Below are 57,671 nucleotides of genomic sequence, written 5' to 3' on the forward strand. Positions count from 1 at the left end.
TTATTCACCTGCTGATAAACCAGATCCTCAAATGAAACTCTCGATTTCTTGTAACCTGCAGTATTTATGTTCGCCAGATTATTAGAAATTGTATCAATTTGCGCTTGCTCTGCCTGCATGCCACTGGTGGCGATGTAAATTGCATCAAGCATAGTTACTCCTAAAATTCACCCAAAATATTAATCGCAGAATCCAACATGTCATCGTAACCTTTAAGAACCTGACCTGCTGATTCATAGTGTCGAACTGTAGTCACTAGTCCTACCATTTCTCGTAAACTTTCTACGTTAGAGGCCTCTAAATATCCCTGCTTTATGATCATCTCTCCCGACGCTTGTGGCAGCGGTGAACTTGAATGAAACATCCCTTTCCCCAGATAGTTCAGTTCACCTTGGGTGCTGCCCTCTGCAATTAGAAGCTTCCCCATCAACTGCTCTTTTTGAAAAATGCTGCCATCGCCTTTTATCACGAAAGATTCCGGTTGAAGATATATGGGACCTGATTCACCCAGAACTTCTTCACCGGTCGACAAAACCAACTTACCATCTTCTGATAACTGTAGTTGTCCACGCCGCGTATACGCCTCACCATTCAAGTGAATTATTTTCAGAAATCCGGTATCAGTTAATGCCACATTGTTCATATTACCTGTATATTTCAATGCGCCCACTGACATATCTCGTGCAACACTCAGAGATGCTTCCGGCTTATATCCTCCATTCGATGCCAGCTCTTGCTCAAAGGCCTTCTGCGTTGATATCTCGCGCTTGTAACCATCAGTATTTGCATTAGCAAGATTTTGGCTAATCGTGTTTAAACGACTCATGTCTGCTGACATGGTACTCTGAATTAACTGGATAACATCAGGCATTTAACGTCTCTCTATTCAGGACACCTGGTAACTTTCGAGTGTCTCGAGCAACATCAACCACACCTGCTGATACTATATGGACACTCGTTGGTATTTCCGTTAACGACAGTACCGATACGTGAGGCAAAACCCTTTCGATTAGTTTCCGAATATGGCGCCGCAGGTTGGGTGAGCACATCAAAACAGGCTGAACGTTGTTTGATAGCAGATTCTCCGCCTTAGTAGCCAACTTGCGAATCACTTCTTCGGTCACCTTTGGGTCCACCAGCAGAGTTACCTTTGATTCGCTCTGACGCAGCCCTGTTTGCATCAACTGTTCCAGCGCCGGATCAAAACTCAACACTTGCAACTTTCCGTCATCATCCAGAAGCGGTTCACATATCGCTCTAGACAAGGCCGTACGCACCCTTTCTGCCAGTTCCTCTGGATCTTTCGTATGTCGTCCGCTTTCTAACATTGCCTCTAAGATTTGTTCGATATTGCGCACAGACACTTTCTCTCTTAACAGTATCTGCATCACTTTTTGTAAGTCAGAGTACGCAAGCATATTTGGCACTAACTCTTCCACCACGGCAGGCTGCTTTGACCTGACTCGCTCCAACAGCTTTTCTATCTCAGTCCGCGTCAACAACTCGAAAGAATGGCTTTTGAGAATCTCGCTCACATGCGTAATAATCACGGTCATTGGATCAATCAAGGTATACTTTTTAGATCTCGCCTCATCCTTCAGTTTCGGATCAATCCAAACCGAGGGGAGCCCGTAGGTTGGGTCTCTTGTTTCCCATCCATCCAGTGGCTGACGCTGTTCTGTGGGACTGATAGCCAAGAGAAGCTCAGGGTAAAGCTCACCTTCTGCGACCTTGGCTCCTAATATGTTCACCACATACTGAACACCGCGCAGCGAAGATTTTTCTTTCACCTTGACCGATGGAATGACGAACCCCATATCAAACGCAAAGTTCTTTCTGAACTGTTTTATCTTGTCCGTGAACTGCCCGCTCTGGCGGCCTAACATGTCAACCAGGTCATCACCGACAAAGATCTCAATGGGGTCCACTTGTATCTGTTGATACAGGTCGTCATTCTGGGATTCTGATGTAGTTTGTTTCGCTTCCTTCTCTTCTTCAGATTGCGGCGTCGAGTTCTTAAACGCGAAGTATGCAGCAGTTCCCACCAAGGCTCCAACCACCAAAACAGGAAGCGCCGGAATTCCCGGGAAGAACAGCATGAAGAACAGGCCACCTGCCACCATCAAAAGGCTCCGAGGATAGCGCGCAACCTGATTTGTTAACTCTTCACCAAACAGCGCGTCGGTCGCTGCCCGGGTGACGATAATCCCCGTAGCGGTGGATATAATCAGTGCTGGAATTTGCGTGACAATCCCATCACCAACGGTCAAGAGCGTATAGTTATGTAATGCGTCACTCCAGCTCATCCCCTTCTGAACCAATCCTATTGTGAGACCACCAATAATATCGATCAGGATAATGATAATCCCGGCGATGGCATCCCCTTTCACAAACTTACTGGCACCATCCATGGCCCCATAGAAATTGGCTTCTTTTTCTATGGCCTTACGGCGCTCACGAGCTTCGGTTTCATCGATCAATCCCATATTCAGATCGGCATCAATACTCATCTGCTTGCCAGGCATACTGTCCAACGTAAATCGCGCAGCCACTTCAGCGACACGCTGAGCACCATTGGTTACCACGACAAACTGAACCACAATCAGTATGGAAAACACCACCAAGCCAATAATATAGTTCCCACCAACAACAAACTCACCAATGGCGCCGATCACCTCTCCGGCATATCCATCTGAGAGAATCAGCCGAGTAGCTGCAATATTCAGTGACAACCTAAACAGTGTGGCTATAAGCAGCAAAGACGGAAATGTTGAAAACTCCAGGGGTTTATCGGTATAGAAGGTCAATAATAAAACCAACAGGCCGAAACTGAAATTAATGATCAGCAAAAAATCTAACATCCAGGCGGGTATGGGCGTAAACAGCACCATCAAGATACCCACCATCGATAGCACCAACACAAGCTCACTGCGCTGGCCAAACAAACGGGTCAACATATCGCCCCTATTCATATACCAACACCTGTAGTAGCTCCAGCCTTTTGCCGATATGCCACGCCCAGCAACCGCGCCACATCCTGATAAGTCCGCTCAGGCACTGCAGAATCAATGCGCGTTTTCTTGAACAGCAGCCGTGTCAGGCTCGGCGACTCTATTATGGGTACCTGCAGGCGACTGGCCTCACGGCGAATCAACTTTGCCATTCCATCGGCTCCCTTACCCACCACATGGGGAGCCCGCATAGTATTACGATCATATTTCAGAACAACGGCATAGTGGGTCGGATTGGTTATCACCAGATCAGCACCCTCTACTGACGACAGCGAACGCGCTCTTTTCCTTAGCTCCCGCTCCAGTTCCCTGCGCTTGGATTTAATATTCGGATCACCATCGCGACGCTTGATCTCATCCTTGAGTTCTTTTTTCGTCATCTTCAATTTATCGAGATACTCGTGCTTGACGAACAGGTAATCGATGATGGCAACCAGAATCATGGCGATGAGCAACTTAAATATCAGGCCACCAAATAAGTTCAGAAAGCTAGACAGATAAGAGGATGGGGCATGACTTAACAACTGCAAAAATGAGCGAAACTCATCTTTCGCAGCCCAATAGAGAATGGCGGAATACACAGCCAACTTGATCAGATTCTTGGCTGTTTCATACAGAATCCGCATGGAGAAGATTCGCTTGAAACCCTGGGCCGGGTTCAACTTTTTCAAGTCAGGTTTTAGCGGATGGGAGCTGAAAATTGGGCCAGTCTGCATCAGGTTGGCAGCTATACCGGCCAACATCAGGAACAAAACAATCGGGCTCGCAGCATACAACAAATCCAAAACCCACTGTTTGGCGAGCAAGTAAAGCTCCCCGGTAAGCAGATCAACCGTACCCGCTGACAGGAAGATTCGTCGGCAAATATTAAGCACATCCATGGCAAATGCCGGACCCAATGAAAACAGAAGCATCAGCCCCACCGCCACCATAAGCAGCGAGTTTACCTCTTGGCTTTTCGCCACCATCCCTTTTTTTCGGGCTTCCTCGATTTTGAAGGGCGTGGCCTGTTCTGTTTTTTCGTGCTTATCCGGTTCGTTCGCCATCGCTTCCCTCCTACGTTAACGCCTGTTGCCAAAAGCGAAAACTGGTATCAATCGTTCGCTCAATCAACGGGAACATGTAAGGTAAAGTAACCGCCAGCAGAACCAGCCCCAGCCCCACCTTGAGGGGCAAAAACAAAAAATATACGTTCATCTGTGGCATGGTTCTGGACATCACCGCAATGCCTGCATCTACAAACAACATCAACCCCACTACCGGCGCTACCAAAATAACGCCATTGGTGAAGGTCACACCAAACTGACTGACAATTTCGCTAACACTCAATGTTGAGAGCCCCTCACCCAGCGGAGACATGGATATCGAATAGACGATACCTTTCACCAGTAGGTGATGAAAATCACTCAGAAAAAATATCAGCGTGGCAAACAACGACAGCAAAGTACCCAGCAACGGGTTTTGATCATTGGTGGTAGGATTGAACAGGTTTGCCGCACCAAAGCCAGATTGAAAATCTAACAATCTCCCGGCCACCATAAACGCGGCGAACGCGGTATACATGCCAAAGGCCATGACTAATCCCAGCGTGACCTCTTTCACGAACATCAAACCAACACCAAATGCACTCGCGGGCGCCTCCACCAGCGGGATTTGAATCGCGTAAACCAGCAAGAATGCCAGCGCCAATACCAGATACAATTTTACTTGCGATGGCACCCGACCAAAGGCGTCTATGGGGGTTGCGAACATCAACACGCCCATCCGCGTAGCCAAGAGCAGCACCGTCAAGATTGCATTAATCTCAACAGAAATATTCACGGTTAAATCAGCCCGGGAATACTTTTGTACAGATTCTCTGCATAGGTTGTTAGAGTACTTAGCATCCAGGGCCCGAACGCAAAAATCACCACTACGATGGCCAGAATCTTCGGCACAAACGTTAGGGTCATTTCCTGGATTTGTGTGACAACTTGAATAATACTGATGATGAGCCCCACGACGAGTGCAACACCCAAGATCGGCGCGGCAATAATCGCTGAAGTCCACAGAACGTCTTGCGAAAGACCTAGTGCAACATCCGTATTCATCACTTGCCCCCCCCAGGGCATGAAAATTCCTGCTAGCTAAATGTGTTCAATAGAGCGAGACGTGGTTAGGTTGTTTAATTTAAAAGTTAAAACCGCTGCCATGCTTACTACCAGCTTCCGTGTCGGTTTGTTGTTTATCCAACTGATTCTTTTCAGCGCAGCAAGTTACATCATCTTCAATTCGCTGTACAGAAAAACATAAAACCACTCAACGATTAATACTACTATAAGCCGCTTAAGTGTTGATCTCAGAAGCAAATCAAGTACACTCCTTTCAATCAAAATTTATTCACGGATGAAGATGAAGTATGTTTATTCGTTGCACAAAGCTTCTACCGCTCCTGATGGCTTTATTGGTGGCGCTTCCTTCACAAGCTTCCGAACCAGCATCGGTAGCCCCCCATTTTTATGAAGTTCCTTTTACGGACACATGGAATACTACTTACGCGCCATTCAAGAATGAAGGCCCGTTACTGGACGGAGCGGATCGTGTGGGCAGCTATATAGTCGGCATCCCCGGGATGATCATATCCGTTCCCATCGGTGTGGTTGGGGCGGTATTTTCGCAGCTGACTCACAATGATTTTGATAAAGGCTTTGACGCCAGTGTAAACACCGTGAGCTCAGGTTTCGGCATCGTCGGCAAATATGTGGTAGGCACCCCGGTCTATCTGCTTAAAAAAGTATTTTACGATGCGCCCAAGGCAGTATTCACTTCTGAATCTGATCCCACGAACAACAAAGATGACAAGGACAACATCGATGGACCTACAGATATTTGATGCTGATGAGTTAATCGCATTAAGTCAGCTCGATCTCAGCAATAATCGGGTGGCTGAGGCTCTGGAAAAAGTCAAAAGCGCGCTGGAACGAACTGGCTGTCCAGTTGTAGCAAAAGCGTTTGCCGCCAAGATTTATGCACAATTAAAACTTTTCGAAAAAGCCAAGCCGTTATTTTCGAGCTTTCTTGATGAACACCCCAATGCTATTACAGAGCGCTTTCAGTTGGGCATGGTGAACCTGGAAACCACCGACTATGACAAAGCCATCAGAATCTGGAACGATATACTCGAAATCGAACCCACCCATCCACCAGCATTGTATTACAGCGCCATTGCCAATCTGGAGCTGGATAACCGGGAACAGGCGGAGCGCCACATTAATGTGCTGCTACAATCCGCCCCTTCAGAAAACCTGTATTTTGGCAAAGCCAAAGAATTACTGGATAGCGTAAATAGCCAATCCCGACAGCCACTCGCTAACACCAAAGAAATCTATCAATAAGCGCTATGAACCTGCACCAGCAAATAGATAGCCTGACCAAATTCCTGCAATCGGATCCGACCAACCCTCACATCATGGCGGATCTGGTTGATCTCTATCTTCAGGCCGGGCCGTTGGAGAATGCCCGGGAATTACTTGAGATAGGTATGGCAGCCTATCCCGATAACCCCCGGTTCAAATTCCAGCTTGCAAACGTTTGCCTGTCGGATGCAGACTTTGAAACTGCACAAAAACTACTGGAAGAATTGCTAGAATCCGGGTTTGATAACATCGGGGTGCAATATAACATCGCCCTAGCCAGTGCAATGCAGAACAACATGGAAAAAGCTCACAAACACCTGCAGCAGATTCGGCAAAATCCCGAAGACCGTTTTGCCGAAGGGGAGATTCTCTATCTACGCTCCCTGCATCACTTGGGCCAGATTGATGAGGCACTGGAACTCGGCTCCTCACTCACCGAAGCGTATAAAAATAACGGCGAGCTTCTTGGGGTACTTTCACTGTTGCACCTGGATAACCAAGCGTTCTCCCTGGCCCGCCATTACGCTGAACAGGCGCAGCAACTGCAGGTCAACAACCTTGAATCCTTATCCACACTGGGCACCCTATACCTGGATGAGATGGAAACTGCACTGGCCAAATCCTACTTCGATAAAGCCTTGGCCATACAACCGCAAGACGGCCGCGCCTGGCTCGGACTGGGGCTGAGCGAGCTATTGGATCAAAATCCGGATCAAAGCACGCGTCATCTGGAACAGGCTGTACAGCTGATGCCGGATCATCTGGATTCCTGGCATGCGCTGGCGTGGGCCAAGATCAGCAAAGGCGATATTGACGGTGCCGAAACAGCGGTAAACACCATCATTCAGAAAGAACCTGCAAACGCTAATGCCCATGGCACCCTGGCCATTATTAAAATAATGAAAGGCGACAAAACGGCTGCCCACGTCTTAGTCGATGAGGCCCTGCGGCTGGACCCGACCTGCTTCGCTGCATTGGCGGCTCAAACAATTCTGCGAGCCCCCGATTCACAGGCACAGGATGTGCGAAACAATCTGGATCTGTTGCTCAGTAAACCCCTGTTTAACGATGGTGTTACCGTGCGCGATACGCTTAGAAAATTTATAACCAAATACACTCCAGCAGGAAAAACAACAAAGCACTAGGAACCTGATTATGTCCAACAACTTATTCATAAGCTTTGAGCTTTCAGAACAGAATGAAGAACAGGAAAAATTCAAGAAACTGCTGGGCGCACTGGGCAATTCCACCCCGCTGCTGAACAACTGCTGGTATATCAATTCGTCCTATAATGCTGAAGAAGCGTTAAAGATTCTAGGCCGTGCCATGACGAAAGAAGATAAGCTTGTTATTGCTAATACCGCTACTGATTCTGTGATGTGGGCTGGGTTAGAGGAAAGGGAAGCGCGTCGTATTCGGCAGAATTGGAAAATGTCGTTGAATAAACCGAAGCTGGCTTCTTGATGCCTGCGCAAATAAAGATTGAGAAGCTCTCAATTACAAAGTTTAAAAATTTGAAGCGCCCACTCCCTCCTCGAAACTCACAAAGCCCGGCATTAGAACCGGGCTTTTCGCATCTAGCGTGAAATGCGCTAATTAACGCATTGCTGCTGTTTGGAACACAAGAGGGCTAAATAGCCCTCTTGCTCAAAGCCCTCTCAAGGAACCATTGAATTTTCCGCAGTCGCAATAATGAACAACAGCCGAATCGCGCCTCTCAAATCTTATTACCGAATGACAGACATTGCATTTAATCGAACTGTTGCCGGTTTTATTGAACTCGTCCATTGCAGATACAAATAGTTTCTTATCTTCTGGATTAAGAACTACCTTCTTAGACTGATCTGAACTCATAGTGTTTTCCCTCCTAATCCAGGTAAAGCTTTGTAAAGTCGTCTGAGGCTTTGAATTGCTTAACTGTGATATTTTCAGAGTGCAATCGCCTCACACTGTCTTTCAATAGTTGATATCGCTCGGTACTTGTGAGATCTGGAGCCAACTTCGCTGCCCGATAACTCGCTTGAAACTCATCCAAATACGAGCCAGGAGCAAAGTCTCTTCCCGCCAACGTCGAATATCTATGACCCACCACTTCATGGGCTAAGGTTGCTCGCATAGACAATCGATCTACGATAGATGACGCCACACCAGTTCCTGGATAGATATCGGGACCGACAAAAACTGTGTCTAATAAATCACTATAGTTTGATGGCGCGTCATAGCTATAGAATCGAATATTATCGGCGTCGGTGCCCAGTACTTTTGCATAGTCCAGAACATCTTGCTGCTGAGCACTTGTTAGTAGTTCGGTGTTACGATTCGCACCGCCGCTGAACCTCACATTATTGTTTGGAACAACCAAATTGTCAAACTTACTAAACGTTGGTTCAGAAATAACAGCAGGAGGCATGGAACCATTTTTCGTTCCACCACCAATCGAACCAGCAGCCCCCCTTCCACCACCACTAGCAGATCCGACAGTATCAAGGGTATGTACTCCAGCCATTCTACTGAGCGCTCCCACAGCCAACAACACGTCAATAGCTACATAGGCTTTTTCCCTCGATGGTGCATTCTTGAAGTTCTCGTAGCCTGCTTCAATTGAATCCATCGGGTCAAGAGCAAAGCTAACCATTGAGTTTACAAACGCCTGATTTACCTCCCTATTTGTTCCAACTCGTGCCAGGGTAGTAATACCTTCACCTGCCCTTGCCAGATAGCCTAAGGCTGCCCCGACGAAAGCTGCTGGAGCCAGCGTCATGGGTGAGTCAAAATTCCGTAAGACCATGTCGTCATAGGCAGTGGGGAAATTACCATACGCAGACGATAGACTTTCAAGTCCACCATCGATAGCGCGCATAAACTCGCTGTCTTCGAACCGCTGGATCATGTCTTTCTGGCCAACCGAATTGGAGAAATACTGAGCAGGCGAGCTTTCCTGAACGTCTACTACAGGGGTAGCGGAGTACGTTTTCGTAGATTTCGTCGTTCGTACGGGCTCAGTGGTATACGCGTCGTATTGCTTCCCATCCATAGGCGCTGCAGAAAGGTTGTTACCTCCACCGGCAGCCACTCTTGCATGCAGCGTATAGCTTGAATCATCCAATGGTTCGACGTTCAGATCTATCCATTCAGTTTGCTCTGTCGCAAGGCCAAGTACCGTTTGGCCAGTTTGCTTGGTGGCAGAGAATTCATAGCGACCGAAATACTTCGTTGTGAAATCGACTGTAAACGAGCCGTTACCCTTATCTCCTCCACCTATTGTAGGTATTTCGCCCCCAAAAGCACCAGACTCGGCCATATGCATAATCCGTTGGACTATTCCATCGCGCCCAAAACCCTCTTTCATATCCGCTTGTAGAGTATTAGTGATGTCTTGAGCGGAGATACCACTGTTCGCAGCAACTTCAGATCCGGTACGTTTAGCGCCGCTAGCCGTATTTGGATTGCTGGCTCCTGTTCTGTTGCTATCTTTGATCGCCTTGGCTAACGCTTCCAGTGGGTCCATTCCGGAAGAATTTACGGCGGTTTTTGTCTGATTTTGCTGTAGATTCTGCTGAGTTGGCGCCCCACTCAATGCTGCAGCACGCTGCTGATTCTCCGCATTGACCTGAAGATCAGCGGCTACCTCCAACTCAACCTCACTGCGGGTCAATGAGTTCGGTTGATTGGTGGTTTCGCCTGCATTGCCGATGCCAAAGAGGTCGGATAGTACGATCTTGGAGAATTCAGATAAGCCAAGCTCTTTGCCTTTTTCTACTTTTTCAGTAGGAGCCGCGGCCCCCAACCCTTTCAAGTAACCGCCTATGGAATTACCAACGAGGCCGGACACAAATCCAAAGGCATCCGGATCGCGATTATCGATCAGTTTGTCGGACGCCACACCCACTACCGAACCAATTGCGGTGCTGGCGAAGCTTCCGCCCAGGCCCTTGAGATCCAGTCCACCGGTCACCTCTTCTGTCACCGAGCCGCCAAAGGCGGATGCTGCCACGCTGGTCCAGCTAAAGCTGGTATCCAGTCCGGCCAGTTTATCACTTCCGACTCTGGCGGCGTACATCATGGCACCTTTGACAAACTTCACACCAAAGCTCAGTTCGCGAACAGTTTTCACCCCTTCAGCGGCTTTAGCACCTTCTTGCAATCCTTTGAAGTAGTTGCCAATACCTGCTGTGGCCAGGGAGGTTAAGCCACCGGCAAACGCTTCACGCAGACTGACATCGTCTTCGCGCAATCCTGCTTCTTTCATCAGGAACTGGCCCACCAGGGAGCCGACTACGCCACCCAGGAATATGGCCCCGACCGCTACGCTAGTCCCCACAGCAGCTCCGGCTACCGTAGCAGTTCCCGTAGTCAGCAAGGATGTGCCTGCCGCCCAGCCGCCACCGGCTGCGGCACCGGCAGTAAGCACTGTCACCACGATGATTATGATTATGATCACAATGGCGTAGATCAGCTGGGTGAAGATGCTCTCACGGGGTGCATCCGGCGCCGGTGTGGTTGGGCTCAAGTTGCCCAGTGCCTGGCTTTGATTGAATGGCTTGAAGGTGTCGGTACTGTTGTGAATGGACTGAGCATTGGGAATCTGCAGGCTTTGCCCTTCAAACAGATGCGCGCCAGGTTCCAGACCATTTGCCTGGGCAATCACGTACCAGCGGCTGCTGTCACCAAAGACGCTGGTGGCGATTGAACTCAGGGTATCGCCGCTTCGCACCGTGTAGGTGGTATTGCCTTGGGTCGGATCAAACTGGGTAAAGCTGGCATCAAAGTCCGCCGACTGCCGGGCATTTGCGATTCTGGCATCACGCCGTTTCTGAATGACTGAGGCCTGTTCTGCCAGATCCTTATCGTTCTGATCAGCCGCGGCCTCTTGCAGTTGGAAGCTCTCTTTACGTTCACCCAGGGTGGCGGCAAAGTTTTTATCGTATAGGTTGCCATCGCGAATTTCGCCTACCTGCTTGCCATCGAACAGGAAGTAGCGATAATCATGACTATAATTGCCAAATCTGCGCAGGGTCGAGCGTTCTTTTCGATAGATGGTCTGACCATTGATGTCGTTCACATAGGTCTGCTTACGGGCACCCAAACGATCGTAGACTTCAACAATTTGGCCATTGGCATTGTATTTGAAGTCTGTGTAACCAGCTCCATCATCGGTGGTGCTGCGCACCTGCAATTGCTGAGCACTATCCCAATAGGTGTACTGGGTTGTCGAGCTCACCTCGCTGCTTGAATAGGAGCGCAGAACACCTGCCGAATCATAATTGAAGCTGGTGTCCTTACCGTATTTGAGATCGTCGATATAGGTCTGCATGCCATCTGCATCGTAATGATAACTCTCGTGTTTATAGAGGTTATCACCGGTGCTTCCACTTCCACTGTACTCTTTGAGCGTCAGCACGTTGCCCCAACTATCGTTGGTGCGCTCCAGGTAGGTTCGGCTGCCCACCCTGACCCGCTCGAGATGGTCGTTGTCATCGTAGGAATAGTATTCCTTACGCCCATCATGCTCCATTGCGAAACGAGAATGATCGTTATTATAAGAGAATACATAAGACTGCTTGTTAGCAAAGATGGATCCCGCTCCCCTGGCACCAAACAGCCTGCCCTGACTGATCTTCAGCAGGTTACCGTTGTAGGAATACCAGTTGGATTCTGACTGGCTTCCGGAGTCGGTGGTGTAGGTGGCATATTTGTGCCGGATGTTGCCACCCCGGTCATATTCATAGCTCAGACTGTATTGACCGGCTTCTTCCAGATAGGTCATGCGATCCAGTAAGTCATACTGGGCCGTGATCTCTTGGGTGAAGACATGCTTGCCCTGGGCATCGACGTGATACTGCTTTTCACCGATCTTATTGCCCCGACTGTCGTAGGTGTAGTCAACGAAGTTGCCCACGCCCACATCGTCTATGCCAACGATCTGCCCCCAACTGTCATAACGGTAGTAGACCTCCTGACCGGTGTAGATTCCGCCATCAGCCTCCTGCGTAGTGGGAGACAGGCTGATTTGCGTGATCATGTTACCGTTTAAGTCGTAGTCGTACTTGAACTCGTGGTCACCCAAATCGATGTGGTAACGTCGCTGGCCGAAGTAGTCGACGTAGTCATCCAGAGATCTTTCCGTCACCGTTTGATCCTGGTACTGCTTGATTTCCCGCCTCAGGACACCACCAATACCCACCAACGATCCCCCAAGACCTGCAATGGAGTTGTTCGCCGTTTGGACGATGTACTGGTATTGCGTATTTCGACCTTCAAAGGACTGCACGTTGGTTAGACGGCCTAGCGCGTCGTAGGTGTTGGTCTGGGTGACGGAAGCAAGGATGCTTGATCCATTGCGATACACGTCCTTGGTTTCCGTCAACAACCGGCCCGTACCATCATAGGTACGAACCAATGTACCTTCTATGCCCTTGCCGGTTATGGACACCTGAATGTTTCCGGTGGCGTACTCATAATCGAAGGTTTTGCCATCCGATATCAGAATCTGCCCGAACTCATTGTAGGTGGTTTCCTCAACCCGAGAACCTTCCTGTTTGAGAGTGACTTTGTCCAAGTTCCATTCTTGATTGATCATCACTCCATTGGCATCTTCTAAATATATTTGGCGGTTGAAGCCATCATAATAGAAACGCTGATCCGGCCGTCCGTTAACAATCATGCCATTTTCTTTGGTCCACTGAACGTCCGGCAGCACCCTACGTATCAGGTTTCCGCGTACATCATACTCCATGGTGACGATGGCTTTATCCGCATCGTTTGCTCCATAGGTATACTGGTTCGCTTCCTCCACGACATTGCCGAATACATTGTACAACTTGTCACTGATCACCGAGGCCGGTAAAAACAGACCGGATGCCAAGATGTTTTGCAAGCTGGTTGTGTAAGTAGGCGTACGTTCAGAAGCCGGCACGTTGTTATGAGATAGGATGGAAATGGATCGATTCGTATCGCTAGAGATCGAGAACCGACCAGTCACATTATTGATGAGTTCGCCATTGGCATCATACACCAGATACTCATAATCATGCTGGCCTGAAGGCAGGCTATCCACATCCATCCACCATTGGCCACCAACGGCTGCCTGTGTGGCGAAAACACTAGTGTAAGGCACGCCGGTGCCCGCTGGCCGATGCCTTAATTCAACCCTGGTGGCTTCTGCCGGTTGATCCAACACTTTCAGCATAAGCGGTGTGGAGAACCGCATGGTGCCGGAACCATAACGATGGGTATCCTCGTACTCCACACCATCCCAACTCGCTTTGGGCCTCGGTGTTTTTGGCTTCTTCACACCTTTAAATGATACGTCGCCAGAAGACCAGAGCTCCCAAACGCCTTCCGCGTTTTTGATGTAGATATTGACATTGGTGAAATAACGGTATTTGTCAAGTTCGTTATAGCTGAGCCTGGGATCGCGCTCTTGGTGGCCAAAACTTCCCAGCAGGTTAAATGTTCTAGGTCCAGACCCAATCGTACTGATTATTGGATCAGGGTTGATTAAGTTCGCCGACCAGTTATTTGACCACTCAATCTTTATCTCACCACTGTAATCCGGAATTGATGGTACCGTGAGGGACAGATTCGTTAACAGGTTCTCCTTGGTACCCATATCGGAAGAGATATCCTTCTTGTGCCGGGTCACATGCACACCCCAAGAGACACTTATTTGGGATTCGGTCTGCGAGCCCAGACTACCTCCCACGAATTCAGGAAGATCGATCGAAACCACTCCGGCGTCGGGCTCATCTATCGAACTGAACAATGCATCCGTATCGACCGCCAGCGTTTGCACTAATCTATTGTTACTATCATAACGTTTGACGGTTACGCTGAAGCCATCGGAGTGGGATTGTTGATAGCTGAGGATTTCCGCAAGCGTCATGCTGCTCAGGTCAATGCCTGCAGCAGTGATTTCAAGGGTTCGATTACCCGCAACATCGTAGTAATAAACCTTATCAACGCCATCCTTATCATTGGTTCGAACCAGGCGACCGAGTTTATCGTATTCGAAGTACTCCTGATCCTCTCCGAAACTGCCTCTCAGGATAATCTCGCCATGGGCATTGTAGGATTGGTTACGTTCGTCCAACAACGCGCCCACATCAACACCATCCCACTCATAGGTTGAGCGTTTGGTTTCCCGTCCCAACCGATCATATTCGATGTGAATATAGGAGTGGGATACATGATCCCAGATATCCTGCAGATTACCGCTGCTATCATAGCCGAACGCTTTGTGATCCTTATAGCCTTCAACCGTTGAACGATCTGTGGAGGTAGTTTGCTGGTAGTTGACCGCACCAAATTTGTCGATCCCTTGTTCGATGGCAGCTTGCCCGAAAATATCGTACCCGTAGTTGATTCGGCGGGCATCAAAGCCAGTTTCATACGTCGCCGTACTCGTCAACTGACCCAGCACATTAAAGGTTTGCTCTACGGTCTGCTGTTCATTCAGCACATATGAGGTGCCCGTAGTAACAGCGCCCACAACCTGCTTGATGAGATTACCGGAGTGATCGTATTCAAATGTTTTTACGATGTCCCGTAGATAATTATTACCCTCACCCAGCAATACGTTCTTGGCACGTTCCTCTGTTACCCACCCATAGGCATTGTACTGATATTGCACAACACGGTTGTTGGTATTGGTAGCCAATGATCGTAGCTCGATTGCACGCTGAATATTGGTGTCTGAAAGATCACCTCCAACCCAAGAGAGGTCAAAGCGATCTTCATATTGAGTGACCTGGTAAAGGTACCCACTCGCGTGATACTCCCGCTGAACCAGAGCACCAACGCTATCGATGGTGAACACCTCGCGACCGTATTGATCATAGACATGATGAACGCTATTGCCTTTCACATCGATGTCATTAATCAGTCGACCATTAACATCGTACTCATAACCTATTACGACGTCGCTCTGATAGAAGCTCTCACCGCCCTCAACGTCGGTATTGAAATGGGTGACGCTGAGCGTACGCTCTTCAATTACTTGTCTGGCTTGATTAAAGAGGAAGGAAGCCCCACGGTAGGCCGTAGGGTTGACTGCGGCAGGAATCGATACGGGCCGGGTGGCAAACACGCCAACAGGCTCATCGTAGGTACGCAGTTCAATGGCATTGTTTTGCTTATCCAGCACGGTAGTGTGGAGGTAGCCTTCGGCATCAATCGTTGCAATGCGTTGATTCAGGCCATTGTAATAGTGATATGTATTATTTACGCCACCTTTAGTCTCCACAATGGTATTGCCATGGGCATCGTACTGATAGGAAGTCACAGTTCCAGTGACATCCACCTTTGACTGTATCTGGCCCAATTCATTGTACTGAATGGTTTGCAACGCCGGACCACCAGCGTAGCCAATGGCCACCTGATTGCCAAACTCGTCAAAGCCATACTCAGTGAAGTAGTAATCACCGCCATCAACCGTCAACCCTTGTGGCGAACGCTGACCTACGCGATCCCCTCTGGCGTTATAAATACTATAGAACACGTCTGATTCACTATCTGCAGCGGCTGCGAAGAGCTTGGTACGAAGTGAAGTCTGATTACCGGCGCCATCGTAGGAGAGAGATTTAACCCTGCCAGCTACGTCTGTGTGCGAAATCAGTCGGCCCATGGCGTCATATTCGAAGGACTCGATTTGAACACCAGAGCTGATGTCACTTAACAATGACAGCATAGCGTCCAGGTTGGTTAATGAATTAAACTGCTCAGTCAGTACGTTTTTGTGGTAACGAGTCTCCAGCTTATTACCGACACCATCATAGCTATGCTGCTTGGTATAACCTTCGGCGTTGACTTCAATGCGCAGCCGGTTATTGACGTCATAGAAGAAATATTCGTTAGTCCCATCAAAATGCGTCAACCGGGTTACATTACCAAAGGCATCGTAGGACCGATAGGATGTCCGATTCTGAGTATCGGTTTCTGACACCAAACGACCATGCACATCATAGGCTTTATGCACAGAATACAGATCCAGAATTTCTTGAAGTTGCTCCGCCGTTAAATTGGTAGCCAACTGCGGCATACCCAGGCGCGTACGCATGTCCATGGCCCACTCAGAATCACCATACGCCAACTCAACACCCGACATATTTACTTCTGTAATGATGTTGCCAAACTCATCGTAGTAGTAGAGTTCACTGGATTCATCAGCTGTACCAAATGCGGACGTCACCTTCACCAATTGCCCACGATCGTCGTAATAGCTACGAGTAACCTGCTCATCTGCAGTTTCATACGCCGAATGTTTCTCCGTCATATTACCAAAAGCGTCATAATAGTATCGCTCATTAGTAACAATCTGACCCGCACTGGATTCAATCCATTTCTGTATTAAATGTCCTTTGGAATCGTAATCATAGGCTACCGTCGACGCCGCTCCTTCGGGCGTTGTGCTGACCCAGTCAGTGCTGTAGTCAGTTAATTGCTGGTAGGTGTACTCACGCAGCACATTCCCATTGGAATCGTAGGTAAACCGGGTAACATAACCCTTGCCAACGTTCACTTGGTAGCCTTGCAGGTTAAACACCGTGCCTGCCGCATCAACATCCATAGGCTGGAATATCGCGGTAACACGATCGAGCGCATCATAGGCAAAGTATTTGGTAAATCCGTTCTTATCGGTTATCTGAACTCTGTTACCACGGGTATCATATTGATACTGCTCTGAGTAACCCAGCCCATCCTCTATACTGATCAGTTGCCCCAAATGGTTGTACTGATTAATGGTAGTTCGATTGTCTGCGATCTGTTCTGGTGTTAGGGTTATAAGCGCCCCGAGTACTTCGTCACGGGCAAGTGAAATATTGTCTAAATCTATTGCAGTCGCGTATTCTGTTTTCTGCACCACCTGACCTTCAGCATCGTTGGTATAGTGAACCACGTTGCCCAGCCCATCTACCTCAAACTCCAAGTACCCACGACTATCATAAAGATAGGTGACCTCATTCCCCACATTGGTATTGAGCGTTCCATAGGACGCAAATACAAAGTCGTCATAGATGCCAACAACGCCTTTGCCCTTGATCTCATGATGCAATCCACTTGCCGTATCACGATACTGGATAACCATGTCATAGGTATCAGGCTGAATCAAGGCATGCTCAAATACCAGCACACCATCTTGATAGCCTGCTGGAAGATAGGCGTATTCCGAAGCACCTTCCAGCTTTATCCCGACCATTGTCGTTGCATTTAGATAGGGAGGCAGTCCGGCTATCTGGTATGTTCCAACCTCTTGGCTCTCGGCACCCACACTGTAGTCAAAGCTATCCAGCTCAGTGACAACTCCCTGAAAATCGTAGGCCCGGATCTCAAGATGGTATTTGCCCGTTGGCAAAGGAGAACCTAGGTATAGATTGATATCGCCATCAAACTGGCCTTGCGCAAGAGCGCTGTGATTGATATAGGTGAAAGCAGAGGCATTCACGATATCATTGGAGTCGATACTGTTGACTAGCACCTCAACATATTGGGCATTTTGCGCCACGGCCACACTGAGATAACTCCCCAAGGAACTGCCCTGCGAGGACGAGGTAGCTATTGTATTACTATCGATTGACGCGGTTAATGACTGCTCCGCAACATTCGGCGAACCTTCAAATGAACCAGTTATCTCATGTTTTTCATTACCAAATTGGTCGGTGATTATGAGCTGGTAGTCATGAGAAACATCATTAAGAACCTGGTCAAAATTAACAACATAGTTTCCACCAGATAGAATAACCGGAACATCGAGATAGGTTTGACTTGTAGCTTCCTTGTACTGGAATTTCACGGAATCACCGGGAGCCAACGGCAGCTCCTGCTGACTCCAGCTGATTACTTGTGAATTCCTGGTTGCAGGAAAGAGTTCGTAGTAGAATTGCTCTGTACTTGAACCCGTTCCGTCATTGTAATAAGTTCTTAGCTGTATATAGAATTGTTCAACTTGGAGAATATCATCGATTTTCTGCTGATCACTTAGGGTGATCTGGCCTACATAGTCATCCCCCAGTATCAATTGCTCGACATAAGGATGGGAAGTATAGGTGTGTAGCAGGTTACCTGTATCAATACCCCCGGCGCTATTTAAACCATACACACTGACTTCCACCCGATCGATCGTCGACAAATCAGTCGAAGCAAAGTCGTAGGCAATCGAGCTCCCTGTAGTAAGCTCTTCCGCGCTGTAGTAAGTCGAACTCAGCGTTCTAGAACTGCTGGACACATCGTATGAGGTGCTGAACCCTCCGGACATACTTCTCAGTGACTCACCATCTTCTCCATAAAAATCGACTTCATAATAGTAGGTGGTGCTATCAAGAAGGTTTTCCATATAAACATGAACAACCTGCGAATCGCCAAGATTCTCGCCCCCGGAAAGGGAAACCGATCCAACGTGCCAAATGTCCGAACCATTTTCTCTGTATTTAAATTCGGCTTCAGTGGCAACACCAAGTGCTGGCTGTTCCCAGGACAAATACACCGGATCCACCGGGCCTTCTGGATCCACTTCAGACAAGACGAGTGAATGCTGTACTCGAATCGTAACATTATCAGCCCAGTAACCATCATCATTACCAACGGGTATGTATCCATCTATGGGATTAAAGACACCCTGAGCATCATCGGCCGGCCCTGTAACAGTAGGATCAATTTCACCAGTTTGATAGTTGCCTTCGGCCGCATCATTACGTAATTCTATTTCTATGCGGTAATAACCGCTATCGAGATCAAGATCTGTGAGGTTAACCGTTCCATCCCAGTTTGTGTCAGCATGCCAAATCCGACCAATAACATTGGAAACACCATTTTGATCCGCTACCGACATAACGTCGATAACTTCACCCAACAATGTTTCTCGTGATGAAACATATTGATAATCGGTCAAAGTGTCAGAATCAGGATCCTCATCCGCTCGGTATATATGAGCGATCACCGAGGTGGGATACTTACCAGAACGGGAGTAGTAAGAATCGATATCAATGGACAGGCCATTCGCGTTCGTCTCCAGCGCATAATCCACTAGCGTAGAATAATCACCAATAACGAAGCTGCTGGGATTGGTATACGTATCCGACACACCCACAGTGTGAAAATTAAACGCAGCCCCACTTGAAGACACCGTAACAGACACAGAATCCGTTTCCGTCACCACACCAGAATTCAGCCCAACATCCAGTAATTCATAGGGCTGGGATACGCTTGCGCTGCTACCCACTACTTCATTGGTGATATTTAACGTTACTGTATTACTCGTAACAACGTCATTCTTAATGGTGTTCTGAAGAGCGTACTCTTCGTTAGAACCGATAGTTTTTATCTCTGAACTGACAGTAGTCTCCGAGCGGATCGTTTCCCCTTTCAACAAATCTATCAATTCGTCGTAGCTCGTTGCATCGCTAACGACGACCGCATACTGATAGGTGATTTCCTGTTCCTTCAACCCAACAAAATTATATCGGTATTCAGTGACATAACCGGAATCATCAACGGTGAGTGACAGTTTGTCAGATTGGTCGTAAAAGTAGCGCGTTACTTTGGTGTCGCTGTCATCCAAGTTCAATCCTGCAACATGCAAAGAAAACGCTTGATAAAACTCAGAGTATTTGTCAGTTGGTGAGCCTAGCTCAAAGCTGTCTACCGTAAAGGTTTGGTAGTATGTTTCCTTGACCTTGTTACCATTACCGTCGTAGTCATACGACGTAACGAAGCCCCCAGTATCTACCCGATATCTCACCCGATCCAACCCATCGTACAAGTTGCGACTTTCGAGATGTTCGTTGAAATCAAAAACCGAAGAGTCTAAAGCCTGCAAATCAGCAATAAGCGCTTCTTCAGAGTATGAGCCAAAACTAGCGACAAGCGCTAAAGGCAAAGCATCTTCAAATCGTTTTTCTTGAACCTGGTTGCCCAAAGCATCAAAAACATATTGGGTTAAATAGCCTTGGGAATCTAATGTGAAGGCTACGTTACCATTGCGATATCGAACATACTGGGTGACCTGAGGCTGTACCGCGCTATTTTGCACCGCAAGTAGAAGCAGACCACCCAACTGTGCTTCCTTGTCACCTGTCAATTGAACGCCGTATGCCAACCCAGTATCGACGCCTTCCTGGTAGTAACGCGTTTCACGAACCAGCTCACCACGCACATCGTATTCGTAGGACGTTACAAACCCTAGCGCATCAATAAAATACGCAGGTTTACCAAGATGGTTGTAAACCGTAGCAATGCCAACCGAAGAAGCATTTGCTGCCGATAGCACACTCTGTACTTCCGATGCACTGGCAAATAACTGGTAGGCAATGCGCGTGTCATAGAGCGCAGAGGCCTCTAGCTCTCCAAAGCTATTATAAGAATACCCCTTTACATTGGAAATCTGCGACTCATCGTAGGTTGATATTTCATAGACCAACTGATCCAACGGGTCGTAAACAAACTGGACCCGCTCTGTGTTTTCAAATGTCAACCCATCAAACCCCTGAAACTGTAGGGCCTGCTCCACCAATTCCAGCGTCAACGGAATCTGATAATCGATATCGACAGATACTTTATAAACTATGATCTCTTTTTGTTTGTCGGTATTGGTAAACACATATTCCGTAACGATATTATCTGGGTCAATCTCGTAAATAACCCTGCCCATGGCATCATATACAGAACGGGAAACCGAATTACCAGTTAAACCGGCTACGACCTCTGCAAAACTCTCATCCGATATGTCGGCCAACCCATCCAGCAATAACACTTCACCGTTATACTTGGTCGTACTCGCCAGTCGCCCTGCGTGATCGTACTGATATTCTATGACTTCCCCGCTGGATTGTATTTCGAACCGGATCTGGCTTTTCGCGTCATAAACATATTTGACACGGTTTCCGTTGCCATCCACTTTCCAGCTTAAACGATCCCATGAGTCATATTCGCTAACAACAGCTGAAAAACTGTCCACACCATAGTTGATGGTCTCAATAATCTGACCTGCTTTATTGAAAATGTAGTCCGTTTTGGAGAATTGCACATTACTGGACAGCAGCGCATTAAACTCGGATACATCCTGCGGCAGCGAATTGAGCGGTGACTCATACACTCCTACACTTTCAACCTCGCCAAACGCAGTGTACTTATATTCTGTTACGTAGCCCTCTGCATCGACGGAATAAACATGATTGCCCGACAGGTCATAGTAGTCAGCCGACCTCTCTCCGTCTAAGCCTACAAGCAATTCCGCAACAGATTGCTCGGTAACTTCGGCAGGCACACTGATGCTGTCATCATAAAACACGGTAGCCGTTATCTGATTCAGACTGTTGTAGATGTACTCTATTACGCCGCCATCATTATTAATATCAAAACGAAGATTTCCACCCTGATCGTAGACTTTATAGAGGTGTCGATCATTTGCAGAACCAGTCATCAAGAGTGCATTAACAGAAGCCACGGTGTTTTCTGAAGACAAAGAAGCCACATCAACTGAACTAGCATATTGATGTGAAGCAATCACAAGCCCCAGATGATTGTAATCAAACGAAACTACAAACCCTAAAGTATTGATATTGTATTTTAGTCTTCCATCTTCGTCGTAGACCAACCACTCTTCACTGCCATTTGCATTCGATCGATACACTTCACGGCCTAGATTGTCGTATACCGAGTTTCTGGTAACCGATAAGCCTGCTGGATCAGATATCGTAGCGACACGATTGCCCATTGCATCATAGCTGTAACGCACCGTTTCAAAGGGCTGAACTGAATCCAGATAGGCTGTTGCCACATCCAAACTTATGAAGGTAGCGGCCTCCACACGCCCTGAAAATCGATCGGTTTGTGTGAGATCACCTAGTTCGTTATAGGTGTTACGGATGATATTTTGGTTTGAATCAATCTCAACTACTAAGTTGCCAGCTCCATCATAAAGAGATCGGGTTTGTTTATTGTCAGCCCATCGTTCTCCGTACCAAGGTTTATCCTCGTATCCATCGACAAACACACCCCGCTCCGCCAACCAGAACTTAATCAGGTCACGGGTTGGTTTCGCCTCATCAAACCCCGCAAAATCCTTCTCAAGATCTAACTTGTCACGATACTCAAATGTATCCAGGATATTACCCCAGCGGTGTGAATGAACCACCAATCCCGATGGCTCTACCGTAATGGTGGACAAACCCGACGCACCCGAATAGTACCATTCATATCGATCCAACCCGCTGGGTTGAATCAACTCTTCCAATTGATCTACCGGTGTACTTACGGTTATCTCACTCATATCCAATCGGTTGGAATATGATATCGTTTCGGTTCTATTCCCTATCCCATCATATACGTAGCGGGTTATTGCACCGTCCTGCGACACACTAAAGATCAGACGACTTGCAGAGTCGTAATAGTTGAAGGAGGTATGGCCCTGACGATCCACCACGGAAACCAAATTACCAACAGCATCGTATCCGTAGATTTCCGAACCCATGAAATTGATTTCTGAAATCACTCGTCCAGCGGCATCATACTCCCAAGACGTCACTCTATCCTGGTCAGACACGACTAATATCGACTCAAGCTCAGATACGGTGACTATCAATCCCGGAGTCAATTCGCTCACTGGTGAAGACAGTTTCGCTTCACTGGTACGATTACCTATATCATCATACTCATTCTTAGTGACATAGCCTTCGCTGCTGACACTATAAATCAATCGCCCCAAGGTGTCATAAATGTATCGTACTTCTATATCACGCTCATCTGGAGCAGCAACCAACGCCATCACTGATCCATATGCACCATCAGACTGCATATCAATCGTGGAGACATCTATCGGCTGATGACTGGTGCGTGTATAAATGACTCTTCCACTGACATCGTACCGCCTAAGTGTCACCGTGCCCAGAGCGTCAACCACCAAACCCGGCCGTCTATATTCATCAAATAAGGTAACGGTTCGCCAAGATGCAGAATCAGATGAGACCTCAGGTAGTCGGGATTCAACCTGCCCTATAGTCAAGGAATTTTCATTGAGCCCGGACAGCTCAATTGCATCCTGAAATTCGACTGACGATAACAGATCACCATTATCATCAAACAGATTTTTAGTCACTCCGTTATCATTATTGATACGGTATATTATTTGGCCGTCTGCATTATATACCGACAGCTCTCTCATATCATTTTGAGCATCTTCAATCAAAACTGAGGCTATGGCATCAATGGTAAGCGCCTCAGAAACGGAAGTTGCTGGGATAACGTGTGCGAATCGAACAACCTTGGTCAACTTAGAATTCAGATCATACGCATACTCAGTAATTTGGCCCTCGCCAGTTACTTCGTATTTTAGATTGCCAACTTGGTCATAGACGAACCTTGTACTGTTTCCATTCTCATCCAGAACATGGTCCACTTCCTGATGCCTTGCATCATAGTGATAGACTTTCTCCAGAGCCATCCCATCAGGATCTTTGACTTCTTTGACCAATCTATTTAGATCATCAAAGTAGTAATCTTGTATGAAGCTGTTTTCCTCGCTCAGATCCGTTCTAACTTCCCTTAATACATTCCCCAACCCGTCGTAGACAAATAAGCTTTGGGAGCTTGACGCATCATTGAGATCACTACTAAAACGTTTAATCGTTACCGCATTACCACTGGAATCAAAAACGGTTTCGGTGAGTTTTCCAGCAGGATCAATGGCCGTGACTTTTAAACCCTGGCCTTCATAAGCGTAGCTCGTTGACAATGCTTGACCGTCAGCATCCACAACCTCAATAGAGAGTTTTCCGGATGCGTCGTACTGGTAGTGTGTTCTTACTCCGTCTCCGTCATATACGTTCTTCACTTTCCCATTCGTGTAGAACTCAGAGGATTCCAACAGTACCAAATCATTGTTCGACAAACGTTGATAAACTCCTTCCAGATTGCCATCTTTGTCAAACTGGAACTCCATCACCTGACCTTTTCCATCTTCTGTTCTAAGAGTTTGGCCAAACCGATTGAAGTATGTTTTGTTGGTTACACCTGAAGGAGTAGCGATTTCTATACTACGCTCACTATCATCGTAGCTGTGGATTATCGTATTACCCAGCTCATCACGGTAACTGATTTTTCGGCCAAATACGTCGTAAGATGTGACGTTATCTGAGTGGATTACATCGTCAGCCTGCAGCCGTTGCCTGATAACAGTACGCCCATCATCCTGATAGACATATCGTACTGCCTGACCATAACCATTGCGCTCCTCAACAACACGCCCAAAGGCGTCATATTCTGTGACTTTGACTGTTTGAGAACGCTCCCCAACCGTCGCTGCTACAATCTGATTACCGCGACCGTCATACCCATATACCTGAACCAAAGTGGACTCTGCCCGTTGGAGATTGGTTACACCCATCGCAACCATCTCTTGGTGCCGGGAAATCAGTTCTCGATGAGCATTGTAGAGAAATTCTGTGGAATAGCCCTCCGCGTCAGTTGCTTGTACCAGTTGCCCAAGCGCATCGTAGCGATAGTCAGTTTGGATATCAGCACTTGGGTTGGACAGTGATAACAAAGCGCTCTCTAATTCTGATGTAACGTCTCCACCCAACAACCCTGCAACATCAGAGGGTGATAACCGATCCCAGTACTTGACCTTCTTTTTCAGGTCTCCATATACGCTGTATTCATTCTTGACGACTTCACCTGCACCATTGATTTCATAGAGGAGATGGCCAACATCATCGTAGTAGTAGTAGGTGGTTAGACCCTCAGAATCTACTTTACTAACCAACAAACCGATAGTGTTGTAAGCAAAGTGGGTTCCATGACTAACGTAGAGTGATTCCAGTTCAGATTCTGATGGATTAGGCAATAATGTCGCTGCAGCCTTTCCACTTACTTCGGCAACAACCCGGCCTTGAAGATCATATTTTCTCCAGACTTCACGAGCCTCAGTTTGGTCTGCAATGGAGTCTCCGAAACGCTGGTACGTAATATTACCTATCTCATCGTATTTTACCTCTGAAATAGTCCCTTGATAATCAATGCTCTGAGTGACACGATTCAGTGCATCGTATTCGCTTTGGGTTAGCTGATCCTGTGAACCAGATGCTCTTGATATGAGCGTATTTAGAGTGTCATTATCAACATCAAAATCGGTTACTGGGAGTTCGTAACGATGCGCATCAAGCAGGTTACCAACACGATCGTGACGATATTCTGTCAACACATTATCAAAACCGAGGCTGCCCCTTAAGCGTCCGAAGGAATCATAAAAGTGATGCCTTTCCCAATTGTTACCGCCTGAGGGCCTGAACTCGTCAATAACCGCATCGTCAGATAGGGGCAACATCTCAGTCTCATATCGCACTTCTTTTACCAGGCGCCCAAGACCATCATAAAAGGACTCGGTAAGATATCCGTCGGCATCCAGAACACCGGAAACACGACCCAGAGAGTCATAGAAATATTGCGTAGTTCTTGCCTCCGACTGATTATGGCCGCCAACTGTCGGCTTCAGGGTCAGCAGCACACTGTTACTGCCACCTTGATTGTCCACCAGGAATTCACCCGCACCTTCGTACACGGTCTGGCCAGTCACATTATCACAATAGGATACTTCGTAGGTGTGCACTCCAGACTCAAGCACACCAACAGGGAAAGTAAACAGTCCATTCTGAGCCACCACCTTGAAGGACGGCATGCCATCGACGGCCATATAGGCATCTACGTTGGAATTTATTGTTGGATCTGACCAGCTCAGAGAGGTAGATTGGATTTGTCGCGGCTCAGCCAGCTTGGCTAATACATCCTCAAATTCCCAGACGGTTTCTATACCACCATAGGTGAATTTTATTTGATGCACATAGCCAAGGCCTTTTGCATTCCCACTAGAATCGAAATATCGTTCAAGATAAATTATATCTCCCGTTTCTATTATTGTTAGTTTAAGAGCAAAGGTACTGAAAACATGATTCCGATCCAACCAAACACTTTCAGGAGAGATATCTGAATCAAACTGAACGGTATCTGTCTCAACATCCAATGCCGTATTTAAACTGTTATCTATATTTGTTGAGCCGCTTCCACGCTTTACAAAATAGAGATCGTTCCCTTCTTCCCCAGCTACGTATTCATAGCGGTCGCTTGAAGAACTATATTTGGAGTGGTCAATTACAATAACGTCATTACCGTCACCACCAAATATTCTGTCATTACCCAGCCCGCCGACGATATAGTCGTTACCGGAACCACCCCAAATTTCATCGCGCCCTTCAGCACCGTATAGCTGGTCATCATCACCATCTCCGTAGATGGTATCATCACCCCCACCCCCATGAATTACGTCTTGCCCTTGTAATCCATGAATTTCGTCAGCGCCGTTGTACCCAAATAATTGATCATCAAATCGGTAGCCACTAATTTGATCTGTACTTTCAGTTGGCATGCGCAACAAACTAAGCACATCATCAAATCGCCAAACCGTACCGTCAAAGAATCGGAACTCATCAATTCTAGGGTTCAGGGAGCTGCCTTCATCGAAGTATCCATCTACTTCAACCTCATCTCCGGTATTCGGGTTTGTAATTATAAGATGATTAGAACTACCATAGTTTCTAGTCAGAACAAAATCGCTGGGCAAGATTCCTTCGCCGAACACAACAACGTCTTTATGATCGCCTGTAGGTTTTGAATACTGATTTGATATATAGTCTTTTCCAAAACCAACATCAAACACGAATGTTGACCCCTCTTGAGCACCATAGAGCCGATCATCTCCTGCACCACCGTTAACCGTTACACTCTTCGCACCGCTTGCTGTTAGAGTATCGTCCCCAGCGCCCAGATAGATATAGTTGTGTGCTCCATACACATCATTAACTAAATCATCTCCATCTCCCGCGTAGACAACATCGTACCCCTGCCGGGGGTGAATACGATCAGATCCTGCACCTGCAAATATTAGATCGTCCCCAGAAGAGCCGCTAAAAACCTCACTTGAACTAGTTCCAACTGCAGCATTATGGCCCTCTTCTATACTAAAACTATCAGATAGCCCTGCACTTTTTGACTGCGTGAGTTTAACAATGTCGTCATAGTTTATGGTTTCAATAACCAGCCAATTACCATTCCCATCGTTAACCGTGATCTCTATTAGTAGACGATAATGTTCGCTTACAAAATAATCAGATATAGTAACTTGGTCAGACGTATCCTGGATTGATATTACCAAGTCACTCCCGGGTTTCACGAACTCCAGGTCTTGTAATTGTACTTCTGGCGCGAACCGCAATGTAGAAGATGGGCCTACACTATTACGTACAACGTCTTGTCCATCCCCAAGCGCAAAGATGATTCGGTTACTCCCCAAACCCATAGCCAAATAGTCATCACCGGCGCCCCCATAATATGTGTCATTGCCCAGCCCACCTGCTAGATAGTCATCACCGAGCCCACCGTATAATATATCATCGCCACGACCACCAATCAGTTCGTCACTACCCACTCCTCCCCATAGGACGTCATTTAAGGCACCGCCGGTGAGGGCGTCATTCCCATTACCGCCATTTATTAGGTTGACGTTATCCTCTCTGCCTCTGATAACGTCACGGAACTCACTGGCTTGATATACCTGAGTGGATGCATCAATTTGCTCATCGTCGAAATCGATATCTAAACCTACATAGCGCGGGGCATTTTCACTAGGGATTCTATTCTGAACTAATTGGGAAAATGACCACGGAATCCCATCCCCCCAGTGTACTATATCGTTTGCATAATTTTCATCGGCTTCGCCTGTGGTTGAATTTACAGCACTCCGAAATTCTATGTGATCCCCGGTACTTTTCAAGACGACAAATAGTGAGGTAGCGCTCTGCACAAGCCTTGAATAGCGTATGTCACTCCCCAACAATATATAGACATCATCGCTCCCGACACCATCAGGCATAAAATATTCGTCAATGTCACCCATGCTACTAATGTTTTTAGAGATGCGATCGGCCCCAAATCCATCCTCAAAGTAAAATTTGTCACTCCCATAGTCGCCAACTAACCAATCATCACCTTCGCCACCATAGAGCTCATCATCACCGTCGCCACCATAGAGATGATCATCACCGATTCCACCGTAGATAATGTCATCATCATCATCAGAATAAATATAGTCATTGCCCTGATCGCCATAAACCGTGTCATTACCATCACCAGCCCAAATTCTATCTTCCTCCTCCCCACCATTTAGAATATCATCACCACCATAACCATAAATATCATCTCGATCCTCTCCCCCATCAATTACATCGGCAAGTTCACTTCCATATAAATAATCATCGCCTTTTCCACCTTCAATAGTTCGAAAGGATTCGTCACTAACGCCCAAAGAATATATATAATTCGTATCATCATTTGATATTTGAACCAGCCGTGCAATTTTTTCCCAATCAAGCTCTGTAATTTGCTCTTGAGGGTTTAAAGGGTTGGGGAAGCTGGAATATGCGCTGAAAACTATGCGCTCAATAATTGATGGATGATCTACATTAGCGAACTGATCACTAACTACTAGAATATCGTTACTATTTATAACAATTTTAAGATCAGTGCCGCTTCGGTAATATGTAACCTCCTGCGGATTGATACCTGGCCCAAGAATCAATGTGTCGAAATTTGTGCCTAGGTAAGGCTGCCCCGACCCTTGTCGGCCTTCATAAATAACATCGATTCCGTAACCAATGTCAAAGTAGTAGGTATCGTCACCATAGTCACCATAGAGGTAGTCATTGCCCTCACCACCGTCTAGATAATCATCTCCATCATTAGTATCACCGCCACTACTAGAAGACGATCCATACAGATAGTCTTCACCTGCTCCACCGAATAGCTCATCAGAACCTTCTCCTCCATACAGATAGTCGCCACCTGCATCACCATATAGGATGTCATCACCAAGCAGACCCGATAGACTATCGTTCCCATCCCCCCCAGACAGCACATCTGAACGATCCCCAAATTCGTAGCCATTGAGGATGTCGTTACCCTTCCCACCTTGCAATGCCGTGAGATTCTCAGTAACCCATATAGCATCATCTGCATCAGATGGAATTGATACTAAGCTCAAGATATCATTCACGGTTAGCTGCTCACCGCTAGCAAACCGTATAACACTCAAACTGTTAACACCATTCGCTATGTTCCTGAAAAAGCTATCTACTGTAATGCTGTCATCTGTGCCCTTGAGTTGAATATAGAGAGCACTGTTACCACTGTACTCCCTGATCGTTAGCTTCAAATCAGACTGTTCGATATCCGATCCAAACAATATTATGTCCATATCAGCCACGGAATAGAATTCCGATGAGTCTTCTATCACATCTCGACCGAACCCTTTATCGAAAAAGTAGGTATCACTACCGGGGCCTTCTGCGTTTAGTGAGTAATGATTGACCTTGCCATTTAGAACATCATTACCTGACCCTCCGACTAGAAAATCTGAGCCAATACCTCCATACAACTTATCATTCCCAGCACCACCTAGAAGCGAGTCGTTACCCCAACCTCCTGTTATTTCATCATCTCCCAGCCCTGCGTTAATGTAATCGTCATAGCTTTGATCCTGGTAATATAATGCAATACTGTTAATACGATCTCCATCTATTCTATCGTTACCTACTCCTCCAAAAATCACGTCACTCCCTTGATAGCCGTAGTAGCTGCCCCCCCCATTACCCAATACGGCATAGTCGTCCTGTGCTGTACCATGAATATCTGCGGGAGAATCCTCCAGTGTAATCCATTCATTATCAACCGTCAGATCAATGAAATGGGCTGAACCAACGCCGCTGCCGACTTGAGCCACTTGAAGCTGTCCCGTCAGGCTGCGATGTACTTCGGATGGATTAGATTCAGAGACAAAGTCCAGACGATATTGATATGCCCCTGCATCCAAGAAGCTAAGATCCACTTGAAGCTCGGTGCCATTAGTCTGAATCGGATATTGGACAAAGTTATTTGCATCAACCTCGGAGAGGTATACGTTCATCACTTCGCCTGCGGCGACTGCGGAAACTGGCACTATTAGCTCTGCATGGTTATCCGCCTGGGATTGATAACCAATTTCAAAGTAGGGCATTGACGAGTCATATAGCACATCATCATTGCCGTCTTTAACCGAGAGTACTATCTTGTATTGGCCGTTTGCCAGCAAGCTATCACGAGACAAATTTACAAAGCCGGTGTATCCAGCATCATATGAAATTGTTGTGATTTGTTCCGAGACAAGTTCACCGCTCAGCGTTTCTACTCTAGCCGTAATGGAGCGAGCTCCATCTAAAGGTATTACGCCATCTGTTGCGGTATCTAGCGGCACCGTTAAAGCCAGACGCTTATCCACAAGATAACGATTGCCGTTCTGCTCCAAGATATCGAACAATTCCAGTTGATGGCCTAAGACGGACACATAATTTTGCTGGCCATTAGTAAGAACCGTTTCGCTTGAAACCGTTTTTTGTTCTTGAATCGTTTGCAGTTGATAGGAAGACGCCACAGAGGACAGATTGTACGGTTGAATCGGGTCTCGATACACAACGGGCTGGGAATAGTATTCCTCAGCCTGCTCAATGTATAACCTGTCTCCAGAATAGAAACTGTACCACGGGCCACCACCACGTGATTGCAATCCACTATGAATACTGCCCCAGCCGGTGATATCTTTAGGATAACCTATGGCTTCACCCCGCTCCGTTCCCTCATAATAATACATTGTCAATGTATCACCAGACACCACGAACTCTACCGAAACGGTAATATCAAATGGTCTCAGATCCTCAATCTTAACACCGGTTCCACTTGCCACATCGACAGCAAGGAACACATTATCTGCTTCTAAACGCAGCCCGTATTGGTTGCCTTGATCGTCCAATATTCCAAACCAACCGCGGGAATTGCTCGAATTCCTGCCACCTTGCAAGCTGAATTTGAACGTTACTTCACCCGAGTTTTGGTCGTACGTCCGCTCTCCCTCCAGGAGTGAATTCTGCCAAGAACCGTTTCCGGCACTGCGCTTGATATTCTGAAGTACCAGCTCACCGTTCTCCACATAAAAGAAATCAGAATCCGCCCCCGTGCCAATATCCCCGCTGTATCCTGAAGCATCAACGTCAAACGTCTGCCCCCATGAGCTATCACCGCCGCCATCTGGCTGCTGACCAATTTCATATATGAAAGTTTCCTGTGCTTGCCCACCTTCTTTTAGATGCTTTACTACAGTCACATCATATTGGCTGGGGCCAGCACCCAAGGAAAACCCTCCAGCGTTGGAAAGATGGACTTGCCCCTGATAATTCGCTTCCAGCCCAGGTCGGGTAATACCCGTTGACAACAAAGTTTCATCTAAATAGACAAACGCTTCGATATAATCAATTTGATCATATTCGGTGGGTGCGACGTAGCCGCCAAGCGACGCGCTATTAATCGCTGTTGTTTGCCATTCCTGGCGTTCATACACCATTTCAATTTGCTGGCTCTGGTTAGCTCCAGCTAAGAAATCCGCCGCGTTAGATTGACGGATGAGTATCCCGTTTGAATCCAATTCGCGCACATATAATTCGTATGCCCCGGATTGTATGTCAGCAATTTCCAATACAACCGCGTCATTAACCACTTGGCCTTGCAACGTTTGGGTCAACCCCGAATCCTGGGATGTATACACCATCTCAACTGAATAAGGCACGACATCGCTAGAGGGATCCCACGCCAACTCCAGGTATTGAGTAAAACTCAAACCACCTGTCACCATGTAGTCTGAAGCGGTTGTCTGCACTTCAACTTCCTGGACAGGAGAGCGGACGGTCACATATGTACCACTCCCACTGGTATTAGCGGCCGCAATCAAGAGCGCACGCACGCTATTTTCATTCAGACTTTCAGCAGCCGTACTAACACTAACAAATTGAGCATACTCAATTTTTTTAATCGTGCGACCAGCTCCATCGTAAACATTTTCTACGACAGCCCCATTCGCATCGATGCTGAATTGCAGCCTTCCTGCGTTGTCATATACCCAATATTCCGAGCGGTCTTCCAGCATATTTGCTGAGGGACGATAGACGGCAAAATCGTCGCCACTAATTGATTGCAGCACTCCACTTGAATCAGTGTTGACTATGCTTGAAAAGATAATTTCCGTCATGTGTTCTGAGTAAGCATGAGTCGCAATTAGCCTGCCTTCGTTATCGTAAACCCTCTCTTTAACTCCACCCTCAGAGTCTACAGTCACTATAAGACGATTTTCTTGATCATAGAAGTACGCTGTGACTGCCCCATTAGGTGCTTGTACGCCCACAAGATTGCCACGAGTATCAAAGACATGCTTAACTTCACTTAGCACCTCAGATGAATTGTTTAGGTTCACCTCAGTTACGGAAAATAGTCGCCCGGCAGAATCGAAGTATTCGTTACGCTGCAAACCGTTCTCAAGGGTTCGACTCACAACATTACCGGTATCGTCATACAGGAAGCTCTTGGAGCTTCCAAGCGCATCTATCTCGAGCAGTAGACGGCCAAGGCCATCATAGGCATAGAGGGTTTCAAAGTTATCCAGCTGGTGTTGCACATTACTCGCCCGCGTTAACGCGCTCTCTACGGGGCCTGCTATTGAACGAGAATCAACCGTTTTCAGAAGCTGGCCGGATTGATCATAGATATACCATTCTCTCAATTCTGTGCCATCATTGACCCCTTGCAGGCTCGCATCCACACTCCCATAACGCGTCACAGAGTAAACCTGACCCCGAAAGTCCAACTGAGTCTCCGTTAGCTGTATTGTTGGCGCGATAAGACTTGACTTCCATGCCTCTATCTCGTTCAAACTTATTTCACTTAACGGCGTTAATGCTGATATGTCGTAGGTATCCAGGAACGCAATGCTTCTAATTACCCGATTTACCGAAGTTCCAGCATATTCCGTTTCATGCACTCGACCTTCCGCATCAACTATAAAACGCGTTCTTTGCTGGTTATCGTATACGTAGTATTGGGTGATTGGATTCGACGGTTCACTCCCCTCATCCGGCTCCAGATAGCGGGTTTCAGAGAGCAACAGATTGTCTGCGCTGTAGTTTCTTGTCAGAACATTGCCAAGATCGTCGTGTTCTTCTGTGACCAAGCCTTGATCATCGACCACGTATTCTATGCGTCTCCCACTCGCATCAACAACTGCCGTCAGATCATCGCTATCATTGTATTCATAGGTGACTTGCGCACGATAACCACTACCTGCCGCAGGTTTCACCAGCTGTTGCAGGCGCCCTTTGGAATCAAAATAGTAACTCGAGGTATGCCCTACTAGATTGGCAATCGACGAACCGTCAAATTCAGTAGGGTTCATTACTTCAATTACGTCTGTCTGCGTAGTTGAAACATACTGGTAAGCCAACAAGGAACTGGCGTTACCTACGCCATATTGGATGGTCTTTATCTTTGCTTGGGCTGGAGAGGAGTCGTCATAGTAGGTAAACCTGACCTGCTCCCCTTGATCATTTGATATCAGACGTATTAGGTTGGTGGCTCCTATGTATTGATAGGTCGTTGTGAACACCTTGTTATCGGTGGTATTTTCCGGAGTCAGATCCACTATCACACCAGACAGACGATCACTATCGTAAGTATAGGATATGCGGGATTGTATGTGGCTGGCGGACGATACCTCCAAACTTGCGATGTTTGCAGTACTGGTGTGATAGGTTATTGACAGCGTCTGATTCGATGCTTGATCATTGATGGTTGCAAGTAGTGTTTTGCCTGCTACTAGCTGGTATGAGAAAGATAATACGTTACCTTCACTATCATGGGATTCACTTAGGCGTCCATAACTGCCATCCCAATCATATACTTCTTTAGCCGCAAGCCCGTCTTTGTGCCATTCCCACTGACCACCCGTAGTAAGCGTTAGAGTATCATGGGCGCCGACACCATCCGTTGATACAAAGTGGTCCCCATTCGCGTCAGTAAAACTGAACTCAAACAGCGCTTCATATCCATCTTCAGAGATTCTTTTTACGGTGCCAGCCTGAACGTCATAGCCTACTATGTGCTGGGAATAATTGAATATAAAGTGATCAGAGTTTTCGTTATCAAATTCTCCCCGGCTGTTGTAGGTCCTGAGCCAACGTGTATCGTTTCCCACCCCAACCAACAATTCGTCTCCGTTCTGTAAGGTGAGGTTGCCAGTAACAACGTTTACTCTTATTGCTCCATCAGCAGCCAGACCTCTATTTGGGATATTCCGATACTGATCCCCAAGTAAACTAATTGAACTGTTGAAAACCCCTAGACCCAAACCAGCAACATGAGATGCCATTGTCAATATCCTTTTTAATATTCTAAATCTGGTTATTTTTGCGACAACCAAGTCGCACATATAATTTGCTATGGGTAGTTATTCGTGGAAATCAGGAAATCGTGCAGGTAAAAATTTAACTTTTTTTGGAGAGGGGCAAATAAGTAAATTTGATACAGTTGAAAATAAATACTCTGATAAAATGACACTTCCTAATCAAAAAAGCACTTCGAATGAGGTGCGGCTCTTGATTTAACACCGAGGCTGCTACAACATGTGCCTTCACTTACTTGGACCGTTGGGTCGCCAAGGCTGCTGAGGTCATCAAAAATCTGCACCAAGAACCTCAGCATGGACATCTCGGTACCGTCAGCCGTTGCTTCAGCGTTGGCGATCGGACAATGGAGATACTGTCGATACCGTTGGACTGCGGAACGACCTTTTTGAGGTGGTGAAATCCCTGCACTAGCGGGTACAGCAGATGGCCAACCATCGCATCGAGCATGCCCGCCACGCGCTTGGGGCTTCTAAGAGCTGGCCAGTGCCAGCAATACCATCACGCAGCTTACCGCCCGACAACAACACCACGAAAATCACATTAAGCGGCAGAACAATTCCAATACATATTTATTATCAACAGATTATATTGTGAACGGCCAAATTCAACGCTTTTACCGGCCGGACTTCATCATTGAAGTAAGCCGCATCAACAAAACACTGTACCTGCTGAACTATATGGATGATAAAGACTATCTCAGCCGCATTCTGACTCAGCAGTTGAATCGTGGGTGAGGGCCGTCATGTAGTTACACGGGTGATCTGCCTCAGTCTGCACTGTGAAATCCGACGTGGCATCGGAACTCTGGGCTTGGTGGCCTACGTGCTAGCGCTGTGGAACACAATCTACGGCAGGCCGCCCTAAATTACTTGAGACAACAGGGTGATGATTTGAAAGAAGCGGATGAAGCCAGGCTATCACCACATCCACATAAACACGTAAATACTCTTTCACGTTGGCGGAACAGGTACTGAACGGCCAGCTTAGATCTTTTAAGTAACCATCGGAACTGGACGAATGGTCCTAGCGTACGTTTTCGTTCCGTTGGACTTCAAACCCCGATATTAAGCCATGCTCGAACCGCTGCAACAAAGCAGCCAGCTCAAGCAATATTTAAATCGGTAGATCCCCAAAGATTAGGCCACAACCGGGGCCAAGCGCTATTCTAAAACAGAATTTCGCTCACAGCTATGACATCCGAATGAACTGACGCCTTACTTCACCAACCTGACAACCCCATCAACCGGTTCTGACTGCGGCTCCACCTCCTTTGGCCGCACACTGGTGTAGCCGCAGGCATTACACTCGGCGATGTCTTCTCCGTCTTTGTGGTACACGAATATCTTGTCGATCTTTTCGCACTGGGGGCACTTGGCCCCCGCGATGAACATTTTCTTCATGCTGCCAGCCCACTGTGGCGCAGTAGCGCATCCACTTTGGGTTCACGGCCACGGAAGCGCTTGAACAATTCCATGGGCTCTTCCGAGCCACCTTTTTCCAGAATGTGTTCGCGAAAATCACGCCCCGCCTGTTCGTTGAAGATGCCTTCTTCTTCGAATCGGGAGAAAGCATCCGCCGACAGCACTTCGGCCCACTTATAGCTGTAATAGCCCGCCGCATAACCACCGGCAAAGATGTGGCTGAAGCTGCATTCAAATCGATTGAAATCAGGAGGGCTCATTACCGATACCCGTTTGCGTACATCCTCAAGCACGGCGTGCACATCCATGCCGGGTTGATATTCCTGATGAATGCGGAAATCGAAAATAGAGAACTCCAACTGGCGCACCATCATCATGGCGGATTGAAAGTTTTTTGCCGCCAGCATTTTCTCTAACATGGCATCTGGCAGTGGCTCACCGCTTTCATAATGGCCTGACATCAATGGGATCGCTTCTTTTTCCCAGCACCAGTTCTCCATAAACTGGCTGGGCAGTTCCACTGCATCCCAGGCCACACCGGCAATACCAGACACTGCATCTTCTTCCACCAGGGTAAGCATATGATGCAAGCCATGCCCGAACTCATGGAACAAGGTGGTGACCTCGTTGTGCGTAAGCAACGCTGGCTTGTCGCCAACCGGGCCGTTGAAGTTACAGGTTAAATAAGCAATGGGTTTTTGCAATCCACCCGCTAAGGTCTTGCGGCGCGAACGACACACATCCATCCAGGCTCCGCCTCGCTTATGAGCCCGCGCATATAAATCCAGATAAAATCCGGCAACAGCTTCTTCGCCTTTGAACACGTTGTAAAAACGAACATCAGGATGGTACAGATCGACACTGTCATCACGCTTAAAGGTAACGCCGAACAAGCGGGTGGCTACGCTAAATAAGCCACTCATTACTTTTTCCAGCGGAAACCAGGGGCGCAGCTCTTCTTGTGAAATGGCATAACGTTGCTGTTTCAGTTTTTCGCTAACGTAACTTACATCCCAAGCCTGTAAGTCTTTGAGGCCCACTTCATCGGCTGCGAACTGTTTCAGTTCTTCAAATTCCTGTTTTGCTACCGGCAGGGATTTCTCCGCAAGATCATAGAGAAAATCAAGAACCTGATCAGTGGTTTCGGTCATCTTGGTGGCAATGGAGCGCTCGGCGTAGTTGTTGAAACCCAGCAGTTGAGCCAGCTCGTGCCGCAATGCCAGTATTTCCTGCATTAACGGATTATTGTCCCACTGGCCTGCAAACGGCCCCTGGTCAGACGCTTTGGTGTTATAGGCTTGGTAAAAGGTTTTGCGCAAATCACGGTTATCACAATAGGTCATCACCGCGATATAAACGGGTATATCCAACGTCAACAAGTAGCCATCCTGCTCCTTTGCTTTGGCGGCCAACTCGGCAGCATGCAACTGGGTTTCGGGCAAACCGCTTAGTTGCTCTACATCAGTAACGTGCTGACTGAATGCATTGGTGCAATCCAGTACGTTTTCTGAAAACTTGCTGGTGAGTTCCGACAAACGCTTGCTGATTTCGCCATAGCGCTGTTGCTTGTCTTTCGGCAAATCAATACCCGATAGATGGAAATCGCGCAGTGCGTTGTCGATCACTTTCTTCTGCGCTACCGTGAACCCACTGTATTCGGGAGATTCCTTCAGTGCCTTGTATGCTTGATACAGCCCCTGGTGTTGGCCCAGCTTTGTGCCGTATTCCGATAACAAGGGCAGGCATGCGTTGTAGGCATTGCGCAGCTCTTCATTATTCATCACGCTGTTGAGGTGCCCCACCGGAGACCACACTTTGGATAAGGTGTCGTTCAGCTCTTCAAAAGGCAGCAGGAAGTTGTCCAGCGTGATGTCATGCTGTTGCACGTGGGAGACAATTTCCTCAATAAGCCGGTAATTTTCTTCGATGATCTGCGAGATGGCCGGTTTGATGTCCGCAGTCTGTATATCGTTGAATAAAGGTAGTTCATTCGGTTCAAGCATGCTGTTCATGACGACAACTGATCCTTAGGGGTATTCAGATAATTGTGGGGGTTTACATTTTAAATGCAAGGGGTCGAGCTAATAGATCAATAAGCTTTTTTATACAATGAACCAAAACAACAATAAAGGAGATTAACTTAATGCAAAAAATGCTTCATGCTCTTGAAGTTTCCCTATATGTTCTTGAAATAGTCAATATTGGTATATAATAGTGCGATTGTAGGACGCCATACTCACGTACAAGATTCTTTCTATAAGAGAAGTGAGTGATGGGCATTGAATTTAAGGTGAATTATTCTTTTGCGTTGTCTGTTCATATCCGGCTTCCGATTCAACATGTTGGAATGGATTTTGTGTTGCCTGTTTTTTAGTTTAATACCTCATTTTGATTCAACAAAGCGATACCTAAAAATAAGCAAGGAGAAAATATGAAGAAGTTAGTTTCAACGTTTTTACTGTCGAGTGTAGCCGCTACTAGCGCGCTGGCCAATCAAGGCTACGTTGGCGTTGAGCTTGGCAAAGTTCAAGCTGAAGTTACAGCCGACTACCTGTCTGAAAATCTTGATTTCGAACCCACTGCCTTCAAAGTAAAAGGTGGCAGCGAACTCAATGAAAATTTAGCCATTGAAGGCTATCTTGGTTTCGGTTTGTCCGATGACACTGTGGAATACACTTATATTGACGCAGAAGTGAATACCATGGTGGGAATCGGTGTAAGAGGTATTCTGCCACTGGGAGATGCGTTCTCTGTAAATGGCAAAGTGGGCTTGGCAAATATTTCTTATGAAGATAGTGAAGGCGATAAGTACAAGAACACAGGCCTTGAATATGGGGTTGGCTTGAAAATCAATCTGGGCACCTCTTCTGCCATTACATTGGACTACACGTTCCTACCGGATGCAGAAAACGATGAATGGGATCTAGACATTGAAGCGGAAATGCTGAGCATTGGCTTTCAGTTTTACCCACAGTAATTGATCCTGTATTTCATTAACAGGGTGCGCACCTAGCGCACCCTGTTAATTTCACACCAGCAACAGCGTCCCCAACCCCAGAAACGCTACAAACCCCACAATATCGGTCACCGTTGTCAATACGACTGAGCCGGACAGCGCTGGGTCCAACTTGAATTTATCCAATAGCACGGGCACGGCAATACCGGAAAATGCTGCCGCCACAATATTAACCAATATCGCCAGGGCGATAACCACCCCAATCACCGGGCTGCCAAACCATACTGAGGCCACCAACCCAATCACAATCGCCCAGAGCACGCCATTGAGCCCCCCGACACTCAGTTCCTTTTTTGCCAGTGCCTTCAGGTTGGCGCTGGTGACCTGCCCCATAGCCAAGCCGCGAATAATAAGTGTGAGTGTCTGACTGCCAGCAATACCGCCCATGCTTGCCACCACGGGCATCAATACAGCCAGTGCCACCACTTGTTGCAAGGTAGCTTCGAACAAGCCGATGAACCACGATGCCATGAACGCCGTCAGTAGGTTAATGCCCAACCACAGCGCGCGACTGCGAGCACTTTTCACCACCGGTGCGAACAAATCCTCGTTCTCATCCATGCCCGCGCCCGCCATTAGCTGGCCTTCGTAATAGGTGTTCACCAGCTCACCGGCGGTACCTACGTCGATACGCCCCAGCAGTTTGCCGGTATCATCCACCACCGGCAGGGCACTGAACCCCGATTGCTGTACTTTGACCGAGGCATCCACCGAATCCTCCTGACCTTCCAACACGGTGAAGACATCTTCAGACAAGTCCACCAACGGTAGATGATCAGGCGATGCGATGATTTTTCCGATCCGAACCGCCTCCGAAAAGTGGCCCGCCCGGTTCACTAAGAATACTGTGTCGACGTAGTCAGGCAGTTCACGCCGCAACAACCGCATGCCATCCCGTACCCGTGCGTTGGTGGGCAACACCAGCAGCTCGTGGCTTACCCAACGGCCGATCTGATCATCCCGATACTGTTTGGCTCCTTCGAAGTAATGACGTTGCTGCTCGTCCATCACCCATAACGCGCGATCAACCATACGTCGCGGCAACGATTCCGACAGCTCCACCAGATCTTCCGCCGCCATGCCGTCGAACAGGGCATCCAGTTCTTGCAGGGTCATGTTGTCCAGCAGGGATTCCCGAGGGTCACCACGCATGGTTAATAGAATATCGAGCTTGTCATCCGCCGGTACTTTGCTCCAGGCATCCAGACGTACCGCCAAAGGCAATGATTCCAGCAACAGGGCGACTTCTTCCGGCTCTCGCGTGGCCACGATCTGACGAATCACCTGATCCTGCTCGTCCGCAGTGGTGTCTACCAGTTCGCCAATCAGATCGGAGAGTTCGTCGGTCATAGTGCTGTCCTGTACTATCGGGATGGATGGAGCCAGTTGTTTTTAGACGCGTGAGATGCGCCTTTAGTCACAGCATAGTGTGAAATAAGTTTGGGTGGATGGAAATGGGAGAACGGATTTTAGTTTGGCCTTGTGCGGGATCTTTGAGTTGACACCATGAGCTCTTGCTGCCATCACTCGTCCTAACGGAATGACTCTGCCTCTTGCAGCAACACCGTCCAGGCCTGTTTGTCGGTGTTGTTGCGGTTACGCAGGCCGAGGCTGTCCAGATAGGCGCGGAAGTTGGGATTGTTAACGCCGTAATAGCCCACGAACTGATCCACCAGCTCGGTCGAAAAGTCGTGCAGTAAAAACCAGTTCAAAAACGGGATGCGTCCGTTGGCATCCCGCCAGGTGGCGAACACCTGGCGCACAAACTCTGCTTGCATGGCCTCTGAACTGCCACCGATCGTGGAAGCAGGATAGCCAACCTCCTGAAACACCCAGGGTCGATCTGTGACCACAGACAGTAACGCCGGAATATCGGCCGCCGCCGCGGTAGGGGGTTGCACGCTGAAATCCCCCTGCAGGGGATAGTAAGTGGTGATGATGACATCGGTGTTGGCGGTGAGATCCAGCCAGCTTTGTACGTTGCTGCCCAGCCAGCCACCAGCGGTGACGGTGATGCCCAACTGGGCCTGGGGCAGTCGGTTTTCGAGGTAGGTTTGAATGGCGCTGACAAAGGTTTTGTAGGCCGCCAACTCATCCATGCGTGCGTTTTCAAAATACACATCCACTTCGTTGCCGATGGACAGATAGGTCACCCGCCCCTGCATGGACGGCAGCAGCTGATCCAGCAGCCCAGTGAAGGCATTGATCATGGCGGGATCATCCCAGGCAGTTGCGCCCAGTCCGGCGGGCACTTCACGGGTCACCGTGTTGATCACTTGCAGGCCCAGCAACTGGGTGAGGTTATTCTGCTGCGCGCTGTTCATGGTACTGCTGAAGTCGGACAGTTTGTTATAGACACCCACTATCGGTTCCAACTCGGACCAGCGATAGGATTGAAACTGCCCGGTGGCGCCTGCATCCTGCACCATCTGAAAGGCCTGCAGGTAGCGTTGCAGCAGGTCACTACCGGTTACCGCCGGTTCGGTGTAGTAATAGGCAGAAATGGAGAGCACCCCCGGTTGTGACTGGGGCGGTTGCGGCGCTTCTGATGCGGGGTCGCTGCTGCCTCCACCACAGGCCAATAACAACAGGGTCGCGATTAGGGTGAGAGTCCATCCCATAGGGGTTTCCTGGCGCTTCAGCGCCGTAATCAGGGTTATTTGAGCAGTATAAAGTGCTCCAGCAGCTGGATCACCACCTCTTTCTGGTTCGGTGCGCTCTGGGCCACCAGCAGGGCGATGGCCACCAGTGCATTGTCATTGATGAGCTGGTCGACCGGTCTGGCCAGCAGATGTTGGTTGACGCGCAGGTACCATAGGAACAGAAAAGCGCCAGTGCGCTTATTGCCGTCGGTAAAGGGATGATTTTTAACAATAAAATACAGCAAATGCGCGGCGCGACTGGCGACGTTGGGGTAAAGCAAATCGTCGCCGAAACCCTGTTCAATACTGGCCAGTGCGGAGGCGAGCCCGTCACCCCGCAGGCGGGCGAACAGCTCAGATGCCTCGCCTTTGGCCATTAAAAACCCTTTAAAATCAGCGATGGCCGTCAGCACCTCACCTAAGGACAGGGCGCGCATGCCTGACTGCTGGTCGGCAGGTGACTGCAGGGTCTGGTCATCATAGGCTAGCAACAGAGTCCAGCTGCGGGCATAGTTGGCAATCAGGGCGTGATATTCAGAATCGGTCATGGTCGGTTTCAGAACCCCGCGTGACGAGCAAGTTCGGTCTATTATATGGGTTGAGAGGTCAAATTACGCGCAACTGCTATGCTTTTCTATCCAGAAAGAGGATTTCAAGGTTCGCCATGTACAGACGACAGTTAATCGGTTTTGTCCTGCTCGCAGCATTGCTCAACAATACTGCATTGGGTTACGACGATGATCTGTTTGAGTTGCCACTGGATGAGCTGCTGCAGGTCACCATCACCAGCACGTCTTATTTCGATCAATCCCTGATGGAAAGTGCCAGTAGCGTCACCTACAGTGACGCCTCCCGCTGGGACGAGCTGGGGGCCCGCAATGTAGGTGAGTTGCTGAATACTCTGCCCTCCACGGTTGCGCCCCAAGGCTATGGCCGTACCCGGGTTATCGCCATTCGCGGCTATTTCAACTATTCCATTGATACCGGCGTGGCCACGTTGCTGGATGGCGTGCCCATTAATCTGCTGCGCTTTGGCACCAGCGCCCTGGCCATTGACGGACATGATCTTGCCCTTTTGGATAGCGTTGAGTTGATTCGCGGCCCCGGTTCATCACTGCACGGGGCGGATGCGTTTCAGGGCGTGCTGTCGATGAATACGGTGGCCCATGGAGAGACAGGGGTGACCACTCGGCTGCAGGCGGGGAGCGAGGATTTTCAGGCGGGCTCTCTGGTGAGCCGCTATAGCGAAGGCTCCCAGCAGCTTACCACGGCGCTGGCCTACCGCAATTTGGGGAATCAGCATCAACAGTATTCTTATACTGATCCCGATACGGGGTTACCCGAGCAAAGTTCGCGCATGAATGCTCTGGAAAATCAGAATATTGTGATCAAGTACAGCGCCACCGATGCCCATCAGAACCGCTATCAGGTTTCCGGTTACCACATGAAGCTGGACGCCGACCAACTGCCCGGCGTTGCCAGGCAATCCGGTGTGGATCTGATGAAAGATCAGGATTGGGCAGGCTATGATGCCCGGCTCAGTCTGCTTAAGCTGGAATTTGAGCACGATTTTAATGAGGAACTGTCCAGTTCGGTGGTGGCCTATTATTGGGACTACAAAGATCAGGACACGCTCGATCTGCGGGAGGTGGCGCCTTCGCCCTTTAATTTTTATCAACAGGTCGACACCCAGGAGCATCATTGGGGTGTGCAGGCCATCAACCGGCACCAGTTTGCTGGGGGCAGTAACCTGGCTTACGGTTACGAATTTAATAGAGCCGAAAATGATGCCTTTACCACCACCCGCGTCACCCAGTCCGGCAGCCGTGTGGTGTCCCCCAATAATCAGCAAGGGGCCGAGACGGAGTATCACAGCCTGGTTCTGGACGGACGCTACCAGTCGGACCTGCTCCCGGAGCAACGCTCCACGTTTGTCTATGGCAGCAGGGTGGATGCCTTCCGCCAATTTGACACCCAGATCAGCCCACGGCTTGGCTATATTCATGGGCTTTCCTCTGCTGCGGTTGCCAAGCTGATCGTGAGCCGCTCCTTCCGCAATCCCAATACCTTTGAAACCTACGGATCCAACTCCGTGTTACCCAATCAGGATCTGGAGCCGGAAACCCTGGACAACATCGAACTGACACTGCAACACAGCAACAAACATCACTTCGGTTCGGTAACGCTGTTCAAGAATCGCTGGCGCAATTCCATTCGCGCTGTCCCTTTGGCAACGCCGGTTAACGGCGCTACCGTTCAGTTTGATAACACCACGGAAAGTGAAGCCTGGGGAGTGGAGCTGGAGGGAATGCAACGCTGGAACCAATTGCGCCTGGATGGCAGTGCTTCTCACGTGATCAGCCGGGATCTGGAAGACAATCAGGAATATGAAGCGTTCCCGGACTGGATGCTGAACCTGGGGGTGGGCTATGCGGTTTCCGACGTCACCGATGTGTATCTGTTCAACCGCTATCATCACCGCAAAGCGGCTTCGGTTGCTGAATACGGCTATGAGAACACGCAGGGTTCATCCACTTTCTTTCGAACCGATTTAACCGTTTCCTGGCAATGGCAACCGGATCTGACCACCCGTTTTACGATTCGCAATCTATTTGACCGGGAGAACTACATGCCCAGTTATTTTGACCGCCAGGATGGCTTGGCGGACAACGGGATCAATGCCTCGCTGTCCATCGAATGGCAACCCTTCGGCAGTTAGATACCTACATGGCGGCCCGCAGATCGGATATAACCGTGGGGGTGGAGGGCATGACTCCGCGCCATTGGCGAAAGGATTCCGCCGCCTGTTCCACCAGCATGCCGAGTCCGTCGAATGCTTTTTCGGCACCGTAATCTTTGGCCCAGGCGTTAAACGGGGTGGCTTGCTTGCTGTACATCATGTCGTAAACCCGGGTGTGTTCGCCAATGACGGATTCCGACAACTCGGGAATATCCCCTTGGAGGCTGGCGGCGGTGCCGTTGATTATCCAGTTGAACGGGCCCTGCAGTTTGTTCATGTGTACAGCTTCGATACGCCCCAAATCCGCAAACTCTTCTGCCAGGTGATGGGCTTTCTCAAACGTGCGATTGGTAAGCACCACCAACGCCGGTTTTTCTGCCAGGATGGGTGCCAATACGCCGCGCACGGCACCGCCTGCTCCCACCACGAGAATTTTTTTGCCGCCCAGACGGCCATCGTGATTGTGCATGATGTCCCGCACCAGACCGGCACCGTCGGTGTTATCACCCACGATGCTGCCATTGTTGCGAATCAGCAGGGTGTTGACGGCCTTGGCACGCTGGGCGCGCTCGGTCAGTTCATCCGATAATTCGTAGGCGCGTATTTTGAACGGTACTGTGATGTTGAGACCTTTGCCGCCTTCTGCAAAAAATTTACGCACCGCGTCTTCGAAGGAGTCTTCCGGCACCAGCATACTGGTGTAGGTCATATGCTGATCGGTCTGTTCAGCAAAGGCTTTGTGGATCTGTGGTGATTTACTGTGCTTGATGGGGTTACCCATCACCGCGTATCGATCAATACTCATAACATTTTAATCCGTTAAATCCAGTCTCTGGCACCGAGAAAGTCGGTGTAGAGTGTTTCCTCTTGGGAGCCGGGTTGCGGCTGCCAGTTGTATTTCCAGCTCACCAGTGAGGGCAGGGACATCAGTATGGATTCCGTGCGCCCCCCGGTTTGCAAACCGAACAGGGTGCCGCGATCGTAGACCAGGTTGAATTCCACGTAGCGACCGCGACGGTAGAGCTGAAACTCACGCTGCTGTTCGGTGTAAGGTAACGCCGCTCGCTTGTGCAGAATAGGGCGATAAGCTTGTATGTAGGCATCACCGACGGAGCGCATGAAGGCAAAACAGGTATCGTAATCCCAGCCGCTGCTATCGCTGTTCAGGTCATCAAAAAACAAGCCGCCCACACCACGGGTTTCATCCCGATGCTTGAGATAGAAGTACTCATCGCACCATTTCTTGTAGCGCGGGTAGACGTCCTCGCCAAAGGCATCGCAAGCCGCTTTTGCGGTTTGGTGCCAGTGTTTGCAGTCTTCTTGGTTGCCGTAGTAGGGCGTCAGGTCAAAGCCGCCGCCAAACCACCATACTGGCTCAGCGCCTTCTTTTTCGGCAATGAAAAAACGCACATTGGCGTGGGAGGTGGGCACCATGGGGTTGCGGGGGTGTATGACCAACGATACGCCCATGGCCTGAAAGCTTCGACCTTCCAGCTCCGGACGATGGGCGGTGGCGGATTTGGGCAGGCCATCACCAAATACATGGGAGAAGTTAACCCCGGCTTTTTCGAATACCTGACCACCTTCCAGCACGCGGGAACGTCCACCGCCACCCTGCTCCCGCTGCCAGCTGTCTTGCAGAAATGCCTGACCGCTGGTTTCCTCCTGGGCCAGTTGCTGACAGATGTCATCCTGCAGGGCCAACAGGTATTGCTTAACGGCGTCGATATCGATGTTGAGCATGATGATTCCCTATTATAGTGGATCTAGCGGTGTGCGCCCTACCCGGCGCGAATGATACGGCCACTTTGTAAATCCCGTATTTCAGTGGGCTTGTTCGCTCTGGGGGTGTAACCGGGCAGGATGTAGTCTGCTCCGATCCCATATTGGGCGCGCATCAGTCTGAGCGGAAACTCGCTTCTGGCGGGTGCCTGACCACTGCGGTTGGCGCTGGTGGATACAATGGGGCCACCCCATATGGAACATAGGGCCTGCACGGTTGGGTGAGCGCTTACTCTCACTGCCACACTATCAAAATCGCCCTTGATCCAGGTGGGGATCATATTCTCTGAATCGGGAATCAGCCAGGTAACGGGGCCAGGCCAGCTGGCTTCCAGATCACGGCGTTGCGGCAATGTCAGGGTTTGCAGCAGTGGCGCGATCTGATCACAGTTGGCCGCCACCAGGATTAGCCCTTTGTGGCGGGGACGCTGTTTGATTCGCAGCAGACGATCGACCGCTGCTTCGTTAAACGGATCGCAACCGTAACCAAAAACGGATTCGGTGGGGTAAGCGATCACTTCGCCCCGAGTCAGCGCGTGAACGGCACCAAGCTGGTGCCGCAGCGATATCATATCAGTCTTTCTGAGCCAGACGGGCCTGCAGTGCTGCGTCTTTTTCCTGCACCGCTTTGGCGTTGGCAGCACGGTCGTCTTTCACCCGCTGCGCCAGCTCGGAATCCGCCAGTGACATCATCTGGGCCGCCAGATAGGCTGCGTTCTTGGCACCGGCTTTGCCGATAGCAACCGTAGCCACAGGAATTCCGCCGGGCATTTGCACGGTGGAAAGCAACGAATCCAAACCGTTCATAGAGGCGTTGATGGGGATGCCGATGACTGGCTTGGTGGTGGCTGCTGCCACGGCTCCAGCCAGATGGGCCGCCATGCCTGCTGCACATATGAATACGGAACAGCCGCGCTTATCCGCATCTTTGACGTAGCTGTGGGTGATTTCCGGAGTACGGTGAGCGGAAGTCACCTTCACCTCGTAAGGGATTTTCAATTTGGACAGGGTATCCAGAGCGGGTTCAACCTGGGGCAGGTCTGAGTCCGATCCCATCAGGATGGCTACAAATGGCTTAGACATGTTCACACCTCTTAATCGTACCAATTGAGTAAGGTATTCAATGGAGGCGCGAAATTACCGCAGCTTGCAGCCGGATGCAAGTCAGACTCGGCTGTATCCACCTTGCTGCTGCTGCACTACCCCATCTATTTCCAACATCACCAGCGCCGAGCTGATGTCCGCCACACACAGCCCGGTCAGGCCCACCAACTGATCCACGGGGGTTGGGTCGTACTCCAGCGCGGCCAGCAGCAACCCCTCTGGTGATTGACTATCGTATTGATCATGCAGTAGATTTTCTTCGGCATGGGGCATAGCCTGCTGTTGCATAAACCCAAGCAGGGGCATCAATTCATCTACCACTTGCTGGGCCGTTTCCACCAAACGGGCCCCGTTGCGAATCAATGCATGGCAGCCCTTGGCCAGGGGATCATTGATGGAGCCGGGAATGGCAAATACTTCCCGCCCCTGATCTACGGCCTCATGGGCGGTGATCAGTGACCCGCTCTTGATGGCCGCCTCCACCACCAGCACCCCCAGACTCAAGCCGCTGATAATGCGATTGCGGCGGGGAAAGAATTCGGCCCGCGGCGATACCCCGATGGGGAACTCGGATACCAGTGCGCCCTGTTCGATGATTTCTTTACCCAGGCTGCGATTGCGATTGGGGTAGATGTCATCGAGGCCATGGGCCAGCACGGCGATGGTTTTACCGCCGCCGAGCAGAGCCCCGGCATGGGCGGATGCGTCGATCCCCAATGCCAGGCCGCTGGTGGTGATAAAGCCATTGGAAGAGAAGCAGCTGGCAAAATCCTGGGCGATTTTTTGCCCCTGTCGGCTGGAATGACGACTGCCCACAATGGCAATCTGGGGCAGGGACAGTAAACCGGCGTCACCTCGTACAAACAGAATCGGTGGTGAACCCTGAATCTCACGGAGCAAGGGAGGGTAGTCGTCACTGGCCCAGGTCAGGATATGATGCTGAGCGCTTTGCTCAAGCCAGTCCAGATCCTGGGTCACGCCTTCCAGCAAGGCTCGCTCGCTGCCCCGCTGGAAGCCGCGGATCTGGTTGCGCTGACGGGTATTTAACCCCAGGCTGGCCAGCTCGGCGTCGGACAGGGAAAAAAAGGCAATCATGCTGTGATAGCGGTCGGTAATCAGGCGAAAGTGGCTGGGGCCGATTCCGGATATACGCCACAGGGCCAACCAATAGGGCAATTCTTCCAACAACATGGGAACATCCGTCTCCAGGCAAATCCATTAAGGTAGGCTATAGAGACGTCCACAAGGCAAAAATCGGGCTTTAATTGCCCCGGCGCTGTAGATACCAGGCATCAAATTCGGCTGCGGGGATGGGGCGGCTGATGTGATAGCCCTGGGCCTGCTCGCATTGCAGGTTGCACAGGGCTTGCAGGGTTGCTTCGTCTTCCACTCCTTCGGCCACTACGTTGAGGCCAAAACTGTGGGCCAGGCCAATGGTGGAGCGCACAATCACGGCGTCGGCTTCATCGGTGAGCATTTCCTTTACGAAGGAACGGTCTACCTTCAGGGTCTGAATGGGCAGGCGCTTGAGATAGCTCATCGAGGAATAGCCGGTGCCAAAATCGTCGATGGCCAGATGCAAACCCAAATCGTGGAATGACTGCACCACTTGCAGGGCGCGCTCCGGGTCGGTGATCAGAGCCGATTCGGTGATTTCGATTTCCAACAAATGATTGGGCACCCCGAATTCATGCAACAGCGACTGGATCAAAGCGGGGCAGCGGACATCGATCAAATTACGGGCGGACAGATTCACCGCTACGGCGATCTCTTTGCCCTCATCCAGCCAGCAACGCACCTGACGCAGGGCCTCCCGCAGCACCCACAGGCTCAGCGGATGAATCATTTCGGTCATTTCCGCCAGCGGGATGAAGTCGCCGGGGGGTATCATGCCCTGCTCCGGATGCACCCAGCGCAGCAGCGCTTCGCAGCCGTTACAGGCACCGGTGGCGAGGTCAATGCGGGGCTGATAGTGTAATTGCAGTTGATTGCTGCGGATCGCCACCCCCAGATCCGCCAGAATGGTCAAGCGGCGGGTGCTGTTGGCATCCATACTGGCATCGTAGAAATGAAGATTCTCACCGTGGGTTTTGGCCTGATACATGGCCACGTCGGCGCAGCGCAGCAGGGCATGGCTGTTGTCGCCATTTTCGGGGAAGAAGGACACGCCGATGCTGGCGCCCATTTCCAGTGACATGCCCTCCACATCCAAGGGTTTGCTGAGGGCCTCAATCACGGCGTCCACCAGCGTAATCACTTCATCCCGATTGCTCACATGGCTTTTCAGCAGGGCAAATTCATCCCCCCCCAGGCGATACACCTCCAGCTCGTTATCTTTATGCAGCAGCGAAAGGCGCTTGGCTACCTGCTGCAGCAGAAAATCCCCGATACGATGGCCGAGGGTGTCGTTTACGTCTTTAAACCGATTCAGATCCAGCAAAATCACCGCCACTTGAAGGCCGCGCAGCTTGCTTTGGGCCAGCATGCGGGACGCACTCAGGTGCAATGAATCCCGGTTGGGCAGTTCGGTCAGGCTATCGTGGGTGGCGCGGTAGGCCAGCTGACGCTGGGACTGCACCAGTGCGTCTTCTGCCTGTTTGCGATCACTCACATCCCGTACGGTGCCGAGAATGCAGTTAACCCCATCCAGCATGACTGAGTTGAGGGTGACTTCGGCATCGAACAACGTGTTATCCAGACGCCGGTGAGTCCATTCAAAGAACTGGCTTGCCCCTTCCAATGCGTTCTGCATATGGCTGGCCGCCACGCTGGAGGAGATGGAACCGTCGGGCTGTAGCTCTGGAGACAGGTCTGCCGGTGTCGCCCCCAGCAACTGCTCACGATTACCACGAAACATGCGAAACGCAGCGGGGTTGCATTCAATGATTCTGGGGCCATTGAGCACAAAAACCGCATCACCGGAGCCTTCGAACAGGGCACGAAAACGCATCTCTCGGTCACGGAATGAGCTGAACAGCAGCACTTGTGACACCATGTCCGCCACAGAGGCCACAAAAATTTGCTCGTCTTCTGTCCAAAAGCGGCGCTGCCCCACCTGCTCCAGACACAAAACGCCTTTGGTAATACCCTCGTTGCGCAAGGTGCCATCCAGCATCGACTGGATATTCAGCGGTTTCAGATAGGATTCGGTAAATTCGCGGGTGCGGAGATCTTGTTGGGCGTCACTGGCATTGATCACGCGCTCCAATGCCAAGGCGCTGAAGTACCGGGGGTAAGCCCTGGCTTCCAGCACCAATCCGCTTTCAAAACGGTTTTGTTCTTCCAGATAGAGACACAAACACTCCATTTTCGCCATATCGGGTGAGATCTGCCAGATACTGGCACGTTCCACCCCCAACACGTTGGCGCAGGTCTGGGTTATGTGACGCAACGCCTGGGTCAGGCTGGACTGCCAAACTTCTTCAGATTTGGACAGCGCCACATAAGCTTCCGTTAACTGCCGCGACAGGCTGGAAGCACTTTGTGAAGTTTTGGGTGATGTTTCTCGCATGAGCAGCAAATCGTCTGCAAAAGGGTCTGTTTCAAGTATAGACAAGGTTGCCCTGACTACCGGAAAAAGCCTGCAAATTTAAACGCCGGTATTTACGCAGAGAATTGATTCAGCAGCACACCCAGCAGGAGGATCTGGGGCAAGGTCACCAACGGCAGCACGAATGCCATTTTCCAACGCCCGGTGGTTTCCTTTAACACCATGATCTCGGTGTAATCGGTGGATACCCCCGCCATCATGAAGGTAAAAGCATTACCCGGCGCAGCGGCACGGGTCAGCAGATCAGCAGCGATAGGCAGCAGGCCTTCCGAGCACACTTCAATCACGGTGGCGGCCACCAGGGTCAAACCCAGGCCCACCAAGGTCGGCCCAAACCAGGTTTGCATGGCATCCTGGGATACAAATGTCTTGATCAGTGCCGCCAATACCATGCCGAACAGCAACCAGCGCATGATCATTTTGCTTTCACTGAAGCTGTCTAAACACACGGTTCGAAACAGCCCCCGTTCACGCCGAATGCGCCGTACATTGTCCTTCACTGAAATTTTCTCGGCGCGCTCGGTTTCAGCGCGAAAGGGGTTTTCCTCAATGGAACCTCGGCTTTCCATACCATCGACGATCAAGCCCGCCACCACCGCCACCAGAAAGGAAAGACCGATAAATGTCAGCGTCCACGCCCACCCCAGCAGGGCAAACATCACGATGGTAAGGGAAAGGGAATTCCAGGGAGAAGCAATCAGAAACGCCAGCACCTGGGAATAACGCACGCCGCTTTTGTACAGTTTACCGGCGATAAGCAGCAAGCCGTGGTTGCACAAATCCAGCACAATGCCTGCCGCCGCCGCACGCAACACACTGCCCACTCCCCGTTGCCTGCCCAGGGCATTGAGGATGGTGTCTTTGGGCAATAGGTTCATCAAACCAATGGAAAACACACCGATGAACATGCCTAACCACATGTCCTGCACCAGCTCCCATTCGGCGGTAATAAATGTCACCAAATAAGGGATGTCCGGCAGCCACGACTCCGGCATGGCTGCCGCCAGAATGGACATCGCCAACACAGCGCTCGACCCCCAAAACAGCCAGTCAACCCGTGAATGATCATGACAGCTATCGCCATGACCTTGTTTAGGATCAGGCGCGGGGGAATGACAGCAGGAGGATTCGCTCATGGTACACCTTGCCTCGCATTAGCGTGGGCTGTTTAGCAGTAGCTCTCACTATAAAGCCAAACCTCACTTGCTGTCCAAGAACAACAGCGCCTGATCCTGATCGATGGAGAACGCATAACGGCTGAGAAAATTCATGCCTAACAGACCATCCACATGCTCCGACGGCAGATTCACCTGTAATAGCTGCACATCGAGTTGCTCCCATCCCCCGATCCGCATACTGCCAATTTCATACAGGGGTGACACCACCATGCCATTGGCGGTGTTCACCTGCACTTGCTGATCGGTGGTGTGCAGATCCGTGTACTGTTGCAGCAACGCAATGGCGCGGGCATTCAAGGCCGTGATGGTCGCGCCGGTATCGATCATCAGGTTCAGTTCCACGCGCTCATCAAACACAACGGTTACCACGAACTGCCCCATGCGGTGCTGTAAACCAATGCCCTCCTGGGCTCTTTGCTGAGCTGCCAGCTGTTCCTCCAAGCGCTCTTTGCGCTCATCGATCGCCGGCTGGTGGGTGTCGCTGTAGGGCAACAACTGCAGTTGAAACAGCGCCTGTTCCCATTCACCAGACGCTTCATACACATCGGACAACATGATGCCAAAGGGTGCGTATTGAGGCTGTTTCTCCAGCGCCAGCAATAACAGCGGCATCAACTCAAAATTCTGTGATAGGCGGGTGGGGGTGAGGGTGCGTTGCCGGGCCAGCTGATCGGCCAGCAATTGCTCAATACTGTCCATCAGATACTGGCGTCGCGGGGCAGAAAGGGTCGTGGCATGGGACTCAAACAGTATCAGCAGGGCATCTCGCCGTTGACCCAACCCTTCATGGGCGCTCGCCAACCAATCCTGCCACAATTCACGATTACGATCCCAGGTATGCAAGGGCTCCAGCCATAACAACAGCCGCCCCCACTGCTGCTCGTCTTGCCACTGCAACAGAGTATCGTCCAGCTGCTGTAACGCCTGTTGGCGCCCGGGCAGACTCAGTGCGGGGGTGTCCAGGTACGCAATCAGGGCTTCCGGCTGATCCAGTTGCAGCCAGCGGCTCACGGCATTGCCGCCCAGATCCACCGGCGTATCCGCTGGCTTGGATGCGGGCTCAGGTGATTGTCCACTCAGCGGGGATGTCGCTGTCGCAACAGGCGAAACCCACTGCACTGCGCTCCACCAGCCCAGCGCAAATCCAACCAGCAGGCATAACAGCCAAGGGGTTGTTTTCGTCACTATAGAATTCCGTTCAGTCCAATGGCTGCAACCATGCGCATAACGCCAAAGGGCTAACTATGGCAGAACTCAAAAATGGGTGGAATACGTGACGGAGAAAATATACGCCTCCAGTTTGTGATCAATCTTCAATCCGCGATAGGGGTTGTAGACCACATCACCTTCCAGGGTTGAGTTGGCATTACGACTTTCACCGGGATCAATGTGAATCTCCGACACCAGATAACCAAAACCTGCGTCCAGCTGCGAATGCTTACCCATGCGATAGCCAAAACCCACTGTGTACAAATCCGCATCACCAATGGGAATCAACAGATCCTGACGATTTTCGGGAATTGAAGACGAACGCGGCTCATAACCGGCCCGCAAAAACAGATTGTCATTGTAGCGATATTCCACCCCAAAGGACGCATCCACCACCGCCTCATAGCGGCGCTGCAGACGCAGCTCATCCGGATCAGCGTAATCGCCGCCGATCTGGCCTGCGGTATAAATATCGGACAAATTGTTCACCACACTGGCCAGCACCAGATAGTCCAGCGGCTGATCAAACTCGAACACCAGCTCTTTCAAAACGCTGTAATCCACCCATTTGACGTCCACATTGACGCGCCAGTCCGGTGTCACCAGCATGGACACGCCCACCGAAGCCCACTGCGGCTGGATAAAATCAATTTCCACATCGCCGGTTTGACGGGTCGCCCCGCTGATGGGGCCGCCACCCAGAACCGCCAGCGCGCCATCCGCCGGCTGCAACCCCAACATCAATTCATTAAAGCTCTGGGTGTAGGAGAGGCTGTAATCACCTTTCATATGGGATTTGCCTTCACTTTGATAGGTCGCCCCCACCGACAGCCAACTGGTAGGCTGCCACAGCAGGCCCAGGGTAAATGCCACTGACAGAGGATCTTCTGCTTCTACCTCCAACACGCCCACATCGTTATAGGGGTTCAACCCCAAATCCAGATCCAGTCCCACCTGGGATGCCAGATTCGCCGCCAGCGCATTGAGACCACCCACCGTATCCAGCACACTGCGGGTGCGGGTGGTAACCCCCAAGCCCTGCCAGGAGAAACCTATGGAGCCCCCCATATAGAGATTATCCGAGAGTTCAAAGCCAACAGAGGGGTTGAAGTAAGCCAGACGGGTAATGCCGAAACGCTGACCATTGAACGCCCCCACATTGTCCATATCCCGCTCATAACCGAAGATCTGCACTGCAAAGGCCGAGTTGGCAAATACAAACTGATCATTCGTACCACCGCGCAGCGCAAAACCGTAACCCGGTGCAACCAAAAACGGTAATGACGTGTGCCCGAAAAAAGGCAGATAGACCGACGGACTGTCTACCGACACATCCCGAGACTGCTCTCCCTGCAACAAGGGCTCGTCGGCAAAGTCCGGGTTGCTGATTGGATCATAACTGCGCCCTGGCGCAGCACCACTGACGGTGCCTTCATGATTAAAAAACGCCGTCTGCAACTTGTACTGCTCATACTTGGTCTTGACCAAAGCCAGTGCCGCCGGGTTGTAATGAATTGCATCCGGGCCCCGTACCGAGGCAGTGGCGGAATTACCCATGGCCAGCGCCACCGGGTTGCCAATGGACAAATTGTGAGAAAGCTGAGCACCGGCTGGGGCACTGAGCAAAACAGAAACAACGAGAGGCGCCAATTGGCGCTTGCCTGGGAATGTGATCATAGTGCTGTGATACCGTTCTTATTTTTATGCTGCCAATCATGGCAGAGTTTTAAACGGTATTGTTAGCCAACTGACCGGGCCAGATCTTGACCAAAAAGACATTGAGGTGCGGGTATTCGGCAACCGCCCCACCGCATAATAGACCTATCAGCCGCAACCTAATGAATTTAATGGAATTGACTGTTTTATAAGCTCAAAGAGCAGGGCAATGTTCCATAACACTTTGATTTGTTAGAATTTGTAATCTTTCGGCCCCAGAAACGAAACAACCCGCTTGGTAGCGGGTTGTTTAAATTGTGCACTAATACTGGACGCTGACGTCTGGAGCTCATCAGGTCGGGTTTTTGACCACATCACCCACTTGCAAAGGCGCCTCGGCACGCAGAATCAAACCGTAGCTGACCTTTTCAAAGGTACGGAACACCATCAATATCCCACGCCGCTCGTCCGGCAACTTAACCAGCTCCAGGGTGATCCGGTCTTTTACAATGGAACCCTTGGTGTGTACCGCCAGCACATCACCAATCATCAAACCCTCTCGCTCACCGCGGTTCAACACCACCACATCGTACTGGCTTACGTTACGCACACCACTGAACACATGCAGAATTTGACCTTCCACCTCACCTTCAGGTGACTTGGGGTAAAATACCGAATCCACTTTACGCTCTTCGGTGGGAATCAGACGGTCGTTAGGGCGGATATCTTCATTAGAGTTGGTAACCTTAAAACGGGCCACTTCACCTTCGCTGTTTTCAAAACGCGCCAACCCCATATCGATGGCGGCAAAGCCCAGCAGCTCTTTGGACTCGGGATCAACATAAGCCGCGCCTTTACGATACACACCATAGCTCTGATGAGGGTTTTCCCAGCCAGGGACATGACGGGCGTACATATAATCGCCCAGCCCCATCACGATATGATCTTCATCACCGGCCAGGATATAAGGTGAGGCATTGATCTCTTCCTCAGTCATGACCCGGCTATTCTTGAGAAAACTCTGGATATGCTCCAGGGGAATAGCAGGAATCACCGATTGCAGTGGCTCGCTGCGCACCTCAGGAGACAGCTTCACGGTGTCACCTTTCTTGAACACCATGGGGCCACGCTCAACGGTGAGGCCCGGCTTGCCATTCACATACACCAGCTTGATCAGATCGCCAGGGTAAATAAGGTGCGGGTTATTGATCTGTGGGTTAACGTGCCACAGCTCAGGCCACAACCAGGGGTTGCTCAGAAAAGCATTGGAAATGTCCCACAGGGTATCACCCTGCTTCACCGGGTAGACATCAGGGTGGCCCGGCTTAAGTTCCACAGCCGATACCTGCATGGCGATGCTCAGCAAACAGCCACCTGCCAGCCTGAGAAATGATTTCATCATGGTGAGAATCCCTTTATCATTATCAGCGCCTGATTGATCAGGCAGTTTTTTCGCATACGGGAAACGGCAAAACACCAGCACACTGGAATTCGCCTACATTTCACTATAGACCGATTTACCGTGGAGTGTTTTGCGCAATCTGACTAACAGTTTAGACAAGTTTGGCAAAAACCAACACAGCAAATCCTGTATGATCATAATCTTAGCAACAATATCTATAGTTATACTAGAAAAGTGGCATTCTCAAGATGGCAATACTGGATATTCTTGAATTTCCTGACCCTCGTCTGCGTACAAAGGCGAAGCCGGTCACAAAAGTAGACAACAACATACGCAAGCTGGCTGATGATATGTTGGAAACCATGTACCACGCCCCGGGCATTGGCCTGGCCGCCTCGCAGGTGAACGTGCACCAACGTATTGTGGTTATCGACGTCAGTGAAGAGAAAGATCAACCTTTGGTACTGATCAATCCTGAATTTGAGGTGATCTCCGGCGAACAGGATTTTGACGAAGGTTGTCTGTCGGTGCCCGGCTACTACGAAACCGTCACCCGCGCCGAAAAAATCCGTTTGAAAGCGCTGAACCGGGATGGCGAGCCCTTCGAAATGGAGTGCGATGGCATCCTGTCGGTGTGCGTACAGCATGAGCTGGATCACCTTGATGGCAAGCTGTTCGTGGATCACATCTCCAAGCTGAAACGGGAGCGTATCCGCAAGAAGCTGGTGAAAGAACAGAAAGACAAGGTCAAGATCCGCTAAAGCGGGGCTCGGAACCGGGTTCGCTGACCCGCCCCACCGATATCAGCCATCATTTAAACCATCGCCAGCACAGGAACTCTGTCTTGAGTGCACCCCTGAAAGTCATTTTCGCCGGAACCCCCGAATTCGCGGCTGAAGTACTGCAATCCATATTGGGCTCGCACCATCAGGTGATTGCCTGCTACACCCAGCCCGACCGACCGGCTGGCCGCGGCCGCAAACTCACCCCCAGCCCGGTTAAAGCATTAGCCCAAGAGCACAATATACCGGTCTACCAGCCCCTTAATTTCAAGCAGACCGAAGACGTAGAGCACCTCTCTGCCCTCAATGCTGACATCATGGTTGTGGTGGCTTACGGTCTGATCCTGCCAAAAGTGGTGCTGGATGCGCCACGCTTAGGCTGCATCAACGTCCACGCCTCCATATTACCGCGCTGGCGTGGTGCGGCC

Annotated in this window: 30 protein-coding genes and 1 pseudogene (2 of these 31 running past the window's edge); 9 read left to right on the forward strand and 22 right to left on the reverse strand. The window is 49.7% G+C overall.

Features of this window, described 5'->3' with window-relative positions; translation table 11 throughout:
* The 6 genes in view from flgG to fliQ are tightly spaced (at most 11 nt apart) and all read right to left on the reverse strand, a layout consistent with a single transcriptional unit that may run on beyond the window.
* Positions 1-152 carry the 5' portion of a flagellar basal-body rod protein FlgG gene (gene flgG, locus Kalk_RS11280; RefSeq protein WP_101894348.1) on the reverse strand. Its footprint begins 628 nt before the window's first position, so only the first 152 of its 780 coding nucleotides appear in the window; the start codon lies at positions 150-152; its stop codon lies beyond the left edge, outside the window.
* 8 nt (positions 153-160) lie between these two features.
* Positions 161-871, reverse strand: a complete 711-nt coding sequence (locus Kalk_RS11285) for a flagellar hook-basal body protein (RefSeq protein WP_101894349.1) — start codon at positions 869-871, stop codon at positions 161-163.
* The gene (gene flhA / locus Kalk_RS11290) at positions 864-2,957 is read right to left on the reverse strand and encodes a flagellar biosynthesis protein FlhA (protein ID WP_101896288.1); all 2,094 of its coding nucleotides are present in this window, start codon (positions 2,955-2,957) and stop codon (positions 864-866) included. The genes Kalk_RS11285 and flhA overlap by 8 nt, the downstream gene beginning before the upstream one ends.
* A gap of 11 nt (positions 2,958-2,968) precedes the next feature.
* Positions 2,969-4,057 (reverse strand): EscU/YscU/HrcU family type III secretion system export apparatus switch protein, encoded by a 1,089-nt coding sequence (locus Kalk_RS11295; protein ID WP_101894350.1) that lies wholly within the window; start codon positions 4,055-4,057, stop codon positions 2,969-2,971.
* Between the two features lie 10 nt (positions 4,058-4,067).
* Positions 4,068-4,832, reverse strand: a complete 765-nt coding sequence (gene fliR, locus Kalk_RS11300) for a flagellar biosynthetic protein FliR (protein ID WP_158643449.1) — start codon at positions 4,830-4,832, stop codon at positions 4,068-4,070.
* A gap of 2 nt (positions 4,833-4,834) precedes the next feature.
* Positions 4,835-5,101: a flagellar biosynthesis protein FliQ gene (fliQ, locus tag Kalk_RS11305; protein WP_101896289.1), complete on the reverse strand. Its 267-nt coding sequence runs from the start codon at positions 5,099-5,101 to the stop codon at positions 4,835-4,837.
* Between the two features lie 308 nt (positions 5,102-5,409).
* On the opposite strand from fliQ, the gene Kalk_RS11310 reads away from it, so the two are divergent.
* From Kalk_RS11310 to Kalk_RS11325, 4 genes are read left to right on the forward strand one after another with little or no spacing between them, the layout of a single operon-like run.
* Positions 5,410-5,883: a hypothetical protein gene (locus Kalk_RS11310; RefSeq protein ID WP_101894352.1), complete on the forward strand. Its 474-nt coding sequence runs from the start codon at positions 5,410-5,412 to the stop codon at positions 5,881-5,883.
* A complete protein-coding gene (locus Kalk_RS11315) occupies positions 5,864-6,385 on the forward strand; it encodes a tetratricopeptide repeat protein (protein ID WP_101894353.1) in 522 nt (173 codons plus the stop codon). The genes Kalk_RS11310 and Kalk_RS11315 overlap by 20 nt, the downstream gene beginning before the upstream one ends.
* A gap of 5 nt (positions 6,386-6,390) precedes the next feature.
* Positions 6,391-7,551, forward strand: coding sequence for a tetratricopeptide repeat protein (locus Kalk_RS11320; RefSeq protein WP_101894354.1), 1,161 nt, complete (start codon positions 6,391-6,393; stop codon positions 7,549-7,551).
* 10 nt (positions 7,552-7,561) lie between these two features.
* Positions 7,562-7,870, forward strand: a complete 309-nt coding sequence (locus Kalk_RS11325) for a hypothetical protein (RefSeq protein WP_101894355.1) — start codon at positions 7,562-7,564, stop codon at positions 7,868-7,870.
* A 403-nt stretch (positions 7,871-8,273) separates the two neighbouring features.
* Here Kalk_RS11325 and Kalk_RS11330 read toward each other — a convergent pair whose 3' ends face one another.
* On the reverse strand, positions 8,274-34,724 hold the full coding sequence (locus tag Kalk_RS11330) for a calcium-binding protein (RefSeq protein WP_101894356.1): 26,451 nt from the start codon (positions 34,722-34,724) through the stop codon (positions 8,274-8,276).
* A gap of 666 nt (positions 34,725-35,390) precedes the next feature.
* On the opposite strand from Kalk_RS11330, the pseudogene Kalk_RS21530 reads away from it, so the two are divergent.
* Positions 35,391-35,761 (forward strand): annotated as a pseudogene (locus tag Kalk_RS21530) (Tn3 family transposase); the annotation flags it as partial.
* Positions 35,762-35,975: 214 nt separating this feature from the next.
* On the opposite strand, the gene Kalk_RS11340 reads toward Kalk_RS21530, so the two are convergent.
* Entirely contained in the window at positions 35,976-36,161 is a 186-nt protein-coding gene (locus Kalk_RS11340) for a YheV family putative zinc ribbon protein (protein ID WP_101894357.1), read from the reverse strand.
* Positions 36,158-38,194, reverse strand: a complete 2,037-nt coding sequence (prlC, locus tag Kalk_RS11345; RefSeq protein ID WP_101894358.1) for an oligopeptidase A — start codon at positions 38,192-38,194, stop codon at positions 36,158-36,160. Before prlC ends, Kalk_RS11340 begins: the two co-directional genes overlap by 4 nt.
* Before the next feature lie 419 nt (positions 38,195-38,613).
* On the opposite strand from prlC, the gene Kalk_RS11350 reads away from it, so the two are divergent.
* Positions 38,614-39,159, forward strand: coding sequence for an outer membrane beta-barrel protein (locus Kalk_RS11350; protein ID WP_101894359.1), 546 nt, complete (start codon positions 38,614-38,616; stop codon positions 39,157-39,159).
* A gap of 51 nt (positions 39,160-39,210) precedes the next feature.
* Here the strand turns inward: Kalk_RS11350 and Kalk_RS11355 are convergent, their stop codons facing one another.
* From Kalk_RS11355 to Kalk_RS11365, 3 genes are all read right to left on the reverse strand, one after another.
* Entirely contained in the window at positions 39,211-40,548 is a 1,338-nt protein-coding gene (locus Kalk_RS11355; RefSeq protein WP_101894360.1) for a magnesium transporter, read from the reverse strand.
* A gap of 182 nt (positions 40,549-40,730) precedes the next feature.
* Entirely contained in the window at positions 40,731-41,819 is a 1,089-nt protein-coding gene (locus tag Kalk_RS11360) for a hypothetical protein (RefSeq protein WP_101894361.1), read from the reverse strand.
* A 35-nt stretch (positions 41,820-41,854) separates the two neighbouring features.
* A complete protein-coding gene (locus Kalk_RS11365; protein ID WP_101894362.1) occupies positions 41,855-42,388 on the reverse strand; it encodes a type II toxin-antitoxin system death-on-curing family toxin in 534 nt (177 codons plus the stop codon).
* Positions 42,389-42,504: 116 nt separating this feature from the next.
* Here Kalk_RS11365 and Kalk_RS11370 point away from each other — a divergent pair, with 116 nt between their 5' ends.
* Positions 42,505-44,559, forward strand: coding sequence for a TonB-dependent receptor plug domain-containing protein (locus tag Kalk_RS11370; protein WP_101894363.1), 2,055 nt, complete (start codon positions 42,505-42,507; stop codon positions 44,557-44,559).
* A 4-nt stretch (positions 44,560-44,563) separates the two neighbouring features.
* Here the strand turns inward: Kalk_RS11370 and aroE are convergent, their stop codons facing one another.
* The 10 genes from aroE to Kalk_RS11420 form a co-directional block, all read right to left on the reverse strand.
* A complete protein-coding gene (gene aroE / locus Kalk_RS11375; RefSeq protein ID WP_324774935.1) occupies positions 44,564-45,379 on the reverse strand; it encodes a shikimate dehydrogenase in 816 nt (271 codons plus the stop codon).
* A gap of 20 nt (positions 45,380-45,399) precedes the next feature.
* Positions 45,400-46,323, reverse strand: a complete 924-nt coding sequence (gene hemF, locus Kalk_RS11380; RefSeq protein WP_101894365.1) for an oxygen-dependent coproporphyrinogen oxidase — start codon at positions 46,321-46,323, stop codon at positions 45,400-45,402.
* Positions 46,324-46,361: 38 nt separating this feature from the next.
* Positions 46,362-46,934: an L-threonylcarbamoyladenylate synthase gene (locus tag Kalk_RS11385; protein WP_101894366.1), complete on the reverse strand. Its 573-nt coding sequence runs from the start codon at positions 46,932-46,934 to the stop codon at positions 46,362-46,364.
* A 1-nt stretch (position 46,935) separates the two neighbouring features.
* Positions 46,936-47,445: a 5-(carboxyamino)imidazole ribonucleotide mutase gene (gene purE, locus Kalk_RS11390; RefSeq protein WP_101894367.1), complete on the reverse strand. Its 510-nt coding sequence runs from the start codon at positions 47,443-47,445 to the stop codon at positions 46,936-46,938.
* Between the two features lie 81 nt (positions 47,446-47,526).
* Complete coding sequence (gene dprA, locus Kalk_RS11395) at positions 47,527-48,657, reverse strand: DNA-processing protein DprA (RefSeq protein ID WP_199767897.1); 1,131 nt, start codon at positions 48,655-48,657, stop codon at positions 47,527-47,529.
* Positions 48,658-48,727: 70 nt separating this feature from the next.
* Positions 48,728-51,022 carry a putative bifunctional diguanylate cyclase/phosphodiesterase gene (locus Kalk_RS11400; protein ID WP_158643450.1) on the reverse strand — a complete coding sequence of 765 codons (2,295 nt, stop codon included), beginning with the start codon at positions 51,020-51,022 and terminating at the stop codon, positions 48,728-48,730.
* Between the two features lie 47 nt (positions 51,023-51,069).
* A complete protein-coding gene (locus Kalk_RS11405) occupies positions 51,070-52,152 on the reverse strand; it encodes a permease (protein WP_101894369.1) in 1,083 nt (360 codons plus the stop codon).
* A gap of 63 nt (positions 52,153-52,215) precedes the next feature.
* On the reverse strand, positions 52,216-53,379 hold the full coding sequence (locus tag Kalk_RS11410; protein WP_101894370.1) for a retropepsin-like aspartic protease family protein: 1,164 nt from the start codon (positions 53,377-53,379) through the stop codon (positions 52,216-52,218).
* Positions 53,380-53,448: 69 nt separating this feature from the next.
* On the reverse strand, positions 53,449-55,080 hold the full coding sequence (locus tag Kalk_RS11415) for an OmpP1/FadL family transporter (protein ID WP_101894371.1): 1,632 nt from the start codon (positions 55,078-55,080) through the stop codon (positions 53,449-53,451).
* A 331-nt stretch (positions 55,081-55,411) separates the two neighbouring features.
* On the reverse strand, positions 55,412-56,461 hold the full coding sequence (locus Kalk_RS11420; RefSeq protein WP_101896291.1) for a LysM peptidoglycan-binding domain-containing protein: 1,050 nt from the start codon (positions 56,459-56,461) through the stop codon (positions 55,412-55,414).
* Between the two features lie 248 nt (positions 56,462-56,709).
* On the opposite strand from Kalk_RS11420, the gene def reads away from it, so the two are divergent.
* Together def and fmt are read left to right on the forward strand one after the other, a co-directional pair.
* Complete coding sequence (gene def / locus Kalk_RS11425; protein WP_101894372.1) at positions 56,710-57,222, forward strand: peptide deformylase; 513 nt, start codon at positions 56,710-56,712, stop codon at positions 57,220-57,222.
* A gap of 83 nt (positions 57,223-57,305) precedes the next feature.
* Positions 57,306-57,671, forward strand: the start of a protein-coding gene (gene fmt, locus Kalk_RS11430) for a methionyl-tRNA formyltransferase (protein ID WP_101894373.1). It continues 582 nt past the right edge of the window; only the first 366 of its 948 coding nucleotides appear in the window; it begins with the start codon at positions 57,306-57,308; its stop codon lies off the right edge, out of view.

It is taken from the genome of Ketobacter alkanivorans, from assembly GCF_002863865.1.
In the GTDB taxonomy this organism is placed as follows: Bacteria; Pseudomonadota; Gammaproteobacteria; order Pseudomonadales; family Ketobacteraceae; genus Ketobacter; species Ketobacter alkanivorans.

What these genes read in the sequence shown, in the direction of transcription:
- Kalk_RS11285 (WP_101894349.1), bottom strand. Translation starts at nt 871, where the DNA reads ATGCCTGATGTTATCCAGTTAATTCAGAGTACCATGTCAGCAGACATG.
- flhA (WP_101896288.1), bottom strand. Translation starts at nt 2,957, where the DNA reads ATGTTGACCCGTTTGTTTGGCCAGCGCAGTGAGCTTGTGTTGGTGCTA.
- Kalk_RS11295 (WP_101894350.1), bottom strand. Translation starts at nt 4,057, where the DNA reads ATGGCGAACGAACCGGATAAGCACGAAAAAACAGAACAGGCCACGCCC.
- fliQ (WP_101896289.1), bottom strand. Translation starts at nt 5,101, where the DNA reads ATGAATACGGATGTTGCACTAGGTCTTTCGCAAGACGTTCTGTGGACT.
- Kalk_RS11310 (WP_101894352.1), top strand. Translation starts at nt 5,410, where the DNA reads ATGTTTATTCGTTGCACAAAGCTTCTACCGCTCCTGATGGCTTTATTG.
- Kalk_RS11315 (WP_101894353.1), top strand. Translation starts at nt 5,864, where the DNA reads ATGGACCTACAGATATTTGATGCTGATGAGTTAATCGCATTAAGTCAG.
- Kalk_RS11320 (WP_101894354.1), top strand. Translation starts at nt 6,391, where the DNA reads ATGAACCTGCACCAGCAAATAGATAGCCTGACCAAATTCCTGCAATCG.
- Kalk_RS11325 (WP_101894355.1), top strand. Translation starts at nt 7,562, where the DNA reads ATGTCCAACAACTTATTCATAAGCTTTGAGCTTTCAGAACAGAATGAA.
- Kalk_RS11330 (WP_101894356.1), bottom strand. Translation starts at nt 34,724, where the DNA reads ATGGCATCTCATGTTGCTGGTTTGGGTCTAGGGGTTTTCAACAGTTCA.
- Kalk_RS11340 (WP_101894357.1), bottom strand. Translation starts at nt 36,161, where the DNA reads ATGAAGAAAATGTTCATCGCGGGGGCCAAGTGCCCCCAGTGCGAAAAG.
- prlC (WP_101894358.1), bottom strand. Translation starts at nt 38,194, where the DNA reads ATGAACAGCATGCTTGAACCGAATGAACTACCTTTATTCAACGATATA.
- Kalk_RS11350 (WP_101894359.1), top strand. Translation starts at nt 38,614, where the DNA reads ATGAAGAAGTTAGTTTCAACGTTTTTACTGTCGAGTGTAGCCGCTACT.
- Kalk_RS11355 (WP_101894360.1), bottom strand. Translation starts at nt 40,548, where the DNA reads ATGACCGACGAACTCTCCGATCTGATTGGCGAACTGGTAGACACCACT.
- Kalk_RS11360 (WP_101894361.1), bottom strand. Translation starts at nt 41,819, where the DNA reads ATGGGATGGACTCTCACCCTAATCGCGACCCTGTTGTTATTGGCCTGT.
- Kalk_RS11365 (WP_101894362.1), bottom strand. Translation starts at nt 42,388, where the DNA reads ATGACCGATTCTGAATATCACGCCCTGATTGCCAACTATGCCCGCAGC.
- Kalk_RS11370 (WP_101894363.1), top strand. Translation starts at nt 42,505, where the DNA reads ATGTACAGACGACAGTTAATCGGTTTTGTCCTGCTCGCAGCATTGCTC.
- hemF (WP_101894365.1), bottom strand. Translation starts at nt 46,323, where the DNA reads ATGCTCAACATCGATATCGACGCCGTTAAGCAATACCTGTTGGCCCTG.
- Kalk_RS11385 (WP_101894366.1), bottom strand. Translation starts at nt 46,934, where the DNA reads ATGATATCGCTGCGGCACCAGCTTGGTGCCGTTCACGCGCTGACTCGG.
- purE (WP_101894367.1), bottom strand. Translation starts at nt 47,445, where the DNA reads ATGTCTAAGCCATTTGTAGCCATCCTGATGGGATCGGACTCAGACCTG.
- dprA (WP_199767897.1), bottom strand. Translation starts at nt 48,657, where the DNA reads ATGTTGTTGGAAGAATTGCCCTATTGGTTGGCCCTGTGGCGTATATCC.
- Kalk_RS11405 (WP_101894369.1), bottom strand. Translation starts at nt 52,152, where the DNA reads ATGAGCGAATCCTCCTGCTGTCATTCCCCCGCGCCTGATCCTAAACAA.
- Kalk_RS11415 (WP_101894371.1), bottom strand. Translation starts at nt 55,080, where the DNA reads ATGATCACATTCCCAGGCAAGCGCCAATTGGCGCCTCTCGTTGTTTCT.
- Kalk_RS11420 (WP_101896291.1), bottom strand. Translation starts at nt 56,461, where the DNA reads ATGATGAAATCATTTCTCAGGCTGGCAGGTGGCTGTTTGCTGAGCATC.
- def (WP_101894372.1), top strand. Translation starts at nt 56,710, where the DNA reads ATGGCAATACTGGATATTCTTGAATTTCCTGACCCTCGTCTGCGTACA.